42 protein-coding genes and 8 pseudogenes (1 of these 50 running past the window's edge) are annotated in these 57671 nt (G+C 68.9%); 18 read left to right on the forward strand and 32 right to left on the reverse strand.

What is annotated here, in order from left to right; translation table 11 throughout:
* Window positions 1-100: 100 nt before the first annotated feature.
* Window positions 101-652: an endonuclease NucS domain-containing protein gene (locus VGC13_RS25065; RefSeq protein WP_331128054.1), complete on the reverse strand. Its 552-nt coding sequence runs from the start codon at window positions 650-652 to the stop codon at window positions 101-103.
* Between the two features lie 35 nt (window positions 653-687).
* Window positions 688-939 (reverse strand): annotated as a pseudogene (locus VGC13_RS25070) (hypothetical protein); the annotation flags it as partial.
* Window positions 940-1056: 117 nt separating this feature from the next.
* Here VGC13_RS25070 and VGC13_RS25075 point away from each other — a divergent pair.
* Window positions 1057-2016: a hypothetical protein gene (locus tag VGC13_RS25075; protein WP_331128056.1), complete on the forward strand. Its 960-nt coding sequence runs from the start codon at window positions 1057-1059 to the stop codon at window positions 2014-2016.
* A 132-nt stretch (window positions 2017-2148) separates the two neighbouring features.
* On the opposite strand, the pseudogene VGC13_RS25080 reads toward VGC13_RS25075, so the two are convergent.
* Together VGC13_RS25080 and VGC13_RS25085 are read right to left on the reverse strand one after the other, a co-directional pair.
* A pseudogene (locus VGC13_RS25080) lies at window positions 2149-2604 on the reverse strand (excinuclease ABC subunit A); the annotation flags it as partial.
* Between the two features lie 662 nt (window positions 2605-3266).
* On the reverse strand, window positions 3267-3518 hold the full coding sequence (locus tag VGC13_RS25085) for a hypothetical protein (RefSeq protein ID WP_331128058.1): 252 nt from the start codon (window positions 3516-3518) through the stop codon (window positions 3267-3269).
* 200 nt (window positions 3519-3718) lie between these two features.
* Between VGC13_RS25085 and VGC13_RS25090 the strand changes: the two genes are divergently transcribed.
* The 4 genes from VGC13_RS25090 (at window position 3719) to VGC13_RS25105 (ending at window position 7912) form a co-directional block, all read left to right on the forward strand.
* Window positions 3719-3925: a hypothetical protein gene (locus VGC13_RS25090; protein ID WP_331128059.1), complete on the forward strand. Its 207-nt coding sequence runs from the start codon at window positions 3719-3721 to the stop codon at window positions 3923-3925.
* A gap of 113 nt (window positions 3926-4038) precedes the next feature.
* Window positions 4039-5793: a hypothetical protein gene (locus VGC13_RS25095; RefSeq protein ID WP_331128060.1), complete on the forward strand. Its 1755-nt coding sequence runs from the start codon at window positions 4039-4041 to the stop codon at window positions 5791-5793.
* Between the two features lie 138 nt (window positions 5794-5931).
* Window positions 5932-6696 carry a hypothetical protein gene (locus VGC13_RS25100; protein ID WP_331128061.1) on the forward strand — a complete coding sequence of 255 codons (765 nt, stop codon included), beginning with the start codon at window positions 5932-5934 and terminating at the stop codon, window positions 6694-6696.
* A gap of 28 nt (window positions 6697-6724) precedes the next feature.
* The gene (locus tag VGC13_RS25105; RefSeq protein WP_331128062.1) at window positions 6725-7912 is read left to right on the forward strand and encodes a hypothetical protein; all 1188 of its coding nucleotides are present in this window, start codon (window positions 6725-6727) and stop codon (window positions 7910-7912) included.
* Between the two features lie 73 nt (window positions 7913-7985).
* On the opposite strand, the pseudogene VGC13_RS25110 reads toward VGC13_RS25105, so the two are convergent.
* The 7 genes and pseudogenes from VGC13_RS25110 to VGC13_RS25140 form a co-directional block, all read right to left on the reverse strand.
* Window positions 7986-8594 (reverse strand): annotated as a pseudogene (locus VGC13_RS25110) (excinuclease ABC subunit A); the annotation flags it as partial.
* Between the two features lie 94 nt (window positions 8595-8688).
* Window positions 8689-9288, reverse strand: a complete 600-nt coding sequence (locus VGC13_RS25115) for a hypothetical protein (protein WP_331128064.1) — start codon at window positions 9286-9288, stop codon at window positions 8689-8691.
* A 665-nt stretch (window positions 9289-9953) separates the two neighbouring features.
* Entirely contained in the window at window positions 9954-11012 is a 1059-nt protein-coding gene (locus tag VGC13_RS25120) for a caspase family protein (RefSeq protein WP_331128065.1), read from the reverse strand.
* A 71-nt stretch (window positions 11013-11083) separates the two neighbouring features.
* Window positions 11084-12301: an alpha/beta fold hydrolase gene (locus VGC13_RS25125; protein WP_331128066.1), complete on the reverse strand. Its 1218-nt coding sequence runs from the start codon at window positions 12299-12301 to the stop codon at window positions 11084-11086.
* Between the two features lie 185 nt (window positions 12302-12486).
* Window positions 12487-12903: pseudogene (locus VGC13_RS25130) on the reverse strand (excinuclease ABC subunit A); the annotation flags it as partial.
* Window positions 12904-13169: 266 nt separating this feature from the next.
* Window positions 13170-13319: a hypothetical protein gene (locus VGC13_RS25135; protein ID WP_331128068.1), complete on the reverse strand. Its 150-nt coding sequence runs from the start codon at window positions 13317-13319 to the stop codon at window positions 13170-13172.
* 148 nt (window positions 13320-13467) lie between these two features.
* Window positions 13468-13680, reverse strand: a pseudogene (locus VGC13_RS25140) (hypothetical protein); the annotation flags it as partial.
* A 300-nt stretch (window positions 13681-13980) separates the two neighbouring features.
* On the opposite strand from VGC13_RS25140, the gene VGC13_RS25145 reads away from it, so the two are divergent.
* Entirely contained in the window at window positions 13981-14520 is a 540-nt protein-coding gene (locus tag VGC13_RS25145; protein WP_331128070.1) for a hypothetical protein, read from the forward strand.
* 328 nt (window positions 14521-14848) lie between these two features.
* Here the strand turns inward: VGC13_RS25145 and VGC13_RS25150 are convergent, their stop codons facing one another.
* The 5 genes from VGC13_RS25150 to VGC13_RS33725 form a co-directional block, all read right to left on the reverse strand.
* Window positions 14849-16324: a protein adenylyltransferase SelO gene (locus VGC13_RS25150; protein ID WP_331128071.1), complete on the reverse strand. Its 1476-nt coding sequence runs from the start codon at window positions 16322-16324 to the stop codon at window positions 14849-14851.
* 134 nt (window positions 16325-16458) lie between these two features.
* Window positions 16459-17667, reverse strand: coding sequence for a serine hydrolase domain-containing protein (locus VGC13_RS25155; protein WP_331128072.1), 1209 nt, complete (start codon window positions 17665-17667; stop codon window positions 16459-16461).
* A 131-nt stretch (window positions 17668-17798) separates the two neighbouring features.
* Complete coding sequence (locus VGC13_RS25160; RefSeq protein ID WP_331128073.1) at window positions 17799-17984, reverse strand: hypothetical protein; 186 nt, start codon at window positions 17982-17984, stop codon at window positions 17799-17801.
* A gap of 93 nt (window positions 17985-18077) precedes the next feature.
* Window positions 18078-18815 carry a hypothetical protein gene (locus VGC13_RS25165; protein ID WP_331128074.1) on the reverse strand — a complete coding sequence of 246 codons (738 nt, stop codon included), beginning with the start codon at window positions 18813-18815 and terminating at the stop codon, window positions 18078-18080.
* 64 nt (window positions 18816-18879) lie between these two features.
* Window positions 18880-19158 (reverse strand): helix-turn-helix domain-containing protein, encoded by a 279-nt coding sequence (locus tag VGC13_RS33725; RefSeq protein WP_414683016.1) that lies wholly within the window; start codon window positions 19156-19158, stop codon window positions 18880-18882.
* Window positions 19159-19287: 129 nt separating this feature from the next.
* Between VGC13_RS33725 and VGC13_RS25170 the strand changes: the two genes are divergently transcribed.
* Window positions 19288-19494, forward strand: coding sequence for a hypothetical protein (locus VGC13_RS25170; protein ID WP_331128075.1), 207 nt, complete (start codon window positions 19288-19290; stop codon window positions 19492-19494).
* A 14-nt stretch (window positions 19495-19508) separates the two neighbouring features.
* Here VGC13_RS25170 and VGC13_RS25175 read toward each other — a convergent pair whose 3' ends face one another.
* The gene (locus VGC13_RS25175; protein ID WP_331128076.1) at window positions 19509-20696 is read right to left on the reverse strand and encodes a type IV secretory system conjugative DNA transfer family protein; all 1188 of its coding nucleotides are present in this window, start codon (window positions 20694-20696) and stop codon (window positions 19509-19511) included.
* Between the two features lie 992 nt (window positions 20697-21688).
* A complete protein-coding gene (locus VGC13_RS25180) occupies window positions 21689-22522 on the reverse strand; it encodes a hypothetical protein (protein ID WP_331128077.1) in 834 nt (277 codons plus the stop codon).
* 349 nt (window positions 22523-22871) lie between these two features.
* On the opposite strand from VGC13_RS25180, the gene VGC13_RS25185 reads away from it, so the two are divergent.
* The gene (locus tag VGC13_RS25185) at window positions 22872-23048 is read left to right on the forward strand and encodes a hypothetical protein (RefSeq protein ID WP_331128078.1); all 177 of its coding nucleotides are present in this window, start codon (window positions 22872-22874) and stop codon (window positions 23046-23048) included.
* A 103-nt stretch (window positions 23049-23151) separates the two neighbouring features.
* Here VGC13_RS25185 and VGC13_RS25190 read toward each other — a convergent pair whose 3' ends face one another.
* Window positions 23152-23610, reverse strand: coding sequence for a hypothetical protein (locus VGC13_RS25190; RefSeq protein ID WP_331128079.1), 459 nt, complete (start codon window positions 23608-23610; stop codon window positions 23152-23154).
* Between the two features lie 335 nt (window positions 23611-23945).
* Between VGC13_RS25190 and VGC13_RS25195 the strand changes: the two genes are divergently transcribed.
* Window positions 23946-24473, forward strand: coding sequence for a hypothetical protein (locus tag VGC13_RS25195; RefSeq protein WP_331128080.1), 528 nt, complete (start codon window positions 23946-23948; stop codon window positions 24471-24473).
* 21 nt (window positions 24474-24494) lie between these two features.
* Here the strand turns inward: VGC13_RS25195 and VGC13_RS25200 are convergent, their stop codons facing one another.
* Window positions 24495-24983: a hypothetical protein gene (locus VGC13_RS25200; protein ID WP_331128081.1), complete on the reverse strand. Its 489-nt coding sequence runs from the start codon at window positions 24981-24983 to the stop codon at window positions 24495-24497.
* A gap of 90 nt (window positions 24984-25073) precedes the next feature.
* The gene (locus tag VGC13_RS25205) at window positions 25074-26594 is read right to left on the reverse strand and encodes a hypothetical protein (protein WP_331128082.1); all 1521 of its coding nucleotides are present in this window, start codon (window positions 26592-26594) and stop codon (window positions 25074-25076) included.
* Window positions 26595-26918: 324 nt separating this feature from the next.
* On the opposite strand from VGC13_RS25205, the gene VGC13_RS25210 reads away from it, so the two are divergent.
* From VGC13_RS25210 to VGC13_RS25220, 3 genes are read left to right on the forward strand one after another with little or no spacing between them, the layout of a single operon-like run.
* Entirely contained in the window at window positions 26919-28292 is a 1374-nt protein-coding gene (locus tag VGC13_RS25210; protein WP_331128083.1) for a S41 family peptidase, read from the forward strand.
* Window positions 28293-28297: 5 nt separating this feature from the next.
* Window positions 28298-29404, forward strand: a complete 1107-nt coding sequence (locus VGC13_RS25215) for a sensor histidine kinase (RefSeq protein WP_331128084.1) — start codon at window positions 28298-28300, stop codon at window positions 29402-29404.
* Entirely contained in the window at window positions 29401-30156 is a 756-nt protein-coding gene (locus tag VGC13_RS25220) for a LytTR family DNA-binding domain-containing protein (RefSeq protein ID WP_331128085.1), read from the forward strand. The genes VGC13_RS25215 and VGC13_RS25220 overlap by 4 nt, the downstream gene beginning before the upstream one ends.
* Window positions 30157-30722: 566 nt before the next feature.
* On the opposite strand, the gene VGC13_RS25225 is transcribed toward VGC13_RS25220, so the two are convergent.
* The 4 genes from VGC13_RS25225 to VGC13_RS25240 form a co-directional block, all read right to left on the reverse strand.
* Window positions 30723-31997 carry a hypothetical protein gene (locus tag VGC13_RS25225; RefSeq protein ID WP_331128086.1) on the reverse strand — a complete coding sequence of 425 codons (1275 nt, stop codon included), beginning with the start codon at window positions 31995-31997 and terminating at the stop codon, window positions 30723-30725.
* A gap of 309 nt (window positions 31998-32306) precedes the next feature.
* Window positions 32307-32870, reverse strand: coding sequence for a hypothetical protein (locus VGC13_RS25230; protein ID WP_331128087.1), 564 nt, complete (start codon window positions 32868-32870; stop codon window positions 32307-32309).
* Window positions 32871-32896: 26 nt separating this feature from the next.
* Entirely contained in the window at window positions 32897-34975 is a 2079-nt protein-coding gene (locus tag VGC13_RS25235) for a PEP-utilizing enzyme (RefSeq protein WP_331128088.1), read from the reverse strand.
* A complete protein-coding gene (locus VGC13_RS25240) occupies window positions 34920-35771 on the reverse strand; it encodes an alpha/beta hydrolase (RefSeq protein ID WP_331128089.1) in 852 nt (283 codons plus the stop codon). The genes VGC13_RS25235 and VGC13_RS25240 overlap by 56 nt, the downstream gene beginning before the upstream one ends.
* Window positions 35772-36968: 1197 nt before the next feature.
* Here VGC13_RS25240 and VGC13_RS25245 point away from each other — a divergent pair.
* The gene (locus VGC13_RS25245) at window positions 36969-38672 is read left to right on the forward strand and encodes a hypothetical protein (RefSeq protein ID WP_331128090.1); all 1704 of its coding nucleotides are present in this window, start codon (window positions 36969-36971) and stop codon (window positions 38670-38672) included.
* Between the two features lie 215 nt (window positions 38673-38887).
* On the opposite strand, the pseudogene VGC13_RS33530 reads toward VGC13_RS25245, so the two are convergent.
* Window positions 38888-39411, reverse strand: a pseudogene (locus tag VGC13_RS33530) (excinuclease ABC subunit A); the annotation flags it as partial.
* Window positions 39412-39658: 247 nt separating this feature from the next.
* Between VGC13_RS33530 and VGC13_RS25255 the strand changes: the two are divergent.
* Window positions 39659-40420: a class I SAM-dependent methyltransferase gene (locus tag VGC13_RS25255; protein WP_331128092.1), complete on the forward strand. Its 762-nt coding sequence runs from the start codon at window positions 39659-39661 to the stop codon at window positions 40418-40420.
* Here the strand turns inward: VGC13_RS25255 and VGC13_RS33535 are convergent.
* Together VGC13_RS33535 and VGC13_RS25260 are read right to left on the reverse strand one after the other, a co-directional pair.
* Window positions 40413-40718, reverse strand: a pseudogene (locus VGC13_RS33535) (excinuclease ABC subunit A); the annotation flags it as partial. The gene VGC13_RS25255 and the pseudogene VGC13_RS33535 overlap by 8 nt on opposite strands.
* 217 nt (window positions 40719-40935) lie before the next feature.
* On the reverse strand, window positions 40936-41514 hold the full coding sequence (locus tag VGC13_RS25260) for a hypothetical protein (protein ID WP_331128093.1): 579 nt from the start codon (window positions 41512-41514) through the stop codon (window positions 40936-40938).
* Window positions 41515-42066: 552 nt separating this feature from the next.
* Here VGC13_RS25260 and VGC13_RS25265 point away from each other — a divergent pair.
* Window positions 42067-42561, forward strand: a complete 495-nt coding sequence (locus tag VGC13_RS25265; protein WP_331128094.1) for a MarR family winged helix-turn-helix transcriptional regulator — start codon at window positions 42067-42069, stop codon at window positions 42559-42561.
* 44 nt (window positions 42562-42605) lie between these two features.
* The gene (locus VGC13_RS25270) at window positions 42606-43637 is read left to right on the forward strand and encodes a DoxX family protein (protein ID WP_331128095.1); all 1032 of its coding nucleotides are present in this window, start codon (window positions 42606-42608) and stop codon (window positions 43635-43637) included.
* Between the two features lie 80 nt (window positions 43638-43717).
* On the opposite strand, the pseudogene VGC13_RS33540 reads toward VGC13_RS25270, so the two are convergent.
* Window positions 43718-43959, reverse strand: a pseudogene (locus VGC13_RS33540) (hypothetical protein); the annotation flags it as partial.
* A 503-nt stretch (window positions 43960-44462) separates the two neighbouring features.
* Between VGC13_RS33540 and VGC13_RS25275 the strand changes: the two are divergent.
* Entirely contained in the window at window positions 44463-45275 is an 813-nt protein-coding gene (locus VGC13_RS25275; RefSeq protein ID WP_331128096.1) for a CHAT domain-containing protein, read from the forward strand.
* A gap of 377 nt (window positions 45276-45652) precedes the next feature.
* Entirely contained in the window at window positions 45653-46717 is a 1065-nt protein-coding gene (locus VGC13_RS25280) for a PA0069 family radical SAM protein (RefSeq protein ID WP_414683017.1), read from the forward strand.
* Window positions 46718-47099: 382 nt separating this feature from the next.
* Here VGC13_RS25280 and VGC13_RS25285 read toward each other — a convergent pair whose 3' ends face one another.
* The 3 genes in view from VGC13_RS25285 to VGC13_RS25295 are tightly spaced (at most 58 nt apart) and all read right to left on the reverse strand, a layout consistent with a single transcriptional unit that may run on beyond the window.
* Complete coding sequence (locus tag VGC13_RS25285; RefSeq protein ID WP_331128098.1) at window positions 47100-48674, reverse strand: hypothetical protein; 1575 nt, start codon at window positions 48672-48674, stop codon at window positions 47100-47102.
* 58 nt (window positions 48675-48732) lie between these two features.
* On the reverse strand, window positions 48733-55272 hold the full coding sequence (locus VGC13_RS25290; RefSeq protein WP_331128099.1) for an amino acid adenylation domain-containing protein: 6540 nt from the start codon (window positions 55270-55272) through the stop codon (window positions 48733-48735).
* A protein-coding gene (locus VGC13_RS25295; RefSeq protein ID WP_331128100.1) for a type I polyketide synthase crosses the window boundary here: on the reverse strand, window positions 55269-57671 show its 3' portion. 2211 nt of this gene lie beyond the right edge of the window; 2403 of the gene's 4614 nt are visible here — the last part of the coding sequence; its start codon lies beyond the right edge, outside the window; its stop codon occupies window positions 55269-55271. Before VGC13_RS25295 ends, VGC13_RS25290 begins: the two co-directional genes overlap by 4 nt.

Here is a 57671-nt window from a genome sequence, read left to right on the forward strand (position 1 = left end):
CAGGAGCGGACAGGTCTTCCGGGCGGGCGGCGCTACGTTCGGCGCTCGCCGGCGATGGCCATCGGGTTGAGCGACCACGTCTGGTCGTGGACCGAATTCCTCACCCTGTCGGTCTATCACTGAACAATGGGGCTGCTACCACCGTTCCCATATAAGCGAGAATCTGCGCGACTGCCTCCGGGGTCGCCATCCCCGCTTTGAGTTCGATTACTACGATCTTACCAGTGCTATCCACTGCCGTAATATCGATCCTACCAGCTTCTGTTACGCGTTCTCTGCCGTCATCAACGATTGTCAGCCCTGGTTCCAACTGACCGATGTTCGCCCGCAGAGCCGATTGGAGATCGCGTTCAAGCCCGAACGTAATCTCTTCCACCTCAACGGCGTCATCGTCATCTGGAGCTTCTGGTAGGACTTCAGAGGTGAAGGTTGTATCTCCCTGGTCGTTTGGCTTAACGACCAGCACCTGATCAGAGCGGATTTCCAACCGCCAACCCTGCTTCTTGAGTGCGGCACGCAGCGCATGCGAAGTATTGGAATCCGGGTGCAATCCTGCGGGCAGGTATTCTGGGTGATCGCGCAGCCACTGCTTCATCGGATACAGTTCAACGCCACCATCAGCTTTCTGGATCACTACGCTATGTGCGGCCATCAGAATCACCCTGATGTGGAGTAGAATTGGGGAGAAGGCTGTGCCCACTCTTGAATGAAGCCCGGCGCGTACGGCGCCACTGATCCCAGGTAGCGCCGCTGCGCCTCGGCGTACAGCGTGCCGAACGCCAGCGACGACTTGCCCGACCCCGACACGCCCGTGAACACCACCAGCGCGTCGCGCGGGATGCCGACGTCCGCGTTCTTGAGGTTGTGCTCCCGCGCCCCCCGCACCCGCACGTACTCATGTGTGCCGCCCGCTACGTCCGCCGGCTTTCCTGCCTTCATCCGCCCCCGCCACCCGTGGTGTAGTGATGATGTAGATGGAGCAGCCCGGGAGATAGCGCTGAATCAGCGCGCCGACCTCTGCTCCGCAGTCCGCCGCGCGGCGCCAGAGTCGTGCCGATGGGAGATGCCGGACGAACGGGACTGAAGTGTGCAGCGCCGGGATCGCGGGCCGTCCGCGTCTCCTCATCATCCCGTATCTGTCCATCCATGCCGCACGTGAAGCGCGGAAAGGTATCGCTCGCCGTCTGCGCCGCCACGATCTTCGCGGCCACCTGCAGCGCTCCCGACCCACCATCGCCGCCGGCAACCGATCGCGCCCCCGCGCGGGCCGAGCTCGCCGCCGCGGCGCCCCCTCCACCCCGGAAACGCACCGATCCTGCGGCCGATCCGCGGCTGCACGCCAGGCAGGGCGGAGCGCTGTGCGAGCGCACGGATGTGCGCGACCAGAGGCCGTTCCGCGACTCCGTTCGTACCTTTGCCAGGGAAGACCTGTCCGTCGATCCCACCTTCCTGTGCCGCCTGCGGGCAGGGCGCCCCCGTATCCGCTTGACGGCGCTGGGCGATTCGGCCGGTTGGCTGGACTCCGTGCTCGTCCATTCACCCGCTTCGTCCCGGGAGCCGCGCCAGGTGCTGCACCTGGAGGACAGCGAGCCGCATCCGCTGGGTTCCGACTTTCTTCAGGGGGTGGACCTGAACCGGGATGGCTGGATGAACGTGAAGGTGACGATGTTCCGGGGCGTCACCGGGAACCTGGTCGTGGACGTGTTCATGTTCGATCCGGCGCGCGACCGCTTCGTGAGAGACACGGTGCTGAGTGGCGAAAGCCACGTAGATCTCCTGGACGGCCGCGCGTGCGTGTACACAGGATGGGTATTCGGCCACGCGGGGATGCTGCACCGCTACGCGGAGTACTGCTGGGTGAAAGGCCGGTGGGTGGTGTCGTGGTCGGAGAGTCAGGTGGATACCGTCCTCATCCCTGGCAACGAGCGCGTGTACTTTCGCACGACTACGCGTCGCCGTGTCGATGGCAGCTACACGTCGCGGCTCGACACCGTGAAGATGGATCCGGGCTTTTGAGCGGTTTGCAGGGCAGTCTGTAGTCGCCTGCCGGGCGCAAACCGTGGAAATTCGCGAGATCGACGCGGCCTACCGACTGCAAACCAGATCGCAAACCGCTCTAGCGCCTGGAGCGGGGTGAGGCATCCTTCGGGTGTTGGACGAGAATGCCTCGGCGTAGATGATGGGCTGGCCGGGCGGATAGTCGCCCGCGCGCGAGTACAGCATCCGCAGCAGGTTGCTGAGCGTGGTGACGCTGCCGACGGACGAGCGCGTGGTGGGCGTGCCCCGCTGCTGCTGCAGGGCGACGGCGGGCGGGATGCCGTCGACCTCGTCGACGTCGGGGATGCCCATCTGGTGGAACAGGCGCCGCGCGTACGGCGCCACCGACTCCAGGTAGCGCCGCTGCGCCTCGGCGTACAGCGTGCCGAACGCGAGCGACGACTTGCCCGACCCCGATACGCCCGTGAACACCACCAGCGCGTCGCGGGGGATGTCGACGTCCACGTTCTTGAGGTTGTGCTCCCGCGCCCCCCGCACCCGCACGAACTCGTGCTGCCGCGGATGATCCGCCCCGTTCCCCGCCCCGCCGCTCTTGCCTGCCTTCATCCGCCCCGCTCGCCCGTGGTGTGTTTGGTATAAGAGATGATTAAGCCTCAACAATCAACTCTGTCGGGGCGTGGTTTCTCGCAGGCTCTTCAGATCAATGATGCGACGGGCTGTGGCTGAGTCCACGTCATCTTTCCAATAGAAAATCGCGCGAACCTCGACCAGCGCCTCACGAGGAAGCACCACGGGTACAGAGTGCCGGAAGCTGCAACCCGGCTCCAATTCCCATCGATCCACGTCCTGCGCACTAGCACGTGAGCGTATGATTTCGGCTTCAAGGATGGGAGGTGCCTTCTGGTCAGCTCGCAGCACACCAGCTCCGGACGGGACTGTCGGCAAATTGCGAATGACCACTTTGCACCCCTTCTGACCTGTATGGATTACGACTTTGCCAATGTTCTCAAAAACAACAATGAGTAGCACTAGCTCGTGGTCTCCAAGCGACCGAAGAGGCATGTGCTCAATCGACAGTCGCAGATTCCAAGTGCCTTCGCGGCCGATAACGTACCTTCGGAGCGCCCATCCGCCGCCGACGAGCACGGCAGTTGATGTTAGCAAGCTTTGGATGATGCTTGCCAGCTTGTCCCAACCATCAAGTGTCGTTGGCCAATTCATTATGTTAAACCTCCGAGGACAGATGTATATCCAATCAGCTTACGAACTCAGTCAGACTGCCCCATCTGCTCCCGTAGGGCCAACAAGCGAACAGCTAAATGCTGCAGTTCGTTCGCGCGGCGCATCAGCCCGTTCGCGAGCTGTTCCACGCTCTCCGACTGCGGGGTGCGCGCGCCCACAACCCAAGCTTCGAGCGCGGCGCGGCTCAACTCCGCATCACGCGCGAGCAACGTGCGCGGAAGCTCACTCTCCTGGATCACTTCTCGGACGATCTTCTGGATTCGATCCGGGCTGACCACACGCGTCTCCTTCTGATGTGTAGAGCAGGATCGTTGACAGCTATCCGCCTACAGATTAGATATACAACGAAAGCCGAAGGGCAGCCGCTCACCCCGCCAAGAGTTCGCGACTGCCCTTAGAATCCACCCGCCGCGAGGCAGCTGGGATGTCTACACGATAGGCATCCTCCGCCGAAGGCGCAAGCAACGAGGAGGATGCGATGAAGATGGAAGGAGCCTCACCCGCGCGCCTGCTGGAGATGCTGTCGGACCGTTTTGGTGCTCTGGAAGCCGTCGCGTACTCCTCAATCAAGCTCTCCCGCTACGTCTCCGAGTGCGAGATGTCGATGGACCTGCTGGTTGCGGAGGCAGTGCTGGAGTTTGGGAGCGACCTGCGCGAGGCCTGCAAAGCGGCGGTGAGTGGGTGAAATGCGCTAGCGCCGAAAAAACATTGACAAGGGCCTGACTGCTGATCATCATGCATTTCTTGGCACCAACTTCATGCATTTATCCATCAACAGCAGCATTCGAGGGGGACACCATGATCCAGCCTAGCCGCAGCCTTACGAAGTATCTCTTCGTTCGCATGGGGTGGGCCTTTACCGTCACATCCGCAATCCTCTGCGGCGTCGGCCGTGCGGCAGCCCAAGAGTGGCCAACTCCCTACAACACCCCCAGCACCCTTGGATATCATCTAGAGGAGGCCTTCAGTAAAGTTCTAACTGATTGTGGTCTACCCGGAGCACTGTATCACAAGAAGGTGAAGGAGAAGAACCGCCGGAGTGGAATCCCCACGGCTGTCCGCAGTTATTTCCGTGAAGCGCTCCTCCAGCCAGTGGATCATCAGACCAATTACGGCGCCGCGCGGCTCCTTGCGTACGTCTTCGACAGCCCAACCGCCGCGTACGCATTTCAGATGACGGACCCGGCGCGCGCGGTTGGCACACCGCCGTCGCAGGACCCCATTACGATGTTCGTACCGGGTGCATCTAGCCTCACACACACGCAGAACTGCTCCTCAATATTGGCCGCAACGACCCAAGCCGAAGCGAAACTGACCGTGCCGGCAGCCCACTTCTCTACAGCGGGAGCCGCGATGGCGCAACGACAGAATAGAACTCTGCTGTCGGTCACCCAGGGGATTCTCCAATCCCCCGTGTACTACGGCTTGCAGGATCCGGCGGCGTCTCCTTCGGACAAGTTGCAGGCGCAGATTTTGGCTTGGCGCTGGTACCAAGCTCACGCTGATGAGGCGACACGCACCAACTACTACGTTGCGAGCTTCCGCGGCGGCACAATCTACAATGCCAGCAATGCCAGCAATGCGTATAGTGGGCAGTTCAACTTGAGGGCTGGTGCCGCAGCGCCTGGCATCGCGTCGGCGGAGGCTTCAATCCGCGCCGAGGCGGCACTTGATGCACAAACGGTTATAAACAATGTGGGTACGTTTCACTATCGAGACGCTATGGGCCGTCCCGACCTGACAATAGTGACGTTCCCCTCGCCTGCAACGATCGTTGGTGGAATCCGGATCGTGCCGCAGTTGACAATGAAATCAACGACGGTTTCGGAACTTGCGCCGCATGTGCATGTGGCCGAAGTCCCCGGTGTACCTGCGACCGCGTGCGACTTCAACCTTTGGACTGCACGGCGCGTAGATGCAGGCCAACTGGGCCTGCTAGAGCTTAAGAAGGCGACGCCAAGTACGACCACACAGGGGCAACCCGCCTGCCAGTTTGAGGTCGCCCTTACGCTAAATGCCCCGCCTCCACCCGCAGCTCAGATTTCGCTGCGCTACGACCTAGTGCTCGGCGACCCGGTCGGCGGCTCCACATTCGCCATTCGGGCAGCGGAGAACGCGATCTTAACTAGTGATGCCGGCCCTCAACTCAGCCATGTCGTGGGGACAACTACGCCGGCGACGGAGGCAGGTTCCTTGGTTTGGACCGTGAGGTATCAGCTTACCGATCCAGCCGGCCTAATCAACGTCGGCGTGCAGCCGCAATTCTTGAGTTGGCAACTCGTCTGCGGCGGTGCGCCGCAGACTCTCAACCGCACCGCCAGATGGACGGCTAACAAGGAGATCGAGATCCGTCTTGAGCAGCCGAACGCGGCCAGTTATGACCCTGCGTTGCCGATGCTTGACTGCACGATGTCCGGTCAGGTCCAGATGAGTCTGGTCAGTGCTCCCGGTACTCTCCGCCGCACTTTAGAACCCGCCCCAATCAAGCACCCGCAGATGCCCGCTGCCCCACCCCCCACTCCGGTAGCGGCAACCACAAACAACGGCATTTAGCGCTGGCGGTCGGCAGCCTATTCCGTCCCCGGCTCCAGGCACCTGCCTGGGGTTGGGCGACGGAGTTCCGTCCCACCCACCGCAGGGAACAAGATTTTTCCGGGTGGGGTTCGCTCCCGGCAAACACCTTTAAGGGGGGTGACGCTTATGTCTGGTAATAATCTGCTCGACGAAGACTTTGTGTCAGGTCTAATCCAGACCGGCTCAACACAGACTATGCAGGTTCTTACGGCAATCCAGAATGCCTCGGGGGCGCCGCTGTTCTCGTCTTCGGAGAAGGACACCTTTCTGATTTGGGACATGCGCCTAGTTCCGGGGCTGTATCGGTTCAGACGCATTCAAGTGGAGAGCCACCTTCTTAATTTTTTTGCTATCGGTACCATTCCCAACGCCCTTCAGCCCGTTCCCATTGCGCCGTCCAGCCGCTTCCGGCGACCCGGGCCAGGGGGAGGCGACCAGGGGATGCTCACTAATTTCAAAAATCACGACCCGAGTCCGTTCGAATTTCGCATCGAGCCCGGGATGATCATCCGCGTAGAGGCATGGTCATACCGTCTACCTGAACAAGCGAATCCGAACCAGCCTCCTCCAGGTGAACGGTGGGTCGTACTCGGTCCGAACGAAAATGCCTTCCCCAAGGACAAGCCGGAAAAGGCGGGCCCCGGAGGGAAACTCATCGCCCAACTCGTGACGAAGGATAAGCCACCAGTCCCGGCATTCCCGAATGCGGAGCGGCACGAGGGCTGGAGCCCCGCGACCTTGGACAACCTTGGTCCCTGGTGGCCCTGCTTCATCCGACGCGCCGTGCATCCGACCGAACCGCGGCTGGATTATGCCATGGAGGATGGAGTGGACGGCGATTTCAACGATCTTGTTGTGGAACTCACGCGCATCGGCGATTGACCACTCCCACCGACCGAGGCTACCGACGATGAGTTCGCCAATTATAGAGCAAGACTTCACGCAGGAGGCGCTTGATGCCCTCGCACGCACCGAACTCCACCTCGTGCAGCCTGGGCCACTCAGCGAGAACTTAAGTGCCTTTTTGGAGGACGGTCGCCTGATGGCGACCCAACTTGCCGCAGCTGGATTGGAGTTGCGGGCTCGGATGGTGTTTCACGATAAGTGGGTGCCTGTAACCCTGGTCTACCCTGCGCTCGCAAACATCAGCGAGGCTGATCTACCGGATAATGTCCGCGTGGTCCTGACGCCTGAGCAGCGGGCCGCGAGCCAGCGCGCGGCGGCGGAGTTCAGCCCCACTCCGGGCTACTCGCAGTACGCCGACACATGGCGCGAGTTCTCGACGCCGCTGCACATGGAGACTTGGAAGTTCGTGGGAGGCCGCCTTGCTTCGTTCGCGAAGGTGGGATTGGACGTGAACAAGCTCGCCAAAGAGGGTCCCATCACCTCCGTGCCTCGGAGCTTTGGGTTCGCCATGGTCTCGGGTGTCCTCGGGCTGACTAACTTGTCCCTGCAAGAGGCAGGTGTGCAGTCCGCGCTGGCCTATGCCGCAGTATCGTGTACAGCCTTGGTCGTGCGCTATGCTCAGGCAACTCCCGCCGCAGGCGGAATCGTGGCTAGCCTCGGTCCATGGGCGCTGATCCCGCTAACTGTCGGGGCGCTCTTCATAGACGGTGTGGTAGCTAAGGAGTGCATCGAGCAGCTGGGTAAGATCCCGAGCGAGATACAGCAGTTGCTTGAACGCGAGTCCCGCATTCGACAGGCGGCGGAGACGTTGGGCCGCCTTGGTGGCGCGTCCCACTACGACCGGCCGGACGACGTGCATCTCCGCTTATACCGAGCCCCACCCAAGGTGGAGGATGGGAAGGCTGCGCCGGACGAGAAGGAGATCGTGGTACTTGATGGTATGGAGATCACGCCCTCGCCGGACGTGGACCATGAAGTGAGGCGGAAGGATGGAGGAAACGGCCATGGTAAGTTCGAGAATCCCGAGCAACGTCCCGATAACGGTTCCGTGTGCCGTTATGCCTTCGACGGTTCCGTCCGTGACCAGAATGGAAATCTCTGTCCCTGCGAAGCAAAATCAGAGCGGCTGACTCAGAGCGAACGTGAGCAGGACGACATTCAGATTGACATAGATCTCAACGTCCCCAAGTAGAATTCGGGGTTCCTCCAATCCCACCGCCCTGCCCGTCCGCGTACGGCTGGAACGAGCGCGGCCACGCGCAACCGACTGGGATGTCGCGCTGGTTCTGCCCGCCCCACGCCTGCGGCCACGCGGCGACGGCGCGCTCGCGGATGGTGAGGGACGGGTCGGGCACCATCGACTGCTCGGTGACCGTGTAGATGCGGCCATGCCCGTGGCACTGGGGGCAGGCGCCCTCGGGAGTGTTGGGACTGAACGCCTCGGCGTAGATGATGGGCTGGCCGGGCGGATAGTCGCCCGCTCGCGAGTACAGCATCCGCAGCAGGTTGCTGAGCGTGGTGACGCTGCCGACGGACGAGCGCGTGGTGGGCGTGCCGCGCTGCTGCTGCAGGGCCACGGCGGGCGGAATGCCGTCGATCTCGTCGACGTCGGGGATCCCCATCTGGTGGAACAGGCGCCGCGCGTACGGCGCCACCGATTCCAGGTAGCGCCGCTGCGCCTCGGCGTACAGCGTGCCGAACGCGAGCGACGACTTCCCCGAGCCCGACACACCGGTGAACACCACCAGCGCGTCGCGGGGGATGTCGACGTCCACGTTCTTCAGGTTGTGCTCCCGCGCCCCCCGCACCCGCACGAACTCGTGCTGCGGCGCGTCCGCCTCATCCGGCGTCTCGCCGCTGTTTCCTGCCGTCATCAACTCGGACAGCGGGTTAACTGCGATTCTTGCGCGCCTTGAAGATGATTTCGTATACGGCGTCCGCCCCCGCGCCTCTGCCATCACGCGCGCCTCAACTCCCTACGAACCGCACGTCCACCCGCAGGCCATGATGCCCCGTCCGGCCTCCCGCGTCCGTCTCGTCAAGTGCGATTGTCGTTGTCAGGGGCGCGCTCCAAATTACGTCGCCAGCCTCTGCGGAAATGCGTTCGCGTTCACCCGCCGCGGCTTCACCCATCATCTGCAGGCCGTCTAGCAGCAATCGAAGCCCGTCGGTGTAGACGGGGAGGCCGCGCGCGGCCGCGCGCAGGAGGTACTCGCGCGCCTCTCTGGCACGATCCGGGTGCGTCTGCAGCAGTTGCCAAGCCCAGAGGACGCAGCCGTCTGGGAGGAACTCGAAACGGTCGGCGATCTCACGGGTCCACTCCCTGAGACGGTCGAAGCGACGCAGGCGCAGGAGGAGGTATGCGCCGACGGTCCCCGAGTAGGGATCGCTGTCATCGGTGAGAACCATGCTCTCGGCCTCATCAATCCACTCCTCCATCGCCTGCGCTGAGTACATGTCCCCACGCTGGATGTAGCACAGGATCGCGTCCGCGGCCGGCGAACTCCCCCTCAGGCGAAGGTCGAGCAGCCCAGGGGCGTTTCGCACAGGTTTGTAGTCAAGCTTCACCTGCAGAAGGGTGCTCGGGAGACGGGCCCGCAACCGGAACGCCCCCGAGCGGTACTCGAGTTGCCCCGGTGGGTCAGCAGGGCGCCCGTGAAGGGTCCACACCTGACCGTGTCGCCCGCGGGATCGCCCGACCACTTGGGTGTCGGAGGGCCCATCGAGCCGCACCGCGCCGTTGTCGCCCAAGGCGAGCGGCTCTCCGCGCTGCACGGGCTCAGGGCGGGGCGCCCGCGCTGGCGCAGCTTCCTTCCGCGAAGACCCAAGCGTGATTTTGACTGTCGGCCGCGGCTTGGCTGACGCGTCGCTCCCAGTGCCTTTGAGCATGGGACCCGGCCTCATTACTCCTTCATTGCCGGGGGTGGAGCCCGTCGCGACGGTGGAGCCATTGCCAGCGGAGGGTATCTCCGGCGCCACCAACTCGCCGCTGGCCGATAGTCGGCGAAGGCTCGCCCGCGAAACCGTGCGTGACATCGAGCCCGGTTCCTTCAGCGTCACGACCTCACCGGTGGGGAGGTGAATCCGCAGGAAGCTCTTTTCGGAGGGCACGTGCACCGTTTTCGACCGCCCGGAGGAGAGCATGGTGCGCGCGACCACCTGCAGGTCTGGGCTCACCACCTCAACCGCGGCTACTGGCATGTCGCGGGCAAAGGTGATCTTCAGAGGTCCGCTCATGGCACCGCCACTCCCTCGAAGATCGGCGGCATTAAGTCCTCCTCCGTCAGGTATGGCGATGAGAACCCGCCGTTCGGGAAGTGGACCTCAATCTTCCACCGCCCTGCCTCCAACTCCTCAAAGATCGGCTTGGGGCTGCCGAACGGCGAGTGTACCCGCGTTGCTCCCTTTTCCAAGACGATCTCAGCGGCGCGATTCGCTGTCTCGGAGGTGCAGCCGACGACCGCATAGACGCGTGGCGTGGCTGTGCGGTGGATATCGGCCATACCGCTAGGAGAAGGGTTGCAGTTGAGCTTGAGCTTGTGGCGACGACCGAGGCGCGCCATCACTTGACCGAGCGCGTTACCGAGCGAGTAGGTGTCGACGAACCACGCCGCACCGCGCCGCATGGCGCCGACGCCGTCCAAGCACGAGATCACCGCTTGCCCGAAATAAGACACGCCGTCGTCGGGCCCGAATGCCTGCTTGCCTTCCGTAGCCGCGTGGTAGACGGCTGAGCATTCGACGTTGTCGGTGATGTCGGAGTCTATCAGCCGGTGGCCGCGCGGCTCCTTCGTGAGCACGCCAAAGGGAATCTCGCGGCACGCGTCAACGAAGAAGAGTTGCGTTTGTGCCTTGCACGACCTCATCCCTACCCGCATCCCATCAAAGTCGATGCAGTTCTCCCAAGCGTCGAGGACGGCCGGGTTGCCGAAATCGGACGGGAGGAGAAACTGATTCACTTTTGACAGTCCGTGGCCGCAGAAGTAGAACAGCGCGATGTTTCCGGGGTTGCTGCCCGCCCGGCCAACCCACCGGTCGAACGCAGCTTTTACGTTCGCCATTGTCGCCCCTTCGGCCGGGGGGATCGGCGGCTTTCCCGGCGCGCCTTGCCGCGAGGATGAGATGAGGAGTTCAACCGATCCGAGCGGCACGTCGGGGTTGTGATAGCAACGCGCTAACCAGTCAGCGACGGCCGCCGCGGTGTACTGCGGCGTCGTTACCTGCGTGAGGGTCAACGGGTCCTTCGCTTGTGCTGCGGAGTCTCCGCCGATCAGGTGCGGGTAGTCCGCCACGCCAATAACCAGCGCGTGGAGGCGCGGCTCCCCTAGTACGAGGTCTAGCTCGGTGGCAGGAGCGTAAAGTGTCATGGCAGTTGGTTGATGCGCTCGCGGAGGCGCTCGTATAGTCGCTTCTGATCGAAGTAGGCGCCGTGTGCCTTTATTGTGTAGGTACGGGTGTCATACGCATAGTCAATGACGTTATCGAACACGGGCCGGCAGGCGTATGAGAAGATATCCACGGGGTCGAAGATATTGAGCCAACGCTTGATATTGGCGGGGCACGGAGCACGCGGCACGGCCGTTGATGGAATTGTCGGGTCGCTTGTCCGAAAACGCTTCATCTCCTCGAAATGCGAGATCTGCGAACCGACGCTCACGAACAGATCGACCTGAACGTCGGGACGGAAGTGGCTGAACAGGTCGAATGTGATCACCCCACCTAGACTGTGGCCGACGATTACTAGCGGCTCACCCGGCGCGGCGGCCCGCGCTGCGTCGAGTGAGGCGAGGATGCGTTGCGGGATGGGACCGGGGCTCTGACGGGTGCCGCGGTGGTCTAGGTACGCAAACACGTCGCCGAAGAAGCGGCCCAACGTGGCATTCAGCGGCCTACGCGCCCACGCCAGTGTCTGGGTTGAGGCGTAGTCCCCAACCCGGTCCACAACGGTGCCGACCGCTTTCTTTACTTCGCCCTTCAGTTTGGCGGCACCGGCGCCTATCCAGTTGCCAATTTTGGCGAAGGGGCTCCCGAGCGCGTCGAGACCGCCGCTTCCGCTCGCCTTCACGGATGCGATGAGCTGCCCAATGAACTGCTGATCGGTGGTTACCGAGGGCAACCAAACGGGGTAAGGGTGGGCCTCGGCGTACGACTGGGCCTCCGCAATGAACGCAGCTGTCACGTCGGCGTCTTGGGCCGCGGTCTCCAGCAGGAGCAGATCGGTGATTAGCGCGACCGCGTCGGGCAGCGACCGCTTCGCGAGGGTGGCGAGGGGCTGATCCTGCCCGGACGCCAAATCGCCCAGCCGGTCGTGGAGCATGGCCACGATAACGCGCATGTCCGGCTGTACGGAGCCGAGCGCTTGGTTCCCGTCCATAGGCGGAATGCCCGCCATATCCCAGGGGAACTGGGTGGCAAGGTCGCCCCAGTACGGGAATGTCGCGGTCGTCGAGCCCAGCGGCTTACCTCCGATCAACACGCCCGCGAGATGCTGGTCGAAGAAACGCTGAGTGAGCCCGATCCGGACATCGTAGCCCGGGTCTTCCTTCCGATTGTTGACGCCATGAACGAAGACCAGAGGCATGTATACCTACTCGGCTATTGTCCACAGGCCGCCCGACCGAGCGGTCTCGTACGGCGCGCCGGAGTCATCTCGTCCGGCGTCTTTCCACATAATAGACCTGTCAGTAGCCCCGTCAACCCTAGAACACGCGGCACCCGCGAGTTCAGGAGCACCCGCCGGAACCCGTCCAAGTCGGTAACCAACGACTCGGGTGAGAGCAGCGGCTGGCCGGGCGGATAGTACAGCATCCGCAGCAGGTTGCTGAGCGTGGTCACGCTGCCGACGGACGAGCGCGTGGTGGGCGTACCGCGCTGCTGCTGCAGGGCCACGGCGCCGTCGATCTCGTCGACGTCGGGGATGCCCATCTGGTGGAACAGCCGCCGCGCGTACGGCGCCACCGACTCCAGGTAGCGCCGTTGCGCCTCCGCGTACAACGTGCCGAACGCGAGCGACGACTTGCCCGACCCCGACACGCCCGTGAACACCACCCGCGCGTCGCGGGGGATGTCGACGTCCACGTTCTTGAGGTTGTGCTCCCGCGCCCCCCGCACCCGCACGAACTCGTGCTGGTGCGCGCCCTCCGCCGCGTCCGGCACCGTCCTGCCGCTCGTCCCCGCTTTCATCCTTCCCGCTCGCTAAGGTGTGTTCCTGAAATTGGGAATGGGATGATGAGGACCGGCGGATGGAGATGCAACCGCGCGTTGTCTCCAATCGGCGATGTGCGGTGTGCCACGGGAGATGCCTGATAGACCCTTGGCCCCCTCCCGGTCCTGGCAGCACCGCGCCGAAGGTAGAGCGGCTGCGGCGCGAGAGTTGGGCACCGATGGCTACAACGAATCGACGCACCGGTAGATCACCGATGCGTCGATGCAGGCTTGACTGGAACCGGTTATACAGTCCAGTCGCAGGCGCCTATGCAGGTATTGCAGTAGCCGGTCCGACCGGTCATCCTCTCCACCGGCCCGAGAACAGCAACCTGCTCCTGCGGCTCGAACGAGCTGACCTCCAGAGTGGTAATATTCAGCTTCTGCTTTTTCATCTTACGTCTCCAGGGCAGCGGTTTGATGGACGGAGCAGCGCCGAAAACAGGCTACTGCATCTCACTAGTTGTGTCTGCATAGGTTAGACACGCCCATAACATGACACCCCCGGCGCGATCACGCAACTTCCCCACACCCGCGACTTTCGTAGCGCCGCTGCGCATCGGCGTACAGCGTGCCGAACGCGAGCGACGACTTGCCCGATCCTGACACGCCGGTGAACACCACCAGCGCGTCGCGCGGGATGTCGAGGTCCACGTTCTTGAGGTTGTGCTCCCGCGCCCCCCGCACCCGCACGAACTCGTGCTGCCGCGCGGCCTCGGCCGCGTCCGCCGTCCTGCCGCTCTTCCCTGCCTTCATCTGCCCCGCCCGCCCGAAGTGCGTTCCCTGAATGGGGAGGATGATGAGGATCGGTGGATGGAGATGCCACCGCGCGCCGATCTCGGTTCCGCGCGCGGGGTGCGGCTGATGGGAAGCCCCGGCCCGTGCCGCGGACGCCGCCCTGCGCCGTGCGCATTGCCCTGCATGGCATTCGCCTGCCTGGTGCCGCATGTTCGGCCCCGCCCGTTTCTGCGACTACATATGGTTGCACGGTGGCTCGGGTTGTGCTCGGCGGGCCGACCCACACAGGGAGCAGGAACCCGGAACAGGAGGTACCCAATGCGCCTTTCTCTCGCTGTCGCCGCGCTCATGGCGGCAACGCTGGCCGGCTGCGACCGCGCCACCCCGCTGGAGCCGGCGGCGCTCACGGCGGCGCCCGCGTTCAACTCCGGATCCAAGCCGGTCATCACCCGCACGAACGTTCGGAGAGAGGTCGCATTCGAGTCGTGGAGCCCGTGCACGCTGGAGCCCATCGAGGTGACTGGCACGTTCCACATGACCGTGACCACCACCGTCACCGATGGCGAGGTCAGCTACAGGGCGCACCAGAACACGCAGGGGATGGGTGGGCGCGGCCTGTACAGCGGACGCCGGTACCGCTTCATCTCCATCAACCAGGAGAATGGAAGGCAGGAAACCTCGCCCGTATGGACGGAGAACGGATACGAGTTCCAGTCCGGCTTCGTTTGGAAGGTGGTGAGCCAGGGGCGCGCGGACAATTTCTACAGCACCCTCAAGTTCACCGTCGTCTACGACCCCGACAACCCCGAGCGCAGCGGGTTCACGTACAACAAGTTCGAGTCGGGATGCCGCGGGTGATGGAGTAACGGGCGACGCGGTTAGGGGAGCAGGGAGAATCCGCCTCTGCTCCCCCCGCGGTGTGCGATGCCCATCTGGTGGAACAGCCGGCCCGCCTACGGCGCCACCGACTCCAGCTAGCGCCTCGGCGTACAGCGTGGCGAACGCGGGCGACGACTTGCCCGACCCCGACACGCCGGTGAACACCACCAGCGCGTCGCGGGGGATGTCGACGTCCACGTCTTGAGGTGTGCTCCCGCACCCACCGCACGAACTCCGCCGACCGCGCGCCGTGTTGCCGCGGTTTGACGTCGTTGCCGCTGGTCAGCACTCGTCCTTGGGCATTCGGCTACGTGCCGCAGAAGGTCTGCAGCACCCGCTCCTGCGGCGCAGGCGGCTCCATGTACCGCGCGAAGTCCGGCTGGGAGTCGTACGGCCTGGCCAGCACCGTCAGCAGCTCCTCGAAGGGAGCGAAGTCGTCCCGGTCGACGGCCGCCCGGATCACTGCCTCTATGCGATGGTTGCGCGGGATGAAGGCGGGGTTCACCGCGAGCATGGCTTCGCGGTGCGCGGCGTCGTCGCCCGGCTCCTCGCGCAGCCGCTGCCGCCACCGCGGCGCCCACGCGTCGTACGCGGCGGGATCCGCGAAGAGGCTCCGCACGTCGGCGTCCCCCGCCTCATCCGCCGCCGCCTCGCTCAGCCCGCGGAAGGTGAGCGTGAAGTCTGCGCCGTTCGCCGCCATTGCCTGCAGCAGCTCTTCCGCGAGCGCGGCGTCGCCTTCGCGTTCGGTGGACAGGCCGAGCTTGCGCCGCAGGCCGCCCTGGTAGGCCCGTTCGAACGCCGGGCCGAATGCCTCCAGCGCCCGGACGGCATCCTCGGCCGCGGCGTCGGCGTCGTCCCCCAGGAGCGGGAGAAGGCACTCCGCCAGCCGCGTCAGGTTCCACTGGGCGATGGCCGGCTGGTTGGCGTAGGCGTAGCGTCCCTGGCGGTCGATGGCGCTGAACACCGCGGAGGCATCGTATTCGTCCAGAAAGGCGCACGGCCCGTAGTCGATGGTTTCGCCGGCGACGGACGTGTTGTCGGTGTTCATCACTCCATGGACGAAGCCGACCAGCAGCCACCGGGCGATGAGCTCGGCCTGCGCGCGGACCACGGCCTCGAGCAGCGCGCGGTGGGGGTGCTCGGCATCGGCCGCGTGCGGGTAGTGTCGGGCGATGACGTGGTCCGCGAGCGTGCGTACGCCCTCCACGTCGCCACGGCTGGCGAAGAACTGGAAGGTGCCCACCCGGATGTGGCTGGATGCGACCCGCGTCAGCACGGCGCCGGGAAGCATCGTCTCCCGGATCACCCGCTCCCCGGTGGTCACCGCGGCCAGTGCGCGGGTGGTGGGGATGCCCAGCGCCTGCATGGCCTCGCTGACCAGGTACTCGCGCAGCACGGGACCCAGCGCCGCCCGTCCGTCGCCGCGGCGCGAGTAGGGTGTGGGGCCGGCGCCCTTGAGCTGCACGTCGCGCCGGGTGCCGCCCCGGTCGATGACCTCGCCCAGCAGGATGGCGCGGCCGTCGCCCAGCTGCGGCACGAAGCTGCCGAACTGGTGCCCGGCGTATGCGGTGGCGATAGGCGTGGCGGTGTCGGGAACGCGGTTCCCCGCCAGGACGGCCACGCCTTCTTCGCTGGCGAGCCAGTCCGGGTCGATGCCCAGCTCTGTCGCGAGCGGCGCGTTCACCCGGATCAGCCGGGGTGCCGCGACCGGCGTGGGCGTGACGCGGGCGAAGAACCGGTCCGGGAGCCGCGCGTAGGCGCTGTCGAAAGCGGGTTGAGCCATGCGGAGAACGCTGCGTTTCGGGTGTCGGGCTCACACCGCTCGACTCCATCGGCGGTGCGAAACGTCCGAGCATCCCTCGCACAAGCCACGCCTAACGTGATGCACGAAGCGCGGTTCCGCTTCCTCGTCGTGAACTATTCCCGATTCCCTATTCCCTGTAGTGCCGAGTAGACCAGCTCCTGGAACGTCGCCTCCAGCGGAACGCGGCTTCCGGGGGAGAGCTGCGTCCAGACCATGGCGATCAGGTCGTTTTCCGGGTCCACCCAGAAGTACGTCCCCAGGTACCCCGACCAGCGGAAGATGCCGACGGGTCCCGGCCGCGTCGCCCCCGCGGTGTCGACCTTGACGGCCACCCCCAGCCCGAATCCGTACGTCGGGTCGCGCAGCGCGCCGCTCGGCACCGGGGTCAGCTCCGGCGGCAGGGTGTTGTGGGTCATGAGCGCGACGGTCTCCGGCCGCAGGATGCGCGTCCTGCCAAACTCGCCGCCGTCCAGGAGCATCTGCGTGAACCGCAGCATGTCGTCGGGCGTGGAAAGCAGGCCGCCGCTCCCCCAGAAGAAGCGCGCCTCCGGCTCGAACATCGCCATGAGCCCGTCGCCGCGGACGGGCTGCAGCGTGCCATCGGCTCCAGGCGTGTACACGGTCGCGAGGCGGTCCCGCATCTCCGGGCGGATGCGGAAGCCGGTGTCGCGCATGCCCAAGGGCCGAAAGAGCTGCTCGTCCAGGAAGCGGTCGAGCGTCTGCCCTGACGCGACCTCGATCACCCGTCCCGCGACGTCCAGCCCGGAGCCGTAGCTCCACTGCGTCCCCGGCGAGAACAGCAGGGGGATGCGTGCGAGGCTGTCGGTGAACTCCTCCAGCGTGCGGCCCGCATCGTACAGCCTCGCCCGGCTGAAGATGGTATCGACGGGCCCGGGCGTCAGCCCGTACGCCAGGCCGGAGGTGTGGTTCAGGAGCTGGCGGACGGTGATCGGCGAGTCGGGCGCCCGCAGGATCGGGGCATCCGCCGTTCCCCCGGCGAACACCTGTACGTTCGCGAACGACGGGATGTACTTCGACACCGGGTCGTCGAGCCCCACCCTGCCCTGGTCTACGAGGCGGAGCACCCCCACGGCGACCACCGGCTTGGTCATGGAGTAGATGCGGAAGATCGCGTCCCGGCGCAGGGGCCTGTCGCGCGCCACATCCATCTGGCCAAAGGTGCGCTCGTACCGGATGCGGCCGTGGCGGGCGATCACGGCGTAGATGCCGCTCACCTGACCCGAGTCGACGAACGCCTGGAGAGCGGGGTCGATGCGGTCGAGCGTCGCCTGCGAGAAACCAAGCGTTTCCGCGGGCGCCATGGGGAGCGCGGGCGTTCTGCTCGCGGCGCAGGAGGCGAGCGCGCCCATGCACGCGATCGCGACAGCCGTCCGCAGAAGCCGGTTAACGATGCCGCGGCGTGGATTGGGTTCTGGTGTCACTCGTCGTCCCCTCACGCGGATACCTTGAGCAACGACTTGCCCCACCCCGACACGCCGGTGAACACCACCAGCGCGTCGCGGGGGATGTCGACGTCCACGTTCTCCTGGTTGTGCTCCCGCGCTCCCGCACCCGCGCGAACAATACTGATGTGTGCCGTCCGTCGCGCCCTTGCCCCGCCGCTCTTCCCTGCCTTCATCCTCCCGCCCGCCCGTGGTGATTGGGATAATTAGACGCAGGCGATGGTGATGCATTGATGTTTATCTCTTCATCGCATCCTGTCACTGTCGCGTTACTGATCTCGCGGCGCAAACTTAGCATTACAGTGATCCGTTGAAATCCGCACGAGTTGCCGGACTGTCTCGATTGCCGCGCGGAAATAGGTCTCCCCTACACCTAAGAACAAATCGGAAGGAACGGAAACACCTACCTCCGAGAGTTTTCTCTCATAAACCACATTGCGCTTCCACGCATTATGAAGCCCCACGTCTCTCCGGGCTTTTAGCTCGACGTATTTAGGCCAGACGTCCTCTAGTTCCGCTCTCGTAAGGGACAGGATCTTTTCAACTGAGGTCCGAACATCCGCCGGACGTGCGTAAAACAAATCATGTATCTCCGCATCTGCGGCTTGGGCTATAATCTCATCGACGTTATCCGAACTAATAATGTCCTTCAGCCGAATGTCTCGGTCCTTGAGCTTGCCAGGAAACGCCAATAGCACAGCACGCAACAGTTGGGACAGAAAGACCTCTGCCTCAGCGACCAATGCGATGAATAGCTGGCTACGTAAGTATGGCTGCAGACGCCGATCAACATCTTTGACCGGGCTCCGAAGATCCAGCGCTTCGAAGTCGTCAGGGATAGATTCGGCGGCTTTTCTCATTCGGCCGAAGAACGAGTAGCTGTCGCCGTAAGCCGCTTCGTCAGTAGCACGCCCGATGAAGGTGTTGCATGCTTCAAGCGCCTCGCACTGACGAAGTGACTCTGCACGGAGACGTTGAATTTCGCCAGCTAGTTCATCGCGGGTCATCGCCGCAGCATACCGTGTTCAATTGTGAGTTGCACCGCTCGTTTGGCCGGAGCCACAGGTGCATCTATTCCCCAGCCGCGCGGCGGAGTTGCTTCGACAGTTCCCGCAGCTTGTCTGATCGGCTCTCCAGCCCCTCGGCCAGTTGGACGAGACTCTCCGTTCGCGGCGAGCGCGCGCCGATGATCCACGCATGCAACGCCGCGTAGCTCAGCCCCGCATCACGCGCGAGCTGAGCCTGCGATATCCCGCTCTCCTCAACTATGCGCCGGATCAGCGCTTGGAAATCCTCTTCTGGGCTGCTCAGGGTCCACTCCTTGATGTAACCAAAAAGTATTGACGAAATCTGTCAAGTAAATTAGGTTACACACAGACGCGAGTAGCGCCGTGCGAGCGCCCAAGTTAGGCGGAGGGGCAGCAGAGGCGCAACGACGCACGCAATGTGATTCACACGCCAACGAGTGGAGGAGAAGCCATGCGAGACACGAATGCTTCACCCGCGCGCCTGCTGGAGATGCTGTCGGACCGCTTCGGTGCGCTGGAAGCCGTCGCGTACTCCTCGATCAAGCTCTCCCGCTACGTCTCCGAATGCGAGATGTCGATGGACCTGCTGGTTGCGGAGGCCGTGCTGGAGTTCGGGAGCGACTTGCGCGAGGCGTGCAAAGCGGCAGTAAGTGGGTAGACCGTACGCGAGGTTTAGCGATCAAAGCGGAATACAAACGGGTTCTTTCCCGGAAGTCCGATAATGGTCGTGCCAACCGCGAGACGGGAGATGTCCCAATCCTCGATAACTTTCGACGGCCGGATCTCTTCAGAGATCTGGCCTTGTGTAACCTGCCCCATCTTTCTTTGTACCAGCTTCTTGAGTGCAAAGCCGTAGCGATTCTGGATGAACTCGCGAGACTTGCTGTCGTCAACGCGAAAGGAGATGAGCGTCGAGAGACCCGATAGCAGGCTCTCAGCCATCGCTTCACCGTAGGCATGGTGCACCTGCGGGATGTTCTGAAGGGCAATCAAAATCTTGAGCCCTTGGCTACGCCCGAAGTTAATGCCGTTGTCGATGTGCTGCAGGTTGGGAATCAGACGGAACTCGTCGATGAACACCCATACATTGCCGCGGGTCTTTTTCGCCATCGCTTCTTTGAGTGCTAGATCGATCAGGAGCCGATAGATGGGTGCAAGCACGCTTCCAAGCGTGACATCGTACTCGATGAAAATCGTGCGCCCGCCCTTTCTGCGGATGAGTTCGCGGATGGACATCCCGCCTTTTCTGCGAAAATCGCCCACAAAGATCTCACCCAGCAGCTGGTGCAGTTCCGCCACCACACCGTCTGCTTGGGCTGAGGCATCGGCGGACAGGTAGCTGCCCACGCGCTTGAGGTTGTGGGCCGCGAACCACTGCTGCAATTCTGGTCGTCCCTTTTCCTCAAAAAACTTGATCAGGGCTTCGTTGTGCAGGTCGTCTACGGACACTTCGAGCGAGCACGTGGTCAGAAAGGTTGCCAATACGTCTTTAGCCGCTTGTGGAAAAAACGGTTGAGATGTGCGTTGTATTTTGTCGGCGAAAAGCGTGTTTGCTATTTCAAGAGCACTCTCGCGCACGCTGCGCTCAGTCCGGTCAAGCGTGATCTCGGAAAAAATATTCCAGAAGTCACCCTCGTAGCCGAACGCCTCGGCATCGTTGCTCACCACGACGTCCCCGGGCCGATAGAACCGCTGGTGGAAGTCGCCCTTCGTATCGAAGACGATCATGATGTCGTCGTCCGTCAACTGCGCCTGCACCTGCCGCATGATCTTGGAGATCGCCTCCGTTTTTCCCGTCCCGACGTTACCCAAGATGAGCAGGTGATGGCTGAAGAGTGATGCGTCCAGCGGGAGGCTCATGGGCTGGGCAGGCGTCTGCCCGTCGCTCCCCGTGAGAACACAGACGGGGGTTCCCGTGGGTAACGGTGCTCGACTCCCATCAAAGGTCAATTCTACGCCTTCGACGTGGCGCAGGTGATCTTGAAAGCTATTCATAGATGATTATCGACTCCGCTCATGTGAGGTCGACTTCTCTTGCGACTCGGAACTCGTGCTAGAAGTCTCCTGTTGCGACGACGATTCCTGCTGTGCGGAGGCAGACGAACTCGTCTCCTGTCCAAGCCGAAGCTTTCCGTCGGAGCCCCGCTGCTGGTCCGCAGATGTGGCGTTCTGCGCTGAATTGCCAGCTTCCGCGGCCTTGGCTGGATCCGGGGCTTGGTCTATTCGAGGCCGACCGTCTGAGCCCGGCTGCTGGTTAGCAGACACGGCGGTCTGCGCTTCGTTTGAAGCGCCTTGCGCGGGCGCGGCTTGTTCCCTGGCCCGTTCGAGGCGAAGCCGACCGTCAGAACCGGCTTCCCGCCCCCCAGAGCGGGCAGGTTCAACCGAACGGCCCGCCGATTCCTGCGGGACAGGGCCATGTGGGGTGGAACCTTCGCGTTCAGGGGGGCGTGAGTCGCTCACCGGCTTTCGCGGAGAGTTGTCTACCGCAGGTTTTGCGGATCTTTGGATTTCCTCCGACCGGCGCTTTTCATTAGCCATACCCTTCAAAGTATCATGCACTGACTTTTTCTCACGATGTTCCAAGTCCTTTTCTGCTTGATCCAACTCTGCCCGCAACTCCTTCATTCTTGGGGATGGACCATTACTGATGATAGTGCGGGTTTCGGTTTGCCCTGCCTCACCTCCACGATCTCTATGACCTCGCTGCCCCTCCTTTTCGCCTATTTCCCCTGCTCTCATCTCACCCCGGATTTCCGCCACCTCCCTGTGCGATTGGATGGTGGTGGCATTGGGATGGAACGCTCTTGTGACTTCTAACGCAAGCTTCGCCCAGTCGCTTAGCTTTCCCATATTTATCTTTCTTCTGTCTGATTTGTGTTTCCTACCTGGCCCGTCCGCGCCCACTTCTCGATTCCAAAATCGCCCATGGATTGGATGTCCGAAATTACAGCCCCCAACTCGTTCATCATCCGTGTAGCGTCTTCGCCCGGTGCAAAGGACGTCATCGTGCGCGTGATCTCCGAGATCCGCGCATCGAAGGCCGAAAACCCGGAGATTGCGACCGGCGACGGCTGCGTGCTCCGTGAGAACAGGTGGAAGTCGATGGTGTTGCGCCGTGCGAGGCGAAAGACCAAGTACAGCTGAAAGCCCATGAGGAGAAGGCCGGCCAGCAATGGCAGGGTACCCTTTCCGCGCCCGTCATAGCTCATGGTCGCGTACTGTGCAATCAGGGTGAACAGTGCAATTGCAAGCGCATTGAACATCAGTCCCCGAAATGGCTTAACGCGGTCTCGATAGGCTTGGTAAGCCGCGCCGATTGCGATTGCCCACAGAACGAACTTCAGCAATCCGCTGGTCGCATGCTCGCGAGTCAATCCGGAAAGAATCTGCGATGCCGCATACACGAGCAACCCCGAAACGATCAAACCGGCGAGGAATGCTACGATGCTAAAACTCAATCCTTTGAAAAGGCTGAGACCGGAAACTTCCGAAATGGGGATTTCGCTATAGAGTGTGTTGCGGTTCTCGTCCGCCGAATCACTGGCTTTGAAGAGAATACGCCGGTTAGTCACCTCCACAACACCATCGGCCTTTGTTCCCAAGAAGAGCGACTTGTACACCCCACACTTATAGGAGCGCACAACCATTTCTCCCTCACACGCTACGATACGATTGTTCAGGATCATTTGAACCGGTCCGATGTTGGAGTTGAATGAAATCTGCACCACTCTACTTACGCCGTTTAGTTTGTGCAACAGTTTTGTTAGAAACTCTGCCGAACGCGACTATCTGGGGCTCAGGATGTGGCTCTGCTTCTACCGGGCCCACATTTACGGACATGCAGCAACGATGGACAGCGTTTTCATCCCTGGTCCACTTCGGCACCATGGAGGGAACGGGGCTCGCCACCCGGCGCCGATACGGCCCGCTCGGGCACGCGGGCGGCCGGTTGGGCGAACGACGCTTGAGTGCGGCGCGGGGACACGCCACCGTTGGCGCACGTGGCTGTTCCGATCCCCGCAACCGTTGCGATCGATGATACATTCTCTCAGCCGTCTTCTGATCCCCCTCCTGCTCACGCCCGCGCTGGCGTCCGCTGCCCCCGCGCAGGGGCGGTCCGAAGTTGCCGGCAACTGGCTGGTGCGCGTGGAAGGCCCGCAGCCGTTCACGGTGGTGCTGTCGGTGGACGAGCGTGCGCCGACGCCATGCTGACGGATGCGGGCGAGCCGCATTCCGTACGAAGCAAAACCGCCAGGCGAGCACGGCTGCTCGCCTGGCGGTTCCCGTCGGGGGCGCGGATGAGTCCCGCGCCGCCTTACCGGGTGACGTGGGCCTGCGCCTGGTAGCTGGCGGCGACGTTCTGCAAAACGGGCGTGGAGCCGGGGGCGCACGTCTCCGCCACGATGCGCGCGGCGGCCCGGCCGTGCGCGGACGGCGCGCGGCTGGACACCGGCTCGTCGTCGTCGCGCTCGCGGTCGCCGTCCATGGCGGTCACGCGCAGCGTTTGCACGCTTGCGCCCGTGGCCTGGAAGATGGCGACCGACAGCGCATCGTGGTACGTCACGCCGCTCCTGACGTATTTCTCCGCCGCGATGAAGCCCGCGTCGCGGTCCGCGTTCGTCACCGTGAAGCCCATCTCGTTGATGGTACGGTAGGCGCACGCGAAGGCGCCCTCGCCCGTGGCCGGCGCGGGGGCGACGTAGGCCACCGGGCCCGACGGCGGGACGCACGCCGCCGCGGTGAGGACGAGGCAGGGGATGAACTTGCGCAACATGGACGGTTCTCCTGATCAGGACGTACGCAACACACGGGCAGGCGGCCCGCTTCCACTCTATAATCGAAAGCTCTTTTCGCGCAAGAACGTTGTTCCAGCCTTCCCACGCAGCCCCTCCACCTTCGGCAGTACCTGAGCCGTGAGCCCGATGCCGCCAATCGATCCACCCCAGTACGGTTCGCGCCGCGGAGATGATGGGTCTGCCATCCGGCGCCCATACGGCCCGCTCGGGCACATGGGCGGCCGATTGGGCGAATGACGCTTGAGCACGGCGCGGAGTCACGCCACCGTTGGCGCGCACGTAGCTGTTCCGATCCCCGCAACCGTTGCGATCGATGAACCATTCTCTCAGCCGTCTCCTGATCCCCCTCCTGCTCACGCCCGCGCTGGCACCCGCCGTCCCCGCGCAGGGGCGGCCCGAGGTCGCCGGCAGCCGGCTGGTGCGCGTGGAAGGGCCGCAGCCGTTCACGGTGGTGCTGTCGGTGGATGAGCACGGCGGCGTGCTCACGCCCCGCGCCCTGTCGCGGCAGCAGACGATCTTCCCCAGTTCCGCCGCGCGGACGGATTCGGGGTTCGTGGCCCAGGCGACGGCGTGGGAACGCGAGAACACGCTGGACGTGGCGGTGCGGCGATGGATTGCGGGGCACCTGGAGCACCGCCGGCCAGGCGCCCCTCCCGGCTTCCGGGGTGCACCTGCCGCGCGAGACGCTGGTGCCGTTGACCGGGACGGCGGTGTTCGACAGTGTTGTGGGGGTGCTGGAGCGGCACTTCTGCGATCCCGGGTACAACGGCGCGGACTGGGCCCGGCTCGTGGCCGAGGGCGCCCCCGCGCCGCCGCCGCCCGCTCCGACGGCACGTCGTAATCGGCGGACCCTGCCCCGTGGTCAGGGAGCGGTGAGGCCGACCACCAGGGGACGGGCCGCCGTGCGCAGGTCGGCCGACTCGTTGGTATCCACCAAACCGTAGACAGAGTAGGTGCCGGGGGGTACCGGGCGCCCCGTGTTGTCGCGTAGATCCCAACGGTCGGTAAAGCGCATCGTCCCGCCGGGCGGCACAATGCGCTCGATAAGCACCAGCGGGATCTCCTCGATGGCGTGCAGCCGGTTCCACACCACGCGGCCGTCGCGGCCGGTGACCACGAGGTCGAACGTCGTGGCGCTATCCCCCGTCCCCAGCGCGGCGGGCGTGCGCCCCACGTTGCGGACCACCAGCTCCAGCGGCACCGGCCGCCCCTGGACCGCCGGCGCCGCGTGGACCTCCACCCGCAACGGCGCGGGCGGCGTCGCGGGCGCCCCGGCAACCGTGGCGATCTCCACCGCGGCCGCGGGCTCGCGGTCCTCCACCGCGCCGCATCCCAGGCAGGCAAGCGCCATCACTCCCCAGCAGCTCGGTGGTATACGCACTGTCATTGCAGCATCAGGTGGAGAGGCGGACCGCTCTGCCGAGGAGCGGCCCTCGAGGGCTCAGTAGGTACGCAGGTCTCCGGCCTGCGCTCCGGTGGCGTTCAGGTACGTGCGGATCTGGCTCATGGGGTTCATCCAGAAGCCCCCATCCGCCTTGGCGTACACCATCCCCACCAGCAACACGCCCTGGTTGGCGCCGTACCAGCGCAGCACGGGTGCGCCGCTGTCGCCGTGATCCGCGCCGGCCTGAACCCAGGTGGCGCAAGAGTAGGTGCTCGTGTCGTAGCACACCTTCTTGGCGTACCCCGCCGTCCAGCCGGTGGTGGCGCCCACCTTTTCGAAGACGTAGTTGTACCGCGGCGCCCCCTCGCCGATGATGCGGAACCAGGGCTCAGTCGTAGAGACCAGCGTATCGCCTTTTACCGCGTAACGGCCACGCGGGTGCGCTACGTACCCGAGGTACACGTTGGTCCCCGACACCGCGCGCCCCAGCGCCAGGTCCGCAATCCGTCGGCTCCACGTGCGGCGGTACAAGTCTACGTACTCGCGCGCCACCTCGGCGTAGGACCAGCTGGGCTGGTAGAACGGCGAGTTGTCGTTGTACTCCTCCGTGAGCGTGCAATGCGAGTTGGTGGCGATGGCGGCCACTCCCTTGTATATGGCGGCAAAGCCCAGCGTGCACGCGGACGGCTTGCCGTAATTGCGAATGCGCATGGCCCCCCCCAGCCCGGGAAACTTGGATCCGAGCGAGTACGTGCCCGTATTCCCCGGCCGCACGATCGAGTAGCTGGGGTTTCCCGGAGTGATGCCGTAGGAGGGGTCGGTGGGCTCCGCGGGGCAGTCGGTGGTGCAGGGTTCCGGGTCCGGCGCCGGGCAGCTGGACGGATCGATCGTGCACGGGTCCGTTTCGCAACTGGCGGGATCGAAGGTGCACGGATCGCAGCTTTCGCTCTGCACCGGGCAGATGGGATCGGTGAGCGCGACCAGGATCGCGTCATCCGGAATACCGAGGGACGCCGCCGTGCGCATTACGTGCGCGCGGACGGATTCGCCGCGGTTCCGGTCTATGCCCACCTCCAGGACGTTGTCCGGCTCGTTGAGCCCGTTGTAGACCACACCCGGCACCTGGAGCACAGGCTGCGTCAGCTGGTTGCGCCAGTCCGCCAGCTGCGCGAACTCGAACTTCGCCGCGTGCACGATGATCTGCGGGTTTGCCGCGCGCCTTTGGGCGGCGGCGCCCCGGGCCTCGCGGCGCGACTCCGCCATGTCCTGCGCCACGGCCGCACGCGCCAGCCCTTCGTTGGCCATGTCGCGCACATAAACATGCAGGTTGCCGCCCTCGTCGAAGTAGAACCCGCCGAACCCGGGCACCTCGCGCGACAGCGCGGCAGATCGCGCCTCACTGGATCGGAAGCGTTCGTCCTGAATCACGCTGGTGGCGGGGTTGGCGCTCTGCAGCAGCGCCGTCGTTCCGGTGGGCACGGCTGCCGTGGGGGTGTCTGCCTGGTCGCGGCAGGCACCGGCCAGGGGCAGGAGCAGCGCGAGCAGGCGCACGCTGCTGCGGCTTGCGATGGAGTGCATGTGCGTGTCTTTCAGAGAGGGTGTAGATGAGGTGGGGACGGAGTGCTCCGAGGACGGTGTGCTGCTCCTTTGCTGCCGAGGTGGGCAGGGATGGGGGGGGGGAACAAATGAGTTCTACGTCTCAGAGCATAAGATTGTTTCAAGCCAATCGATCATCCCCGGTCCGCTCCGCCATCAAGAGATGACCTGCCCGCCATCCGGCGCCGATACGGCCCGCTCGGGCGCGCGGGTGGCCGGTTGGGCGAACGAGGCTTGAGCACGGCGCGGGGACACACCACCGTTGGCGGACGTGGCTGTTCCGATCCCCCGCAACCGTTGCGATCGATGAACCATTCTCTCAGCCGTTTTCTGATCCCCCTCCTGCTCACGCCCGCGCTGGCGTCCGCCGCCCCCGCGCAGGAGCGCCCCGAACTCGCAGGCAACTGGCTGGTGCGCGTGGCCGGCCCGCAGCCGTTGACGACCGTGCTGTCGCTGGACGAGCGCGGCGGCGTGCTCACGCCCCGCGCCTTCTCCTGGCAGCAGACCGTCGTGCCCACCTCCGCCACGCGGACGGACTCGGGGCTCGTGGTCGCCCTGACGGCGAGGGGAGTCGAGTCCGCGCTGGACGTCGCCGTGCGAGGCGATTCCCTGCGCGGCAGCTGGCGCGCCGCTGGCCAGGCGCCCCGCTCCGTGTCCGGCATGCGCCTGCCGCGCGAGACACTGGCGCCGTTGACCGGGACGGCGGTGTTCGACAGTGTTGTGGGGGTGCTGCAACGGCACTTCTTCGATCCCGGGTACAACGGCGCCGACTGGGCCCGGCTGGTGGCCGAGGCGCGCACCCGCGTTGCCGCCGCCGGCTCCGACGGCGAGGCGTACGCGGTCATCAGCGGGCTCCTTCGTGCGCTGGGCACCTCGCACCTGGGCTTCACCCCCGTCGTGCGCCTTGCGGCGCCGCCGTCGGCGAACACGGCGGCCCCGCCCGCGCCGGCCGCGCCCGCCCCGTCCGTGAGCTGGCAGGTGCTGTCGCCGTCGATGGGGTACCTGCGCATCGCGAGCTTCAGCCCGTCGGGCGCGGCGCTGATGCCCGAGGTGATGCGGATGGACAGCGCCTTCGCGGCGATGGCGGGGCTGCCGGCCATCGTCATCGACCTGCGCGAAAACGAGGGCGGCTCGGTAGACCTGGCCTACCGCCTGGGGCAGCACCTGAGCGCCAGGCCCGTGCCCGCCGGCTACTTCGTCGTTCGCCGCGGGTTCGACAGCCGGGGCATGCCGTTCGCGGCCGCGCTGGACCCGGCGACCATCCCCCCGCTGCCCAGCGACGGCTCGGTGAGCGGCGCCATGCTGACGGGCGCGGTGGATGCCGCCGGGGGCGCGGCCATGCTGTACATCGGCGGCGGCATCGCGCGGCCGTACACGGGGCGCATCGCCATCCTCACCGACCAGAATACCGGGAGCGCCGCGGAGGCCGTGGCCGCCATCCTCAAGGAATCGCGTGGAGCCGTGACCATCGGCGAGCGCACGGCGGGCGCAATGCTCTCGGCGGTGGACGTGATGGTGGCGCCCGGATGGCGGCTTCGGTACCCCGCGATGGACTTTCGCACCGCCGCCGGCGTCCGCGTGGAAGGGAATGGCGTGGCGGCAGACGTGCCCGTTCCCCCCGCGGACCGCGCCGCGCTGCTCCGCGCCGCCGCCGAGGCCCTGCGCGTTCCCGCACCCTGATCCGCATGACCGATGCACTGACCGCCGGCTCCGGCCGGCGCCGCTGGGCCCTGTACGCGGCGGCGTGGCTCCCCATGCTCGCCGCGTACTTCGGCGCCATCATGGCCGCTGGCGGCCCCGTGGGCCCCGTCTTCATGCTGGCGGTGAGCAACACCCTTCCGGCCGCACTGGCCGGGATCGGGGTGGTGCACGCGTGCGCGCGCATCCCGTGGGGCAGCCGCGGCCGCGTCGCGTTCTTCGGCATCCACGTTGGGCTGGCCATCGCCTACTCGCTGGCGTGGTGCGGCGGAATGCTGGCCGTGCGCACCCTCGTGGAGTCGCTGTGGGTGGGGCGGCTGCAAGCCGCCACGCTCACCTTCGAGGAGCTTCGCTGGCAGCTGGGCGCGGGCGTGCTGCTGTACGTGACCATCGCGGCCGTGCGCTACGTGGCCGAGGTGGGCGATCGCCTGCGCCAGCAGGAGGCGCGCGCCGCCCGGGCCGAGGCGCTGCGGACGCGCGCGGAGATGCAGGCGCTGCGCGCGCAGATCAACCCGCACTTCCTGTTCAACACACTGCATTCGCTGCTGGAGCTGGTGAGCGCGGGCGATGGCCGGGCCGAGGAGGCCATCGAACGCTTCGGCGCGCTGCTTCACCGCACCTGCGACGTTCGCCTGGACGCGGCCGACGACGTGCCGCTGGACGAGGAGATGCAGCTCGTCCGCGACTACCTGTGGATCGAGCAGCTTCGCCTGGGCACGCGCCTGATTGCGGAACTGGAGGTGGATGACGACGCATTGCGGTGCACCGTGCCGGCGTTCGTGCTGCAGCCGCTGGTGGAGAACGCGGTGAAGCACGCGGCGTCCATGCGCGTGGCGCCGACGTGCATCCGCGTCCGCGCGGAGCGGGACGGCGGCCGGCTGCTGCTGTCAGTGGAGGATGATGGGCCGGGCGCGATCCTGGAGCAGGTAGAGCGGGCGCCGGGCGCCGGGCTGCGGCTGGTGCGCGGGCGATTGGAGGCGCGCTACGGAGATGGGGGGCAGATGCGGATCACCACGGCGCCGGGAGCCGGGTTCCGCGTGGACCTCGCGCTCCCCGCCGGTGCGCCCGCGCTGATGATGGCGGCGCAACGATGAGCGTGATGATCCTGCGGACCGTCGTGGCAGAGGATGAGCCGCTGGCCCGGCAGCGGCTGCGGCGCTTCATCGAGCGCGACCCGCGCCTGGTGCTGGTGGGCGAGGCGGAAAGCGGGACGGCCGCGGTGGAGCTGATCGACCGGCTGGCGCCCGACGTGGTGTTCCTGGACGTGCAGATGCCGGAGTGCACCGGCCTGGAGGTGCTGGACCGCGCAGCGCACCGCCCCGCGCCGGTGTTCACGACGGCGTACCCGGACTATGCCCTGCGCGCGTTCGAGGTAGAGGCGTACGACTACCTGGTGAAGCCGTTCGGATGGACGCGCTTCCAGGCCGCGGTGGATCGCGTCGCGCGCCGCTTGGCCGCCCCGCCCGCCCCTGCCCTGCCCCCCGTGCCGGCCCCCGCACCCGCACCAGCGTCAGCGCCGTACTTGGAGCGGATGTTCGTGCGCCGGGGCGGCGAGATGGTACCCGTGAGCATGCGCGACGTGCACCGCATCGAGGGCGCGGGCGATTACGTGACGCTGTGCACCGGCGCCGATCAGGTGCTGGCCGACATCAGCCTGAACGAGCTGGAGCGCCGGCTGGATCCGGCGTGCTTTCGGCGCATCCACCGGGCGCACATCGTGAACCTGGACCACGTCTCCGCCATCCGCCCGTACGACGAGCGGCGCTTGTCCGTGCGCTTCGCCGACGGCTCCGAGGTGGTGGCCAGCCGCGCCGGCTCCCAGTCCCTGCGCGAGATGGTCCGCTGATCGGCCGATCGGGTCGTGCCGCATCACAGGGGGTGTTGCTAAACCCTCAAATTTACAACGAAGCGGTGACTTCCTGAGGGAGCGCCCACGCGGGATCTCGAAGCTACACCATCACTTGCGCGCGACCGAAGGATCTCGCCTGCCGCACCACGGGCTGAGATTCAGACGTGGAAGCTGGCCCCACGGTTCTGCCAGCGAGGTCCTTCGGTCGGCACCAAAGTACGGTGTACGAGCAAACTCTGGAGCAGCGCCTCCCTCAGAGGGTGTTGCCAAGCCTCCTGGCGTGATTGACTTCCTGAGGGAGGCGCCGCCCTGTAACTCGCTTGTACACTGCAGCTTGGCGCCGACTGAAGGACCTCGCCAGCAGAACGACGGGGCTGGTTCCGTGCTCTGATCTGGCCCCTGCGCCACCGAGACGAGGTCCTTCGGTCGCGCGCAGACTGTTGTGTGACTTCTGGTTACACGTGGTGCGCTCCCTCAGGAAGTCACCGCTTCTTTGTGAGTTCGGGGGTTTGGCAACACCCTCTCAGGAAGTCAATCCTCGCGGGAGGTCTAGCAACACCCTCTCAGGGCCGGAAGAGCGCCGCGTGCCCAAAGGCCTCGCCGGTGTCGCCGTGCGGCCAGCGCTCACGGCGAAAGCTCACGCCCAGGCTGCCGTCCGGCGACCGGAACGACTCGTCCCACGACAGGCGCCCCGTGGCGGGGTCCACCCGCGCCATGAGCATGCGCTCCTCACCACTGGTCTCCGCGCCCACGATCACCCGCTGCGAGCCCGGGTCCTTCGCCAGCCAGTGCGGCCTGAAGAGAGTATCCGCCATCAGCCGCGAAACCTCCACGGGACGCGCGGGGTCCCGCACGTCCAGGGTCACGAGCATGTTCATCCGGCCCACCGGCATCACCCAGTAGGGGCCGACCACGACCGGAATGCCGCAGCCTGCCCTGCGGTCCGCAGGCACGCCGTTGACCTCGAGCGTGTAGACGTTCTGCAGCCGCGGCGCGTCCGTGGCGATGCCCGTCAGGTGATACAGGCCGCACCCGAACGCGTTCAGCAGCACGCTTCCGTCCGGCATCACGCGCGGCTCAAAGGGAAGCTCGTGCCCCTTCTGCAGCACGCTGCCGTCTCGTAGCCCGGCGGGGGGCACGGCCAGCGTGTGGAGCAGCGCCAGGTCCGAGAGCCGCCAGACCTGCACCACGTCCGCGCTGCTGTGCTCCATCATCCCCGCGCTGGTAGTGACCACCCGGTCCGATTCGGGGAGCACCGCAAAGGCGTAGGGTCGGATGGGGATGGTCCAGGCCGGGTCCGCCGCGCTGGCGGTGCGGAGCGGGCGGCCCTCCGGGTCGAGTTCCGCGATGCCGCCGTGCCCGCCCGGCATGGTGGTATCGCCCGGCTCCGGACTGGAACCCTCGCTGCGCAGGTAGCCCACGAGCACGTTGCCGTTGGGCAGCCGGAAGAAGTCGTGTGGGTAGCGCAGCGGCGCCGGCGGCGGCAGCGTGCGGGCCAGCCGCGGCCGCTCCGCCTGCCGGGTGTCGAAGAGCAGGATCTGCTCGTGGTGGTGCGCGTTGGCGAACAGCAGCCGGTCGGACGAAGGAAGCTCGTACTCCAGGTGGTGCGGCATGGAGCCCGTCAGCCCGGTGGGCTCGGTGGCGATCACCTGGGCGTAGGTGGCGCTGCCGGGCTGAACGTCCACCACGGCCAGGAAGTCCTGGTGCTTCTGGTCCGTGTCTCCGGCCCAAACGTACAGGTAGCGGGCGGGCGCGGATTCGGGGGCGGGCTGGCCTGACGGCGCGGCGTGGGCCGTACAGCCGGCCGCGCACAGCAGCAGGGGGAGCAGCTGTTTCATGCGAGTGGTTCCTGCTGCGGGACGAAAGGACCGGCGGCCAGGCAAGTATACGGGTACGTCACTCGCCTCACCAGAACGGCCGTTCTCCGTGCCGTCCGGAAACACGGGTCCAGGCTCTGCGCGACCACACGCGGGGATCATCTCGCGCAGCGACAGCCCGGCACCCCGTCCGAGACGAGCGTGAACCCGTACCGCGGGTTCGAGCAGGGCTGCATCTACTGCTTCGCGCGCTCCCTGCACGCGTTCCCACGGTTCTCCGCCATCTCATGGCGAAGCACGAGGCGCCGGAGCTGTTCGTGCGCCGGCGGGCTACGGTTGCGGGGCGGACACCGTGAACTCGTTCGACGTGCGCTCATCCAGCGGAAGCGGGGTGCCGAGCGGGGGCTCGTTGCGATAGGAATGCACCACGCCGTGCCAGACCAGGCGGTACGTGCCGTCGGGATCAACAACGTTGAACCGCGGATCCATGTCCGGCCTGGCAAGCACGCGAATCGTATCCCTGTATTCTCCATCCGGTGGCACCACCACGGGAAGGCTCATGCACGCGGGCGATGATCCGGTCCAGACCGAGGACCACGTATCGCCCGTCCGCTGCTCGAGCGAGGGGACGATGATCTCGTTGCAGTTGATGAAATAGACCGGGTCACCCGTCGCGTTGCGATAGACGTACGGAATGGAGATCTCGATCCCCTCGGCGACGCGCCTGGCGTCGTAGTGGAGCTGAGAGGTCCGGAAGCCTTTCACGGGTTCGCCGCCGGACTCGGCGAGCGGGGCTTCTTCGCCGCCGGACCGGGCGGGCGGGGCGTCGGAGGAGGAGCAGGCGCCCGCGGCAGCGACGGCCGCGAGAAGCACCCGGCGAAGAGCCCGATTCATCGGTGGCACCTCGTGAGGCAGCGTGATCAGTCGCGGACGATCTCGACGAGCGCGCGCGGGCCGTCCAGGCGCAGTCGGTCGCCCGTGCGCACCTCGCGGAAGATCCCCGCGCAGTTGACGACGGCCGGGCGGCCCGCCTCGCGCAGCAGGATCGACGCGTGGCTCAGCTCGCCCCCGATCTCGGCCACCACGCCCAGGACGCGCGGAAAGACCACGGCCCACGAGGGCTCCAGCGCCGGGACGACGAGGATCGCGTCCGGGCCCAGCAGGGACGTTCCGCCCGCGGATTCCGCCAGGAGCGACGTGAGGTCGTCCGCCTTGACCGCGCGCCCTTCCACGAGCGCCCGGACGAGCGCGATCCCGGGAAAGACCCGGCGGCCCGCGGCCTCCGCCTCGGCCCGCTCCACGTCGGCGCACGCCTGCTCGATCCGCTCGCGTGAGGCGGTCGGCGGCAGGTCCATGCGGCGCGCCCGCTCCATGCGCCCGCGGGCGGCGAGGGCGGCGGCGCGGAGGTCGGCCCCGGGCGCGAGCTCGTCGCCGCGGAGGAGAAAGACGTCCTCCGGCGCGTCGAGCGCGCCCGCCGCGTGCAGGCGGCGCCCTTCCTCCAGCAGGCGCGCCCGCAGCCGCTGCCAGCGGCGCATGAGCTCGTCGCGGAACCACTCGCGCCGCTCGTCCATCCAGTAGAACGGCTGCACGATCGGCCGCCCCGCCGCCTCTGCCCCTGCGCGAACGTCCCCGCCGGCCCCGGCGCTCGCCGCGAGGTCGGCCAGCAGCACCTCGCGCATCTCGCCGAAGCGCGGCCGCGACGGATCGCTTTCCAGCGGCCCGCGGTGCCCGAACTCCGCCAGCCACCCGTCCAGCCCCGCCTCGCGCGCCTCCGCCGGGAGCGCGGCCAGGCCGCCGTACCGCTCCATCATCTCCCGCGTGACTACCCGCGCCGTGCCGCGGACCCCGAGCGCCCGCCGCACGCGCGTCACCCCCGAGAGCACGCTGTTGATGGCGAAGTTGGTCCGGATGGCGAGCGTCATCGCGGCCACGTTGGCGTCGAAGAGCGCCGGGAGCGACGCCGCCCCGTCGATCCGCGCGTCGAGTTCCGCGAGCGCACGGGGGATGTCCCGCACCGTGCGTACGCACGTCCACTGCAGGCGGACGAGCGTGGGCGCGTTGCGGAGGAACCGCGCCGGGATCACGCGCCCGTCCTCCTCGGGCCCGTCTTCGCCGCCGCCAACGCCCTCGGTGACGAAGGCGCGCGGCAGGCCCCAGTGGTCCATCAGCCGAAAGAAGAACGAGAAGTTCATCCACGCCCGCTCGCCGATCTCCACCGCGTACGCGTCCCGCCACGTCGCGACGGCCGGATCGATCTCGCCGAAGAACGACAGGACCTCGCGCCCCGCGGCGCCCAGCACCGATGCGATCCAGGGGCTCGGAGGGTCGCCCAGGATCTCCTTGTGATTGGCCAGGCTCAGCGTCTCGTTCCGCGCGACGGCGAAGAGCGCCGGGCGCACCTGGAGCAGGACGTACCCCGCCTCGTCGCGCGCGAACTCCACGTCGATGGCCCCGGCGCCGCCCCGCGCGCCGCGGCCGAACACTTCGTAGACCCGCGCGAGCCACGCGGACCACGCGTCGCCGCGCGCCTGGTGGCCACGCGTGACCTCCCCGCGCGCCTGGCCGGCGGTAAGCCGCTCGTTCCCCCCGGCGGCGACCGTGCGCTCGTAGTAAAAGCCGTCGAAGAACGCGACGCCGGCCTCGGCGGCGTCCACCAGCGGCTGCGCGAAGACGGCGCCGAGCGGGGCGGCGTCCGCATCCTTTGGCAGCGCGGCGACGACCTCCGCCAGGGAGCGTTCCGAGCGGCCAGGCTCGCGCACGACGAGCGAGAGGAGCTGCCCCGCGTTGGAGGTTTCGTGCGTGTCCTCCGTGGGCGAGCCCGAGCGGAGGATGAAGGGCCCCCGCGTGATCTCGGGCGGCAGGTCCCCGGCCTGCGCGGCGCCGGCCGCGCGGACCCAGAACGTCGCGGGGACGCGAAGGCCGGCGGCCTGCGCGCGGCGGAGGTTATCGAGCTTGGGGACGCTGGGGTCCCGGAAGCGGCGAAGCGGTTTCCACGGCATCGGAAAGGGCCCTCACCCAGCCCGGGGGATCGTCGATCATGGGATAGTGGCCCCACGCCGCGAAGCGCCGCACGGGCCACGCCACGCCCAGCGCGGCTTCCGTCCACGCCAGCTCCCGCGCGGGGACCACCGTGTCGTGCTCGCCCCACCAGACCGCGACGTCCCCCAGCGCCTGCGGCCGGGCCGCGAAGCCGGCCTCCAGGCGCCGCAGCAGCGCCGGCGTGAGCCACGCAAAGAAGTCGGGGAGCGCGGCGCACCGGGCGTAGCCCTCGAAAAAGCGCGCGCGCATGTTTCCATCGAGCGGCCGCCGGAAGTGCTTGCGGGCAAAGCGCGCCTGGAAGCGCGGGGACGCGAACGCGCGGCGAAGGGCGGCCTGCGCGATCCCCATCCGCAGGACGCGCGGCATCAGGCGGCGCTCCAGGCCCCAGAGGACGGGCGCCTGCAGGAGGAGCGGAACCCCGTCGAGCTCGCCGCGCGCGCGGAGGCAGAGCGCGAACAGGCCGCCGATCCCCGTCGCGTAGACGAGCGGCCGGCCGGCGCCCCCGTCCTCCGGGCGCGCGCCGGTCTCCGCGCGGACCGACGCCACGACCGCGGCGAGGAACGCGTTCAGGCTCTCCGCGCGCGGGCGGCCCTCGAAGCCCGGGTAGGGCACGTCGTGCAGCGTGAACGGCGGACGTCCGCGCGGTCCGGCGAGCCCGGCGAGAACCCGGCGCGCGGGATCCAGCCGCGCGCCGGCGTGGCCGTTTCCGCCCAGAAAGACCACGCGGGGCACCGCGCGCGGGGAACGCGGGTCCATCACGCGCGCGCCCCCGGGGCGGGAGGAATCCGCATCTCTCCGGTGCCTGGCATGCGTGCGGGCTCCCGCATCCGGCGCGCGCGGGCCACGGCGTCGTGGCCGCGATCCGGGCCAGAGTGGCTGTCCACGTGCGGCCGGTACGGTCGGAGGATGAGGAAGGCAGGCGGGAGGGCCGTCCGAAGAAGATGCGCGCGGCGGGGTCCCGTGGCAATCCGCGGCGCCGTCTGCGTCCGCCGGGCGTGCGGGGCCGAACATCGGTGAGCGAAGCCTGATGGCCTGGCGCCGCTGCGTCTTGGCGTACAGCGAGCGCGGGCGACGACTTGCCCGATCCCGACAACCACGGGTCGGTCCGTTGGGACCGGTGGAAGCGGATACGCCCTCAGAGGGTGTTGCAAACCTCTCGGCGTGATTGACTTCCTGAGGGAGGCGCCGCCCCGTAACTCGCCTGTACACTGCACCCTGGCGCCGACCGACGGACCCCTCCAGCAGAACGACGGGGCTGGTCCCGTGCCCTGATTTGGCCCCTGCGCCACCGGGACGAGGTCCTTCGGTCGCGCGCAACCTGTAGTGTGACTTCTGGTTACACGTTTATGCGCTCCCTCAGGAAGTCACCGCTTCGTTATGGATTTGAGGGTTAGCAACACCCTCTGAGGCTGAGAGGGTGTTGCCAAACCTCTCGGCGTGATTGACTTCCTGAGGGAGGCGCCGCCCCGTGACCCGCTTGTACACTGCACTTTCGCGCCGACCGAAGGACCTCGCCAGCAGAACGACGGGGCTGGTGCCGTGTCCTGATCTGGCCCCTGCGCCACCGGGACGAGGTCCTTCGGTCGCGCGCAACCTGTAATGTGACTTCTGGCTACACGTTATGCGCTCCCTCAGGAAGTCACCGCTTCGTTATGGATTTGAGGTTTGGCAACACTCTCTCAGGGACGGAACGGCACCGAGTCAGGAGCGCGGTTGTGAGCAGGCGTCGTGCGGACCAGCCGCCGGCTCGCAGTCCCTGCGAGAGGGTGCGCCGACCGGACGATCCGCTGAAAGCGGCTCAGGGTCGATGCGCGAGCACGGCAGCCTGCTGGGCAGCTCGCGGCGGGAGAAATCATTGGAGCGCGTCCATCCAACGGTCTGTCGGCGGCCACAGCAGTTTACGGAAGATTGCCGTCCCGCAGTGCGCGCCCTCCCCACGACAGGACGACCCCCATGCCGACCCCCGACGCGATTCGCTGGTTCAAGACGCAGTTCCACACGCAGATCGAAGCCGCCATCTCAGGCACGCCCTTCACGGTGGACCTGCTGACCGCGATCGCCTGCCAGGAAACCGGGCACATCTGGAACACGCTGCGAAGCAAGATGAGCACGGCGGAGGTGCTCGAGCTCTGCGTGGGCGACACGCTGGACGCCGACAAGGGGCGCAAGGCGTTCCCGCAGACCAAGGCCGACCTGGTCGCGAAGCCGCGGGGGGAGCAGATGTTCGAGATCGCGCACCAGGCGCTGGTCGACATGGCCGAGTTCATCCCCGGCTTCGCCGCGGTGGCCAAGAAGCCGAACAAGTTCTGCCACGGATACGGGATCTTTCAGTACGACCTGCAGTTCTTCCTGGTGGACCCGGATTTCTTCCTGGAGAAGCGCTGGGCGAGCTTCGACGCCTCGCTGGGCAAGGCGATGGATGAGCTGAAGTCGAAGCGGCAGAAGATCGGACTCGGGGCAAAGTCGACGCTCACCGACCTGGAGATGGTGGCCGTCGCCATCGCCTACAACACCGGCGGCTTCAAGCCCGCCAAGGGGTTGAAGCAGGGGCATTTCGACGGGAGCCGCTTCTACGGCGAGGCCGTATTCGATTTTCTCAGGCTGTCCAGGACGGTCTCGCTGGAGGGCGCGACCCCGGCGGTCGCTCTCGCGGCGGTCGGGGGGACCAGCCCGCTCCCGGCACCGACCCCGGTGGCCGCCACGGGCGCCATCTTCGAGGTGGACGTGCGCAATACGCCGCTCAACGTCCGCAGCGAGCCCAGGATCCCGAAGACGAAGCCCGAGTCGAACGTCGTGGCGAAGCTCCCCGACGGCCACCTCGTCCGTGCGGTGGACAAAAAGCTGGAGAACGGCTTCCGGCGGATCGAGACGAGCCTGAGCGGCGCACACGTCGCGGGCTTCGCCTTCGCCGAGTTCCTCAAGCCCGCCCCGGGCGCCGACACGGTGCCCGTCGAGACGCCCTCGGCGACCCCGCCCGCGGCGGGAATCGTCGCGGTCCACGCGCCGCGCAAGCCGGGGCTGGTGACCAGGCGGACCGCCATTGCCACCGCGCACTCGCTCAACGAGCCCGGCCAGCCCGGCCGCAAGGGCCAGACCGCCGCGGAGCTCCGCGCCGAGCTGGCCGCCATCATCGACTGGCTTGCCGTGGACGAGCACAAGCGCTACCTGCCGCGCGACGGCCTTACCTTCTGCAACATCTACACGCACGACTACTGCTTCCTTGCCGGGGTCTTTCTCCCGCGCGTCTGGTGGACGCCGGGATCCATCGAGAAGCTCGCGCAGGGAAAGCAGGTGGAGCCGCGGCTCGGCAGCACCATCGAGGAGATGCGTGCCAACAACATCTTCCGCTGGCTTCGCGATTTCGGGATGCGCTTCGGCTGGCGGCAGACGGGAACGCTGACCAAGCTGCAGACCGAGGTGAACCAGGGCGCGCTCGGCCTGGTCATCGCCCGGCGCGTGATCGACGGGAAATCCGGCCACATGGTGATGGTGGTGCCCGAGACGGCGGAGCACTCGGCCCGCCGCAACGCGGCGGGCGAGGTGATCGCGCCCCTCCAGAGCCAGGCCGGCGCCACCAACTTCCGCTACGGCACCGGCACGCTCAACTGGTGGAAGCACCCGCGCTTCGCGGAGTTCGCCTTCTGGCTGCACGGGTGATAGGACGCCCGCGGGATCGAACAACCCGCGGGTGGGGAGCCTTGCAGAGACGGGACGGTTGATCCCGCTGTTCCTTGCCGGAATGTTGCCAACAAACGGGAGGGGCATCGCACTGATGCCCCTCCCTCTCTTTGCGGGGCGGCCAAGGACGCTGCCAGAGCTGTGACGTTGACGTTCCCGCTACTCCGGAGCCCTCCGATGACCGGCATGCCGTGCTGGTTCTGCCCGCCCCACGCCTGCGGCCACGGCGCGCTCGCGGATGGTCAGCCAGTCGTCCGGCACCATCGAGCGCTCGGTGACCTCGTCGATACGGCTTGAGCCGTGGCACGGGGGGACAGGCGCCCTCGGGGTGTCGGGGGGAGAACGCCTCGGCGTAGATGATGGGCTGGCCGGGCGGATCGTCGCCCGCGCGCGAGTACGGCCATCCGCCGCAGGTTGCCGAGCGTGGTCACGCTCCCGGCGGACGAGCGCGTGGTTGGCGTGCCCCGCTGCTGCTGCAGGGCGACGGCGGGCGGGATGCCGTCGATCTCGTCGACGTCGCGGATGCCCATCTGGTGAAAGAGCCGCCGCGTACGGCGCCACCGACTCCAGTCAGCGCCGCTGCGCCTCCGCGTACAGCGCCGAACGCTAGCGACGACTTGCCCGGTCCCGACACGCCGGTGAACGCCACCAGCGCGTCGCGGGCGATGTCGACGTCCGCGTTCTTCAGGTTGTGCTCCCGCGCTCCCCGCACCCGCACGAATTCATGCTGCCGCGGGCAATCCGCCGCGTCCCCTGCCCCGCCGCTCTTCCCTGCCTTGATGCGCCCCGCTCGCCCGTGATGTTTCTGGTGGATGGAGAAGGTGTACACTCGCGGAATCAACATGCCCTGCGTGATCGACTGGCGCGACGTTAATGTTCCCGCGCCGATACCGGTGCGCGAGCGCAGGACGACCGGCATATTCACGGCCCGGTTGGTCGTCCCGAATCGTCCCGCGAAGATGCTCATGACCAGAAGCCACGAAACCGTCACCCAGTCGCAGTTCGGTCCGCGCGCCGCCCTGTACGTCACCAGCGCCCTGCACGCCTCCGGCCCCGACCTCGACGCGCTGGAGGCGATCGCCGCCGAGACGCGTCCGGCGCGCGCGGTCGACCTGGGGTGCGGGGGCGGCCACGTGGCCTATCGCCTCGCGCCGCACGCCGGCGAGGTGGTGGCGTGCGACCTGTCTGCCGACATGCTCGCCGAGGTCGCGAAGACGGCGAGCGAGCGGGGATTCACGAACATCCGCACCCGCGAGGCCGCCGCGGAGCAGCTTCCATTCGACGACGCCTCGTTCGACCTGGTGGCGACCCGCTTCAGCGCGCACCACTGGCGCACCCTGGATCCCGGGATTGCGGAGGCGCACCGCGTGGCGCGGCCGGGCGCGACCGCGATCTTCATCGACTCGGTTTCGCCGGGACGCGCACTCCACGACACCCACCTCCAGGCGGTCGAGCTTCTCCGTGACACTTCACACGTGCGCGACTACACCGTGGCCGAGTGGATCGCCGCCGTGGAGCGCGCCGGCTTCACCGTGCAGCGCGTGCGCCGCCACCGGATCCGGATCGACTTCGGCACGTGGATCGAGCGGATGCGAACGCCCGCACCGCTGGTCGCCGCGATCCACGCCCTGCAGGCCGCCGCGTCGGACGAGGTGCGCGCGTACTTCGCGGTCGAGCCGGACGGCTCCTTCCTCCTCGACGTCATGATGCTCGAAGCAACCGCCTGAACATCGTGCCGGGCGGGAGGCCGTCGATCTCATCGACGCCGGGATGCCCATCTGATGAAAGAGCCGCCGCGCGTACGGCGCCACCGACTCCAGGCAGCGCCGCTGCGCCTCGGCGTACAGCGTGCCGAACGCGAGCGACGACTTGCCCGATCTCGACACACCGGTGAACACCACCAGCGCGTCGCGGAGGATGCCCGGCGTCCACGTTCTTCAGGTTGTGCTCCCGCGCCCCCCGCACCCGCACGAACTCGTGCTGATGCGGATGATCCGCCCCGTCCCCGCTCTTCCCCGCCTTCATCCGCTCCGCCGGTACGTGGACTTTCTGGTGAGACAATGCCGCGTAATCGTGTAAAAGCGCGGCCCGCCTGAATCAACAACGGCCGCTCCCATCGGGTGGCCGTCGTCGCCTGTCGAGCTCGGCCAGGGCGACTGCGCGCAGCCGGGCGTACCCGGCCTCGTGGCACTCCCCGGGGCCGGGAGTGCAGATCCAGCCGATTCCCATCCGGTTGCTCCGCTTACCCCTGGCGGGGGCGCCCCGGCTCCGCCGGAACCTCATCCGGGTCCGGCGGGGACGGATCGGCACGCTCCAGGAGCCGCCCCGTCGCGAGGTCGACGCGGAACGGCACCCATCCGCCGGGCGGGTCCATCTCGGCATCGCCCTCGATCACTCCATCCTCGACGTCTCCGATCGTGATCCCGTCCACGGCGACGTGGGGATTCTCCCACTCCACCTCACCCGACGGACCGATCCGGGTGATCCCCGATCCCGAGAGCAGGAGGAGGTACTCGTCCCCGGCGTGGATCTTCTGAAAGTAGAAGGGGAGCGGGATTGTACGCACGGCGAGGCTCCGCGGGTCGATCAGGTATGCGGCCTCCCCGCAGCCCAGCACGATCCAGCGCCCCCACCACGCCGCCTCCTGATACACGCGGGCCACCACGCCTCCGTACCAGTGGATGCGGAGTCGGGTCCCGTCGTCGGCTTCAGCCAGGAGGTAAAGCTCCGCGGCGCCCATCCCGGACGGAACCGCGCCGACCGCGAGGACGGGTACCCGCTCCCAGCCGCTCGGTGGGGTGGAAAGGAGTGAGAGCCGCATTGGATCCGGTTCCGCCATGCGTGTGGTGGGGAGCGCGAGGGTGACGGCTGGGTACCGGAGCAGCTTCCAGGGTTTCGCGGTTCTCCTGCGCCGCGCCCCCACGGCTGATCACCCGATAAAGAGAGGCGTGCGGCGGCACCGGCCTCCTGACGTCGCTGCGCCTCCGCGTACAGCGTGCCGAACGCGAGCGACGTGCCCGATCCCGACACGGCCGTGAACACCACCAGCGCGTCGCGGGGATGTCGGCGTGCACGTTCTTGGGGTTGTGCTCCCGCACCCCCGCACCCGCACGACCTCCAGCATCCCGCGCGCCCTTGGCCTCGTCCCCTGCCCCGCCGCTCTTCCCTGCTTTCGTCCGTTCCGCCCGTCCGAGGTGTTTCCAGTGCTGGAGCTGATGAAGATGGGAAAACCGGGGATGCATCCGCACCTGCTCCCGCAGCGCGAAGGGATGGCGCAGCAACGTGCACGCCGATCGCGGGGCGCGGGTTGACTTTGTGGAGCACAACCTTTAGCCTACAATAATACTTGTTACTACAACTTTCAATGGGGACGATGGGAAAGATCCTCGAGCAGCGGACCGGGCTCACGCGTGAGCCACACCTCGGTGAGAGTGTCGCGCTCGCGCTCGCCGTCGCGGCCGGAGACGTCGGGAGCTTCATCGGCGCCGTGCTCTCGGATCACGGAGTGAGCTCCCGCCAGTACCCCCTCTTGCGGATGCTGCGAGGTGCCGGAGCCGCGGGGCTGCGGCACCTGGAGATCAGCGAGCGCCTGCTGCTGGGCGCCCCGGACGTGACCCGGCTGACCCGCCGCCTCGAGGAACGCGGCTGGATCACGCGGGAACGGCATGCGGATGACCGGCGCGTGGTCCTGCATCGCCTTACGGATCGCGGACGCGAAAAGCTCGACGAACTCGAAGCACCTCTCCAGTCCGCGTACGCGGCCATCGTCGATGCCCTGGGCGAGGTGGTCGCCCGCAACATCGTCACCGCGTGTGAGCAGGCCATCGCCGGGGCGGCCCGGCTGCCCCGGACGGAAAGCTCCGGATGATGGTGAGGCCCGGGGATCAGGCGGCTCCCGCACGGAGGACAACCATGCAAGCCAGGAAGATGGAGAAGATGATCGTGAAACCCGAAGACAAGGCGGCGCCCGCCGGCCGTGCGCGATTCGCCGGGGCCGTCGGCCCGCTCCTGGGGATTGCGTTCATCTTCCTGGCGGGTGCCAAGCTGAACGAGCCCACCCGGTTCGCGGACAGCTTCCAGGCATGGGGGCTCGATCCCGGGCTGATCCCGTGGACGGGGGCCGTAGAATTCCTGGTCGGGCTGGGCATCTTTTTCCATGGCACGCGGACCGTCGCGGCCTCCGTGCTCGTACCCTGGATGGCGGGCGCAGCGGCGATCCACGTCTGGACGGGTGATTCGGCGCTCGCCGTCCTTCCCCTGACGGTCGCCCTGGTGGCCGCGGGCGTCGCCGTGAGTGGCTTCAGGGCCGGACGGCACCGGGTTCTGTCCATGCCGGCACCGTTGCGGAACCCACCGGCGACCGTGATGGGCGCAGCCGGGTTTCTTGTGCCGCTGGTCGGGGTTTCGTTCCTGCTCCGATGGGCGGTGGGGGGAACGGTGTTCTGGGCGTCGCTTCCCGTTCTGGCCCTGATGCATGCGCACACCGTTGGGGCCTCGAGCAGGCGGGAGCGGGTCGAGATGGTTCTGCTGTACCTGCTCGTCCTGGGAATGGGCACCGCCGGGTTGTGGAGCTTCGTGGGCCACTACTTCATGTCGGACCAGGTGGCCGGGTCGATCGGATGGGCCACGGGAAGCCCGTTCCAGCACGAGCTGGCGTTCTATCACCTCGGCATGGGCGTCGTGGCCCTGCTGTGCATCTGGTTCCGGGACCGATACTGGATCGCCGCCGCCGTAACGCCGGCCCTGTTCGCGATGGGAGCCGGCGTCGTGCACCTGCAGGATTTCATCAGCCGGGGAAACACGGCTCCGGCCAACTGGGGTGCGAGCGTCCTGATCGGGAATCTCGTCATCCCGGTAGGGGTCCTTGGCCTCCTGGCCTGGTATTCACGGCTCGGGGGCTGGAAGCTGGAGACGATGGCGGGAGAGGGCATCGCGCGGCTCTGAATCACCCACGGTCTGCGCCTCCCGCGCCGGCTCCGGGACGGGCGGACGGATGGAGGGGGTCCGCGGCTGCTCAAAGGACGCGTGCCCCGCTGCTGCAGGGCGGCGGGCGGAATGCCGTCGATCTCGTCCACGCCGGAGATGGCCATCGGGTGAAAGAGGCGCCGCGCGTACGTCGCCACCGGCTCCAGCTATCTCCGCTGCGCCTCGGCGTACAGCGTGCCGAACGCGAGCGACGACTTGCGCGATCCCGACACGCCGGTGAACACCCCGGCGCGTCGCGGGATGTCGACGTCCGCGTTCTTGGGTTGTGCTCCCGTGCCCCCGCACCCGCACGACCTCAAGTAACCGCGCTCTCCCCCGCGTCCTCCTGCGTCTTCCCGCGTCTTCCCGCGTCTTCTCGCGTCTTCCGCGTCTTCCCGCGTTCTCCGGCGTCCCCGCCGCCCTTCCCTGCCTTGATCCGTCTCGCCCGCGCGAGGTGATTCTGGCGATGGGCAAATTTCGTCTACGAGTCCGCCCTGCGGCCGTTCGCCAGTTTCGTCGATCTCCTCTCACACGAGCAGCAGACGGCAAGATGCCGCAACTGGTCCGTGCAGCGCATCAGTCGGTCGCGAGTGGCTCCCATTCCAGCCGCTGCCGGGCGCGGGAGAAATCCACGCTGCCCGTCCGACAGATGCTCCGCACGAGCAAACTACGCTCGCGCGCTGCCCATCAACCGGCGCTTCGCCGTGCGAACGGGAGCCCGCTCTCACAAGAGAGGCTGACGCCCCGACGCAAGACTGGCGGGTGATGCCATGGCAGACCAGAGATCAACCGGGAGACTCCTCGATGCCTGACAAGATCAGAGTGCTTTTCCTCGCAGCGGACCCGTTCCGTGACCGCGCAGCGCTGGAGCTGGAAGAGGAGATGCGCGCAATCCGGCGCGCGCTGCTGCGGGGAAAGGCGCACGATTCCCTGGAACTGGAGGCGAACTTCGCCACGCGTCCCCGCGACCTGCAGCTGGCCCTGCTCGAATACCAGCCCCACATCGTCCACTTTTCCGGGCACGGCGGCAAGGACGGCGTCCTCTACCTCAGCGATGCGGCGGGGAACCCGATGGCGGTGGACAGGGTGGCGCTGGGCAAGCTGTTCTCCCTGCTGGACAGCGAGGTGCGCGTGGTCGTCCTGAACGCCTGTCACACGCACTCCATCGTCGAGGTGCTGCGGGACCTGGTGGACTACGCCATCGGGACCAACCACGCCATCAGCGACGAGGGCGCCCTCACCTTCTCGCGGGCCTTCTACACCGCCCTGGCAACCGGCGCGGGCGTGCAGCAGGCATTCGACCTCGCGGTGAACCAGCTGGAACTGGACGGCAGCGACGAAGCGTCCGTGCCGGTGCTGCGCAAGCAGTTCGGCGCCGACCGGCGGCCGCTGCGGGTGCCGCCCGCGCCGGAGGTGGAGCCGGACGCCGGGGTCCTCGCCGAGGTCCGCCAGCGTGCCCGCACCGAGCGCGTAACGGACTCGCGGATGGAAATGGTCGGGCACGACCACAAGGGCGTGGGCGGCCTTCGCGGAGGACCGGTGCACCAGGACCTCACCGCAAAAGACGTCGACCGCAGCACGATCTCGATCATGGGCACGCGGTCAGGCGCCAGCTGAGGCGCGGCGGCTGAGGCAAGGCGGATCGACGGCTTTCGAGGTCCGCTGCTGCCCCGATGCCGCGCCGGAACCGCACAGCCGGTGAGGAAGTGGAGGATGCGGCGGGCTGCCTGCAATGGCGAATGAATTCGCTGCAACAACCACACGAAGTCCGCCTTCGCGGGCTGGCGGCTCTGGAGGAGACGGAGGGTGCGGTGCGCGCCCGGGCATCCGGCAGGCCGGCCTTGCGGACGCAAGCAGGAAAAGTCCCACTCGGCACCTGCCGCCTGGCACCTGGCACTCGGCACTCGGCACTCCGGTGTACTCGCCGTTGCTTTCGGGATTGATTCGGTTTATCTTTCCGGGTGGATGATTCACCCGATCCGGCGGGGCCCTTCATGCAGCAGCTGGTGCAGATCCGCGGACGCGGCGCCGCGCAGAACCCGAAGAACCGCTTCGAGCAGGCGGAGTACGTCCCCGACCTGGAGGCTGTCGACGACGACGAGCCCGGGCCGCGGACGCAGTTTCTGCGGGATCACACGCGGGGCATCATCTCGCGCAACGACAGCCCCGACATCCCGTTCGAGACCAGCGTGAACCCGTACCGGGGGTGCGAGCACGGCTGCATCTACTGCTTTGCCCGCCCTACGCACGAGTACCTGGGATTCAGCGCCGGGCTGGACTTCGAGACGCGCATCCTGGTGAAGCACGAGGCGCCGGAGCTGCTTCGGAAGGAACTGGCGTCGCCAAAGTGGACGGGACAGCCCATCGCCATGTCGGGCGTCACGGACCCGTACCAGCCCGTGGAGCGCCGGCTGGGGATTACGCGCGCCTGCCTGGAGGTGCTGGCGGAGTTCCGCAACCCGGTGGCGATGGTCACCAAGAACCACCTGGTCACGCGCGACATCGACCTGCTGGGCGAGCTGGCCGCGCACCAGGCGGCCGTCGTGAACCTCTCCGTCACCACGCTGAACGAAAAGCTGCAGCGGGTGATGGAGCCGCGCGCCTCTACCCCCGCGCGCCGGCTGGAGGCCGTACGCAGGCTGGCCGAGGCGGGGATCCCCGTCCGCGTGCTGGTGGCGCCGGTGATGCCGGGGCTTACGGACCACGAGATGCCGGCCATCATCGCCGCCGCGGCCGAGGCGGGCGCCACCGCGGCCTCGTACATCCCCCTGCGGCTGCCGCACGGGCTCAAGGGATTGTTCGAGGACTGGCTGCAGACCCACTTTCCCGACCGCAGGGACAAGGTGCTCAACCGCATTCGCGAGATGCGGGGCGGCAAGCTGTACGACAGCGAGTGGGGAACGCGGATGCGCGGGGAGGGGCTGTTCGCGGACCAGTACGAGGCGCTGTTCGGGGCCGCGTGCCGCAAGCACGGGCTGGTGCGTGACTTTCCGCCGCTCTCCTCGGCCGGGTTCCGCCGCCCGCACGATCGCGCGGGGCAGATGGGGCTGTTTGGGTGAACGGGTGAACGGGTGAACGGGTGAACGGGTGAACGGGGGCGGTCCCCGGACTCCGTGCCGCGCGATCACCGCGGGCCAAAGCCCGCGGCTGGAAATGCCATAAGCCCCGTCTCGGCTCGCTGCGCTCGCCGAACGGGGCTTCACCTGCTCGGGCGGGCAGGGGCCGGCGCGCCGGGATGCGCGGGCGCGCACGGCAGGCTCCGTCTCCTCCAGAGCCGCCAGCCCGCGAAGGCGGGCTTCGTGTGGTTGTTGCAGCGAATTCATTCGCCATTGCAGGCCCGGCGGCACCATGGGCGCCGGTGCCGGCCCTCGCGGCCGGCCACGAAAAAGCCCCCGCGCGACACAGGTCGTGCGGGGGCTTCGCTCGCGGCGCATCCAGACGTCAGGCGGCGGCTTCGCCGCGCGAAAAGAAGAACCGGAACGCGGCCAGGTGGGGGCCCGTGTCGCTGTGCAGCAGGGCGTTTTCACGCCCCATGGGCACCTCGCGGATGTGCAGATCGGGAAAGCCGTTGCGGCTGCAGGTGTTGTACAGCGAGGTAAAGCTGTGCACCGAGTGCCGCAGCGTGGGCACGGCCGTCCGCTCGCCCGGCACCTCCACGTGCAGGATGTCGGTGGTGTGCCCGCCGTGGTGGTAGATCCGCTCGATCCCGCGGTGCAGCGCGTGGTAGCTTTTTCCGCACATCTGCCCGCCGGGGCGGATGGCCCGCAGAAAGTGCTGGAGCTGCTTTCCCTCCACCGCCACCCGGCGCAGCGTGGTGAGCTGCGGCGACAGCAGCTTCAGAAAGGGGTCGGGCGTACAGGCCAGCTCGCCGGCGGCCACCCGCGCCAGCAGCGCCTCGCAGTCGGGCGACGCCGGGTCCACGTTCAGCAGCAGCACCCGCGCGCCGCGGGGAAGGCACGCCGCCTCGGTCGACGCGTGCACGCGCAGGTCCAGCCCCGCCCGCCCCGCCATCTTCCGCAGCGCCTGGATCTCGAGGTGCTCCAGCGTGTCTTCGTGGCGCTGCAGCACCGCCGGCCGGGTGAGCAGGTACACCGGCGAAGGGAGCGTGCCCAGCACCCCGGCCGCGCGCTCGCGGAGGCGGGCCACGATCTCCTGCACCCGCGGGAGCACGGCGTACCCGTCGGAGGGAAGCTCGCACAGGAACATCCCCACGTCGGGAAGGTGCACCTGCTCCACGTGCACCCCGCCGTCGGCCGTCAGGTACACGTCGGCCTGCAGGTACAGAGCGGGCTCCACCGGGCCGGCGTGCGCCGACGCCCGCGCCGAGGCCAGCGCCTCGCACAGCGGCGTGCCGTCGCGGAAGAGGGCGCGCGCGTGCGCCGCCCGGGCCTGCGCCGGCTCCAGCAACTCGTTCACGGCGCGCTCCACCCGCAGGCAGACGTGCTCGGGGACGGTGACGGGCGCGTCGGCCAGGGAGGGGTTGCAGAAGAAGAAGAGCCCGCGGCCCACGTCGGCGCTGCGCCGGCCGGAGCCCACCAGCGCCGTCAGCGCGTCCAGCGCCCCCGCGCACTCGGCGTAGCGGAGCTCGCGGTACAGGGCGCGCAGGCGCTCGGCGGCCTCGCGCGCCGCCGGGCTGGCGTCCAGCGCCCCCGCCATGTGCACCTCGGGCACCGCCACGCCCTCGCGCCGGGCGATGCGGAACGGGCGCAGCCCGGCGTCCCCGCCGGTGGTGAACGGCAGAAAGGTGCCGGCGGGCCCCTGGTCCGTCTTGAGCATGGGGCGGTAGAGCCCGGTGCGCTGCAGGTGCTGCCGGATGGCCGGCCGCGGCTGCGGAAAGAACGCCGCCCGCAGGGGGGGCGGCGGGTCGTCCTGCACGCCGCGCAGGGCCGCGCGCAGCCGCCCCGCCGCCTCGGGCGAGGGGTCGCGGGCGTAGCGCGCCGCTTCGTCGGGGTACAGCGTGTCCAGGCCCAGGCCGGCGGCCTTTACCCGGCCTCCGGCACGGTGCAGTCGGTACATGGTGCGCTTTCGGTCTGCCGCGGGCCGGCGGGAAGACGCCGGCCCGCGGATCGCGGGGTCAGCCGCCGGGCGCCGCTCCCGGCGCTCCGACGGCGGCGGCGAGCTGGGCGACGGTCGGGGTCTCGAAGAGGAGCCGGAGCGGGAGCTCCACGCCCAAGTCGGCGCGTAGGCGCGCCACCAGGCGCACGGCCAGCAGCGAGTGCCCGCCGAGGGCGTAGAAGTCGTCGTGCACCCCCACCCGCTCCACCCCCATCACCTCCGCCCACGCCGCCGCCATCGCCGCCTCCACCGGCGTGCGCGGCGCCACGTGGGCGTCCGGGGCCGCGGCCCAGGCGGGCGCGGGGAGCGCCTGGCGGTCCACCTTTCCGTTGGGGGTCAGCGGGAGCGCGTCCAGCGGCACGAAGGCGCCCGGCACCATGTGCGCGGGAAGGACCCGGCGAAGGGCGGCGCGGAGCGTGTCGGCCGGCACCCCGCCCACCACGTACGCGGCCAGGCGCCGGTCGCCGGACGCATCCTCGCGCGCCACCACCGTGCAGCCGGCCACCCCGGGAACGCGGCGCAGGGCCGCCTCCACCTCGCCGGGCTCCACCCGGAAGCCGCGCACCTTCACCTGGTGGTCGGTGCGCCCCAGGAACTCCAGCACGCCGTCGTCGCGCCAGCGCACGCGGTCGCCGGTGCGGTAGAGCCGCGCGCCGGGCACGGGCGCGAACGGGTCGGGGAGGAAGCGCTCGGCCGTGAGCCCCGCCCTGCCCAGGTAGCCGCGCGCCGTTCCCTCGCCGCCGGCGTACAGCTCGCCCGCCACCCCCGCGGGCACGGGGCGCAGCGCGGCGTCCAGCACGCGCACCCGCGTTCCCCGCACCGGCCGGCCGATGGGGGCGCGGCCCTCGCGCGGAGCGGCGGGGCCGACGTCGTGCAGCGTGGCGCAGATGCTGGTCTCGGTGGGGCCGTAGCCGTTGACCACGCGCAGCCCGGGGACCGCCGCGGCGATCCGGGCCAGGAGCGCCGCGGGGATCGGCTCCACGCCCACCAGCAGCCGGCGCAGCGCCAGCGGCGGCCCCTGCTCCGCCCGCGCGGCGAGCTCGCCCAGCATGAAGGGGGGGACGTACGCGCCGGTGACCTCGTTCTCCGCCAGCCAGCGGACGAACGCCCCGGGGGTGGCGCGCGTCTCGTCGTCGGGGTGCAGGAGCGCCGCGCCGGAGACCAGCGCCGAGAAGGTCTCGTAGACGGCGACGTCGAACCCCGGGCTGGTCCAGGCGGCGCAGCGGTCGCCGGGGCCCAGGGGAAGGCGGTCCTGCAGGTCGGCCAGCAGGACGTCCACCCCCCGGTGCGGCACCATCACCCCCTTGGGCGTGCCCGTGCTTCCCGAGGTGTAGGCCACGTACGCCAGCCCGTCGGGGTGCGCCGGCACCGCGGGCGCGGCCGCGGGGCGCGCGGCGATGGCCGCGGCCTCGGCGGCCGTGTCGACCAGCGGGGGGACGCCCTCGCCCGCCAGGCCGGCGGGAAGCGGGCCCGCGCACACCACCAGCCGCGCCCCCGAGTCGGCCAGCAGGAAGCGCAGGCGCTCGGCCGGGTAGGCGGGGTCCAGCGCCAGGTACGCGCCCCCCGCCCGCAGCACCGCCAGCAGGGCGACCGCGGTTTCCGGCGTGCGCTCGGCCACGATCCCCACCACCGACCCCGGGCCCGCCCCGCGCGCCGCCAGGTGGTGCGCCAGCCGGTTGGCCGCCGCGTCCAGCCGGGCGTAGCTCAGCGTCCGGCCGCCGGCCCCCACCAGCGCGGGGGCGTCGCCCGCGCGCGCGGCCTGCTCGGCCACCCGGTGGTGAAGGGGGCGCGCCGGGGCGCCGGGGCCGGTGGCGCTCCACTCCTCCAGCAGCGTGCGCCGCTCGCCCTCGTCCAGCACGTCCAGCGCGCCCAGGCGCACCTCCCCCGGCGCGGCCATCCGCTCCATCAGGCGAAGCACGTGCTCCATCATCCGCCCGATGGAGGCCGCGTCGAAGCGCGCCTCGTCGTAGTTCAGGATGAGCTGGATGAGCGGGCTGGTGGAGGCGATGAAGGAGAGCGGGTAGTCCGTCGAGAAGATCACCCGGCGCCGCCCCAGCCGCAGTCCGCCGGTTTCCTTTCCCGTGTAGGCGACCGGGTAGTTCTCGAACATGAACAGGCTCTCGAACAGGCGGGTGCCGCGCGGCACCTCGCTCCACCCCTGCACCTCGGCGAGCGGCGCGTACTCGTAGTCGCGCGACTCGGCCTGGGCCAGCTGCAGCGCGGCCAGCCAGTCGTCGAGCCGCGCGCCCGGGTCCACCCGCACCCGCAGCGGAAGGGTGTTGATGAAGAGCCCCACCATGGCCTCCACCCCCTCCAGCTCCGCCGGCCGCCCCCACCCGGTGTTGCCGAAGACGACGTCGTCTTCGCCGGCGTAGCGGGCCAGGAGGAGCGCCCAGGCGCCCTGCATGAAGGTGTTGAGCGTGACCCCGCGGCGGCGGGCGCCCTCCTCGACCCGCCGCGTCCGCTCGGCGGTGAGGGTGGCCACGTGGTCCACGTGGCGCCCCTGCGCGGCGCCGGGGGCGCGGTCGGCGCCCAGCGGGGTGGGCGCCGCGAAGCCGGCCAGGACGCCGCGCCAGTAGCGCTCGGCGGCGCCGGGGTCCCGCCGCGCCAGCCAGGCCACGTAGTCGCGGTACGGCCGCGCGGGGGGAAGCTCCAGCGTCTCGCCCGCGCTCCAGGCGCGGTACAGGGTGAACACCTCGCGGCGGATGGTGGACCACGACCACCCGTCCAGCACCAGGTGGTGCAGGCTCCACACGAACCAGTACGACTGCTCGCCCGTCCGGAACAGGGCGAAGCGCAGGAGCGGCGCCTCGCCCAAGTCGAAGCCGCGGGCCCGGTCCCGGGCCAGGAAGCGCTCCAGGTCGGCTTCCTGCCGCCCGGGCGAGCGGTCGCGCCAGTCCTCCAGCGTCCAGGGAAGCTCCACCGCGGCGTGCACGCGCTGCAGCGGGCGGCGCAGCCCCTCCCAGGCAAAGGCGGTGCGCAGGAAGGGGTGGCGGCGCACCACCTCGGCCCACACGCGCCGCAGCAGGGGCACGTCCACCCCCGCCTCCAGCCGCTGCGCCGTCTGCACCTGGTACGCCTGCGACTCGCCGCCGCCGTAGAGGACGTGAAAGAGCATTCCCTCCTGCATGGGCGAGAGCGGGTACAGGTCCTCCACCCCGCTTCGCCCCCCCAGCGCCGCGTCCAGCTCCGCCGGCGTCACCCCCGCCAGGGGAAAGTCGTCCGGCGTGTACGTGCCGTCGGCGGCCCGCGGCGCCGCGCCGGCCGGAGCGGCGGGGGACGCCTCGGCCGGGGCGGCGGCGCGGGCCACGCGGGCCAGCGCTTCCACCGTCTTGTGCTCGAACATCATCCGCGGGGTGACCTCCATTCCCTCGCGGCGCGCGCGCACCACCACGCGCACGAAGAGGATGGAGTCGCCCCCCAGCGCGAAGAAGGAGTCGCGCACTCCCACGCGCTCCACCCCCAGCGCCTCGGCCCAGATCCGGGCCAGCGCCTCTTCGGTGGCGTTGCGCGGAGCCACGTAGCCCGCCTCGCCGCCCCCGAACGCGGGCGCGGGAAGGGCGCGGCGGTCCAGCTTGCCGCTGGCGTTGAGCGGAAACGCCTCCAGGGGCACGAAGGCGGCGGGGACCATGTAGTCGGGAAGGTGCCGGCCCAGGTGGCCGCGCAGCGTCTCGGTGCCGGCGTCGCCCACCACGTACGCCACCAGGCGCACCTGCCCCGGCGCGTCCTCGCGCGCCACCGCCAGCGCGCCGCGCACGCCGGGGTGGCGGGCCAGCACGGCCTCGATCTCCCCCAGCTCCACCCGGAAGCCGCGCACCTTCACCTGGTGGTCGGTGCGCCCCAGGTACAGCAGGGTGCCGTCGGGGCGAAAGCGGCCGCGGTCGCCCGTGCGGTACATCCGCGCCCCCGGGCCCCCGGCCGGGTCGGGGACGAAGCGCTCGGCGGTGAGCGCGGGGCGGCCCGCGTACCCGGGCGAAAGCCCCTCGCCGCCGATGCAGATCTCCCCCGGAAGGCCGATGGGAAGGGGCCGCAGCCACCGGTCCAGCACGTGCACGCGGGTGTTGGCCACGGGGCGGCCCACCGGCACCTCGTCGGCGTCGTCCGCCAGGGCGCGGCAGTCGAAGCAGGTGACGTCGGCGGCCACCTCGGTGGAGCCGTAGAGGTTGACCAGCGCGGCCCCGGGCGCGGCCGCGCGGAAGGCGCGGTGCAGCGCGCCGTCCACCGGCTCGCCGCTGCACACCCAGGTGCCCAGCGCCGGGAGGCGCGCGCCCAGGTCGGGGTGCGTCTCGACCAGGGCCCGCAGCAGCGAGGGGACCAGGACGATGCGGGTGCACCCGTGCGCGCCCAGCGCCTCCACCAGCCGCTGGGGGTCGCGCACCACCTCGTCGGGGATCACCACCAGGGGCACGCCCCGCAGCAGCGGCGAAAAGATCTCGGCCACCGCGTCGGCGAAGCCCGGGCTGGTCTTCTGGCAGCACACCTCGCCGGGGGCGTACGGGTACGCGCCCCACATCCACGCCAGGCGGTTCACCATGGCCCGGTGCGATCCCAGCACCCCCTTGGGCGTCCCCGTGCTCCCCGAGGTGTAGATGACGTACGCCGGCGTCTCGCTGTCCACCGGCGCTTCGCCGTCCACGGGCGCCTCGCTCTCCACCGGCGCTGGGCCCTCCGCGGGCGCGCCGGCGGCGTCCAGGCGCACCACGTCCCTTCCCTCCCCCTCCACCGCGGCGGCCAGCGCCGAGCGGGTAAGGACCACCCGCGCACCCGCGTCGGCGAGCATGTACCGCAGCCGCGCGGGGGGAAGCGAGCGGTCCAGCGGGACGTACGCCGCCCCCGCCTGGAGGGCCCCGAAGAGGGCGGCCACCTGCTCGGCGCCGCGCTCCAGGCAGATGCCCACGCGGTCGCCGGGCCGCACCCCGCGCGCGCGCAGCAGCCGCGCCAGGCGCCCGGCCCACGCGTCCAGCCCGGCAAAGGTCACGCGCGCCGCGCCGTCGACCACCGCCACCGCGTCGGGGGTGCGCGCGGCCTGCGCCCGCAGCAGTCCGTGCAGCGTGTCCCCCGAGGGGTACGGCGCCTCCGTGCGGTTCCACTCCTCCAGCAGGCGCCGCTCGTCGGCGTCCACCAGCCGCAGCGCCGAAAGGCGGACGTCCGGGTCGGCCGCCACCTGCTCCACCACCGACACCAGGTGGTCCAGCAGCCGCCGGGCGGTGGAGGGGTCGAAGAGCTCGGCGCGGTACTCCAGCGTGCAGCTGACCCCCCGCGCGTGCACCAGGCAGTCCAGCGAAAGGTCGAAGCGCGCCGCGCCGGCGTCCACGTCCATCGCCCGCACCGCCGGCCCCCCGCCCCCGCCCCCCGAGGCGGGGGCGTTGGCGTTCTGCAGGATGAACTCCACCTGGTAGAGCGGGGTGTGCCCCAGCGTCCGCTCCGGGCGCAGCTCGGCCACCACGCGCTCGAAGGGGACCTCCTGGTGCTCGTAGGCGCCCAGGGTGACCTCGCGCACCCGGCGCAGCACCTCGCGGAAGGTGGGGTCGCCGGACAGGTCGGTGCGCAGCACCAGGGGGTTGATGAAGAGGCCGATCAGCCCTTCCAGCTCCGGGCGGCCGCGCCCGGCCGTGGGGCTTCCCACCACCACGTCGTCCGTCCCCGCGTAGCGCGCCAGCAGCGCCTGGTACGCGCCCAGCAGGGCCATGAAGAGGGTGGCGCCCTCGCCGCGCCCCACCTCCTCCAGCCGCCGCGCCGCCTCGGCGGGGATCACCGCCCGCGCGCGCCCCCCCCGGTGCGACTGCACCGCCGGGCGGGGGCGGTCGGTGGGCAGCTCCAGCAGCTCGGGCGCGCCGGCCAGCCGCTCGCGCCAGTACGCCAGGTGGCGTTCGGGCGCCGCCGCCGCCCCGCGCTGCCACGCGGCGTAGTCGCCGTACTGCAGCGGCGGCTCGGCCAGGGGCGACTCGCGCCCGGCGCGGAACGCCTCGTACAGGGCGAAGAGCTCGCGCAGAAAGACGCCCATGCTCCACCCGTCGGTGACGATGTGGTGCATGCACAGGAGGAGCACCCGCTCGTCGCCGGCCAGCCGCAGCAGCCCCGCGCGCAGCAGCGGCCCCGCCTGCAGGTCGAAGGGGCGCGCCGCTTCTTCCGCCGCGCGCCGCAGGGCCTCGGCCTCGCGCGCCTCCGGCGGCAGGGCGGACAGGTCGTCGACGGGGAGGACCAGCCCGGCGAACGGGGCCGCCGCCTGGGCGGGGACGCCGTCCTCCTCGCGAAAGGTGGTGCGCAGCACCTCGTGGCGGCGCACCAGCTCGCCCAGCGCGCGCTCCAGCGCGGCCTCGTCCACCGCGCCGGAAAGGCGCAGGCTGGCGGGAAAGTTGTACGCGGGAAGCCCCGGCTGCACCCGGTCCAGGAACCAGAGCCGCTCCTGCGCAAAGGAGAGCGGCGCGTCCCCCGGCGGGCGGCGGGGGATGGGGGACGGCCGGGCCACCGACAGGCCGCGGAGCCGCGCCTCGCGTAGCGCCTGCTTGGCGGGAGAAAGCCGGGCGCCGGCCGGCGGGTCGGAAACGGGAGTGCTCATGCGGCGGATCCTTCCAGGAGGGCCGAGGCCTCTTCGTCGCTCATCCCGTCCAGCTCCAGCAGGATGGCCTGGTCGATGACCCCGGCGAGGGCGGCGATGGTGGGTGCCTCGAAGACGGCGCGGAGCGGAAGCTCCACCCCGAAGGTGTCGCGGACGCGGGCGATCACCCGCATCCCCAGGAGCGAGTGGCCGCCCAGCGCGAAGAAGTCGTCGCGCACCCCGACCTCGCGGATCCCCAGCAACTCGCGCCAGACGCCGGCCAGGAGCTCCTCGGCCGGGTTGCCGGGGGCGTGGTAGCGGCCGACCCCCGCGGGGCGCGGGTGCAGCGCGTCGCCGCCGCCGGGCGCGGGGGCCGGCGGGGCCGGGCGCGGCGCGCGCACCCGGTCGGCGCGCGCCTCCAGGCCGCAGGTGGAAACCACCACCCGCGGCTCGCCGGCCAGCGCGGCCAGGTGCTCGAAGGCGCGGGCGCCCTCCGCGGGAAAGATGGCCAGCTCGGTAAAGGCGGTGCGCGCCTCGTCCACCAGGTGCCAGCGGTCCCACCCCACGCTGGTCCAGCGGCCGCCCTCGGCGCACACCCGCTGCGCCCAGGCGTCGGCCAGCGCGCACGCGGCCATGAACGCGCCCAGCTCCGGCGCGCCCAGCACGGGCAGGTTGGAGCCCTGCAGGAGGCAGAAGTCCAGCCCCAGGCCGGCGGTGGCCTGGCGCAGCGCCGCCAGCTCGCGCGACACGCGGGCGAGCGCCGCCGGGGCGCCCGCCGCCCCCCGGGCCAGCGGCGCGTGCGCCGCCGCCGCGCCCAGCCGCGCGGTGTGCACCACGCCGTGCAGCCCGCCGAACGCCTGCCGCGCCCGCAGCACGGCGTCGGTCAGCGCCGCCGCGTCGTCGGGGGCGGCGCGCAGCAGGAGGGGCCCCGCGCCCCGCCCTTCGGCGGCGCGGAGAAAGCGGATGGTGGCCGCGCCGGCGTCGTCGGGCGCGGCGGCGGCCAGGTGCGCGTCCCACCCCTCGGGCGCGGGAAAGGCGGGGTCCACCACCACCGCCACCCGCGCGCCCAGCTCCGTGGACAGGTGCCGGGCCAGGACGGCGCCCCCCGCCGCCAGCGCGCCGCAGAACAGGTAGGCGCCGCCGGGGCGCAGCCCGGCCGCGCCCTCCGGCGGACGCACCGCCTGGTAGCCGCGGGTCCAGCGCAGCGGCCCGCGCAGCGCGGCCACCGCCTCCCCGCCCCCGGCCAGGGCCTCGGCCAGGAGCGCGTCCACCAGGCCGGGGTCGGAGGACCGCACGTCCACCACGCGGCAGGCGGCGTGCGGGTGCTCGCGCGAAAGCGCCAGCGCGGCGGCCGCCGCCGTGGCGCGCGCGGGGCGCACCGGCTCGCCCCCCGCCACGTCCTGCGCCCCCTCGGTGACCGTCAGCACGCGGAGGGGCCCGCCGGCCGCGTCGCCCGCGAAGGCGGCGGCGACCGCGGCGAGGGTGGCGTATCCCCGCGCGTGCGCCCGCTCGAAGGCGCCGTCGTCCTCCCCCTCGGGGTCCATCCCCCACAGGTGGACCACCCGCCGGGGACGCAGGCCGGCGGCGGCGAGCGCGTCGCGCAGCGCGTCCAGGTCGCCGGCCGCGCCGGGGCGCGCGGTGTAGCGCGCGTCGCCCACGCGGGCAAAGCCGTCGCCCGCCTCCACCACCGCCACCGCGTGGCCCAGCGACTCCAGCCGCCCGGCCAGCCGCCCCCCGGCCCCCGCCGCGTCGGCCAGCACCACCCACGCCGCCGGCTCGGGCGCGGCGGGACGGGCGAGCGGCGCCCGCGTCCAGGTGGGAAGGTACAGCCAGTCGGCCGGGTCGGGCCGGCGCGCCAGCGGGTCGCCGCCGCGCGCGCCCGCCCGGGCGGGGGCGCGGTCGATCCAGAAGCGCGTCCGCTCGAAGGGGTAGGTGGGCAGGGGCACGCGGCGCAGGCGCTCGCCCCGGTGCATGGCCTCCCAGTCCACGCGGGCGCCGGCCGCCCACAGCCGCCCGGCCGCGCCCAGCACGTGCGCCACGTCGGGGTGCCGCTCCCAGCCGTGGCGCAGCGAGGCCACCACCGTGGGGGGCTCGCCGCTCCAGGCGGGGTGCTGCACGGTCAGCATCCGCAGCCCGTGGCCGGGGCCCACCTCCAGCAGCGTCCGCTGCCCGCCCGCGGCCAGCGCCTCCACCCCCTCGCCGAAGCGCACCCGGCTCACCAGGTGGCGCGCCCAGTACGCGGGGTCGGTGGCCTCGGAGGGGCGGATCCACGTTCCCGTGACGTTGGAGACGAAGGGAATGCGGGGCGCGTGCAGCCGCACGCCGGCGAGCAGGCCGGCCAGCCGCTCGGCCACCCCCTCCATCATCGGCGAGTGGAAGGCGTGGCGGACGGGGAGGCGCCGGTGGACGGCCCCGCGCGC

Source organism: Longimicrobium sp. (assembly GCF_036399255.1).
Taxonomy (GTDB): domain Bacteria; phylum Gemmatimonadota; class Gemmatimonadetes; order Longimicrobiales; family Longimicrobiaceae; genus Longimicrobium.

Excerpts from the sequence above, each read along its gene's own strand:
- VGC13_RS25215 (WP_331128084.1), top strand. The coding sequence starts at position 28,298 with ATGACCGATGCACTGACCGCCGGCTCCGGCCGGCGCCGCTGGGCCCTG.
- VGC13_RS25065 (WP_331128054.1), bottom strand. The coding sequence starts at position 652 with ATGGCCGCACATAGCGTAGTGATCCAGAAAGCTGATGGTGGCGTTGAA.
- VGC13_RS25170 (WP_331128075.1), top strand. The coding sequence starts at position 19,288 with ATGCGAGACACGAATGCTTCACCCGCGCGCCTGCTGGAGATGCTGTCG.
- VGC13_RS25290 (WP_331128099.1), bottom strand. The coding sequence starts at position 55,272 with ATGAGCACTCCCGTTTCCGACCCGCCGGCCGGCGCCCGGCTTTCTCCC.
- VGC13_RS25190 (WP_331128079.1), bottom strand. The coding sequence starts at position 23,610 with ATGTTGCGCAAGTTCATCCCCTGCCTCGTCCTCACCGCGGCGGCGTGC.
- VGC13_RS25165 (WP_331128074.1), bottom strand. The coding sequence starts at position 18,815 with ATGACCCGCGATGAACTAGCTGGCGAAATTCAACGTCTCCGTGCAGAG.
- VGC13_RS25090 (WP_331128059.1), top strand. The coding sequence starts at position 3,719 with ATGAAGATGGAAGGAGCCTCACCCGCGCGCCTGCTGGAGATGCTGTCG.
- VGC13_RS25280 (WP_414683017.1), top strand. The coding sequence starts at position 45,653 with ATGCAGCAGCTGGTGCAGATCCGCGGACGCGGCGCCGCGCAGAACCCG.
- VGC13_RS25200 (WP_331128081.1), bottom strand. The coding sequence starts at position 24,983 with ATGGCGCTTGCCTGCCTGGGATGCGGCGCGGTGGAGGACCGCGAGCCC.
- VGC13_RS25155 (WP_331128072.1), bottom strand. The coding sequence starts at position 17,667 with ATGGCGCCCGCGGAAACGCTTGGTTTCTCGCAGGCGACGCTCGACCGC.
- VGC13_RS25220 (WP_331128085.1), top strand. The coding sequence starts at position 29,401 with ATGAGCGTGATGATCCTGCGGACCGTCGTGGCAGAGGATGAGCCGCTG.
- VGC13_RS25075 (WP_331128056.1), top strand. The coding sequence starts at position 1,057 with ATGGGAGATGCCGGACGAACGGGACTGAAGTGTGCAGCGCCGGGATCG.
- VGC13_RS25230 (WP_331128087.1), bottom strand. The coding sequence starts at position 32,870 with ATGAATCGGGCTCTTCGCCGGGTGCTTCTCGCGGCCGTCGCTGCCGCG.
- VGC13_RS25205 (WP_331128082.1), bottom strand. The coding sequence starts at position 26,594 with ATGCACTCCATCGCAAGCCGCAGCAGCGTGCGCCTGCTCGCGCTGCTC.
- VGC13_RS25245 (WP_331128090.1), top strand. The coding sequence starts at position 36,969 with ATGCCGACCCCCGACGCGATTCGCTGGTTCAAGACGCAGTTCCACACG.
- VGC13_RS25210 (WP_331128083.1), top strand. The coding sequence starts at position 26,919 with ATGAACCATTCTCTCAGCCGTTTTCTGATCCCCCTCCTGCTCACGCCC.
- VGC13_RS25285 (WP_331128098.1), bottom strand. The coding sequence starts at position 48,674 with ATGTACCGACTGCACCGTGCCGGAGGCCGGGTAAAGGCCGCCGGCCTG.
- VGC13_RS25225 (WP_331128086.1), bottom strand. The coding sequence starts at position 31,997 with ATGAAACAGCTGCTCCCCCTGCTGCTGTGCGCGGCCGGCTGTACGGCC.
- VGC13_RS25180 (WP_331128077.1), bottom strand. The coding sequence starts at position 22,522 with ATGATCCTGAACAATCGTATCGTAGCGTGTGAGGGAGAAATGGTTGTG.
- VGC13_RS25145 (WP_331128070.1), top strand. The coding sequence starts at position 13,981 with ATGCGCCTTTCTCTCGCTGTCGCCGCGCTCATGGCGGCAACGCTGGCC.
- VGC13_RS25105 (WP_331128062.1), top strand. The coding sequence starts at position 6,725 with ATGAGTTCGCCAATTATAGAGCAAGACTTCACGCAGGAGGCGCTTGAT.
- VGC13_RS25260 (WP_331128093.1), bottom strand. The coding sequence starts at position 41,514 with ATGCGGCTCTCACTCCTTTCCACCCCACCGAGCGGCTGGGAGCGGGTA.
- VGC13_RS25160 (WP_331128073.1), bottom strand. The coding sequence starts at position 17,984 with ATGAAGGCAGGGAAGAGCGGCGGGGCAAGGGCGCGACGGACGGCACAC.
- VGC13_RS25095 (WP_331128060.1), top strand. The coding sequence starts at position 4,039 with ATGATCCAGCCTAGCCGCAGCCTTACGAAGTATCTCTTCGTTCGCATG.
- VGC13_RS25265 (WP_331128094.1), top strand. The coding sequence starts at position 42,067 with ATGGGAAAGATCCTCGAGCAGCGGACCGGGCTCACGCGTGAGCCACAC.
- VGC13_RS25275 (WP_331128096.1), top strand. The coding sequence starts at position 44,463 with ATGCCTGACAAGATCAGAGTGCTTTTCCTCGCAGCGGACCCGTTCCGT.
- VGC13_RS25195 (WP_331128080.1), top strand. The coding sequence starts at position 23,946 with ATGAACCATTCTCTCAGCCGTCTCCTGATCCCCCTCCTGCTCACGCCC.
- VGC13_RS25185 (WP_331128078.1), top strand. The coding sequence starts at position 22,872 with ATGATACATTCTCTCAGCCGTCTTCTGATCCCCCTCCTGCTCACGCCC.
- VGC13_RS25235 (WP_331128088.1), bottom strand. The coding sequence starts at position 34,975 with ATGCCGTGGAAACCGCTTCGCCGCTTCCGGGACCCCAGCGTCCCCAAG.
- VGC13_RS25175 (WP_331128076.1), bottom strand. The coding sequence starts at position 20,696 with ATGAGCCTCCCGCTGGACGCATCACTCTTCAGCCATCACCTGCTCATC.
- VGC13_RS25135 (WP_331128068.1), bottom strand. The coding sequence starts at position 13,319 with ATGAAAAAGCAGAAGCTGAATATTACCACTCTGGAGGTCAGCTCGTTC.
- VGC13_RS25150 (WP_331128071.1), bottom strand. The coding sequence starts at position 16,324 with ATGGCTCAACCCGCTTTCGACAGCGCCTACGCGCGGCTCCCGGACCGG.
- VGC13_RS25240 (WP_331128089.1), bottom strand. The coding sequence starts at position 35,771 with ATGGACCCGCGTTCCCCGCGCGCGGTGCCCCGCGTGGTCTTTCTGGGC.
- VGC13_RS25270 (WP_331128095.1), top strand. The coding sequence starts at position 42,606 with ATGCAAGCCAGGAAGATGGAGAAGATGATCGTGAAACCCGAAGACAAG.
- VGC13_RS25125 (WP_331128066.1), bottom strand. The coding sequence starts at position 12,301 with ATGCCTCTGGTCTTCGTTCATGGCGTCAACAATCGGAAGGAAGACCCG.
- VGC13_RS25255 (WP_331128092.1), top strand. The coding sequence starts at position 39,659 with ATGACCAGAAGCCACGAAACCGTCACCCAGTCGCAGTTCGGTCCGCGC.